This window comes from Bradyrhizobium canariense (assembly GCF_018130465.1).
GTDB classification, from domain to species: Bacteria; Pseudomonadota; Alphaproteobacteria; order Rhizobiales; family Xanthobacteraceae; genus Bradyrhizobium; species Bradyrhizobium canariense_C.
This window is the reverse complement of the sequence record NZ_JAFCKJ010000003.1, coordinates 787485-843811: the sequence shown is the minus strand read 5'-3', so window position 1 is coordinate 843811 and position 56327 is coordinate 787485. Positions and strand designations below refer to the sequence as shown.

The following is a 56327-nucleotide window of genomic DNA, read 5'->3' as shown; positions in this document are numbered from 1 at the left end:
GAACCGTTCTTCACGACCAAGGATGTCGGGAAAGGCTCGGGCCTGGGGCTTGCTCAGGTCCACGGATTTGCGACGCAGTCACGCGGGATGGTTCGAATAAAATCGGTCGTCGACGAGGGCACCAGCATCGAGCTCTATTTGCCGCGATCCAGGAATATCCCTTCCGGTGAACGCCATCTCATCGACCTGAACAGGGCTCGGCCTAAGAAGGCCAGTCATGGCCGGATCCTCCTCGTCGAAGACGACGACGAGGTCGCCGCGCTGGTCGGCGAGATGCTCGAACAGCTCGGTTACGAGGTCACGCGCGCGGCCAGTGCTGCGGCGGCTCTCGGTGCCTTGGCGGACGGCCGCTCTGTCGATCTGGTGTTTTCCGATATCATGATGCCCGGCGGCATGAACGGTGTCGAGCTCGCGCGAGAGATCAAGAGACGGCGAAGCGACATCCCGGTCCTGCTGACGAGCGGATACGCCGAAGCTGCGGTTCACGATGCCGAAGTGGCCGGCATTCGGATCCTGTCGAAACCCTACCATATCGACGAACTCGCGACAGCGCTCGGCGCCGCAAAGTCGGACTTTGCGATAACCACAGGATCGGGTTTGGCGAAGACCCGGGGCTCACCATTCGCGTGACAACCATTGGGGCCCGCTGCGCAATTGCGCGCTCGGCCGGGTCGACGCCGATCGTGTAGCGATGCATGCCACGATGCGAGGAACGATTCCCGCTGCCCCGCATTCAACGCGCATGAGGAAGCTGTATTTCGGGATCGGCGCTCTCGCCGGCGCGTTGGTTCTCCTCACGATTTGGATCGGCCAGCACGAGCGGCAGGCGTCAATAGAGCGTCTCGAGCAATGGGAGATTCCGCGCGCGCCTGACCGCTAGCGGCAGTCACGGCATTCACTCGCTACCGCAGTTCGCAGCGACATGGCAGCAGCGACATGGCAGTAGCGAATGCACACGTGGTCGCGTCCCGGTTGCGACGATACGCATTCGTTCTCTGCGAGTTAATCATTTCCGCCGCTACGTGTAGGCTATGGTGATTGCGGAAATCGGCCCGCAAATGCAGCCACTTTTAGCCGCCCTTTGAGCCCATTTCAGCCAAATAGTTATTGATTTCTCATTGCCCGGGGCGGGGACTTCAATTTGGAGCCCTGCAATGTTCAAGCCAGTTCTTTCTGCGTGTCTCTTCGTTGCCTTTAGCTCCGTCGCTTCCGAAGCACGGCCCTATCGCATTCATCAAGCGCCTGAATGCAACGTCACGATGCCGTGCGACTTCTCGTCTTCGCAAACGAGCCGTGAGCGGATTTCCAGGTCCTCACTGACTTCCAGGTCCTCACTACAAGCCTATCGCGCGACGCAACTGACAGTGACCGACACAGGCGGCGCCGCGACGGGGAGCATCTCCGGCGCTCGCATCGTCAGTGGTCGTCCGGCCGGTTGCCCTTCCTCCTTCTGCGGCTGCGGCGCGGCCCTGCGCGTGTTCGGCCGTATCGTGCCGGAATTGAATCTTGCGGCCAACTGGCTGCGCTTCCCGCGGACATCACCCGCACCGGGAATGGTCGCCGCGCGACGCGGACATGTGTTCGTCCTCGAGCAGCACCTGGGAGGGGACACCTGGATGGCGTACGACGCCAACTCGGGCGGACACGCGACGCGAATGCATGCGCGTTCATTGCGTGGCTATACGATCGTCAACCCCCGCGGCGGTTCGGTCGCTTGAGAGACCAACCGGCATAATTGCCGATGCATTATCGGTTCTGATTCAATCAGAACCGATAATGCTCTAGTGAATGATCTGGTTCAAAAAACCCTTCGCCCGTTCCGTGCGAGGAGCCCGGAAGAATGTTTCCGGATCAGCTTCCTCAATGATGCTCCCCCGATCCATGAAGACGACCTGGTCGGCGACCTCGCGGGCGAATCCCATCTCGTGCGTCACGCACACCATCGTCATTCCCTCTTTCGCCAGCTCGACCATGGTTTCCAGCACCTCCTTGACCATCTCGGGGTCGAGAGCCGATGTCGGTTCGTCGAACAGCATGATCTTGGGCTGCATGCACAGCGCTCGCGCGATGGCGACACGTTGCTGCTGACCGCCCGACAGCTGCGCAGGATATTTGTCCGCCTGGTCGGCAATGCGGACCTTCCGCAGCAGGAGGCGTGCGCGATCGCGGGCCTCAAATTGCGAGATGCCGCGGACCTTCATCGGAGCCAGCATGCAGTTCTCGGCCACCGTCAGGTGTGGAAAGAGATTGAAGCTCTGAAACACCATGCCGACCTCACAGCGGACGCTGTTGATATCGGCCATGCGGTTGCTCAGCTCGATGCCGTCAACGACGATCCGGCCGCCGTCGTGCTGTTCGATATGGTTGATGCAGCGGATCAAGGTCGATTTGCCGGAGCCCGACGGTCCACACAGGACGATTGTCTCGCCCTTGTCGACCCTGAGGTTGATGTCGTTCAGCGCGGTGAACGCGCCAAACCGCTTCACGAGATTTTCGACCACGACGATTGAGCCCGATGGCGTGGCGTTACCGGCAGTGTCCAGGGGCATGTTGATCTCCCAGGTGTGGGGCGGTCCGGCGTCCCGATGATGATCAGCGCGTCGTCGCGATCGCATATCGCTTGCGCAAGGAGGCGACGCATTGGGATGCCGCGGAGCTGATGATGAGATAGGCGACCGCGACGACGAGATACATTTCGACCAGACGACCGTTGAGTTGCGCCAGCTTGGAGGCCGCTCCCAGAAGATCGGTCAGGGACAGCACATAGACGAGCGATGTGTCCTGGAAGAGGATGATGGTCTGGCTCAGGATGATGGGGCTCGCGACACGCAGCACTTGCGGCAGAACGATATGGCGATAGGTGTGGTAGGTGGACAAAGCGAGGGCCTGGCAGGCCTCGAACTGGCCTTTGTTCACGGCACGCAGGCCCACACGGATGATCTCGGAGTAATAGGCAGCCTCGAACAGGCCAAAGGTGGTGAAGGCCGTGGCTGATGCCCCGATCGGGACCGGGCGACCATTGCCGCTGAGGTGCCCAAGCACAATCGGCATCAGGAAGAAGAACCAGAAGAGGACCAGGATCAGCGGGATCGAGCGGATAATCGCGACGTAGCTGCGGACGATCTTGGCAAGCACCGGCACGTCGAAATGCTGGACCAGCGCCAGACAGGTCCCGAGGATCATGCCGATGGCGAAGGCGGCCGCCGTGAGTGAAAGCGAGAAGAGCAGGCCCGACCAGAGATAGGGCCACGACTGCGCAACGATCGAGAAATCGAGGGTGTTCATTTCGCAGCCTCCATGGCGTCGGGCAGGGCGCCGCCTTGCGGCACATCGGCAGTGAGATCCTGCTCAGCTGTGAGCGTGACGGCAGAGCTTCCGGGAATGCGGACGGCTTTGTCGATCAGCGTCATGGCCTGATAGGCGATCAGTGCCAGGCAGAGATAGATGATGGTCGCTGCGCCAAAGGCGGTGAACGTCTGGAACGTGGCCTCGCTGATTTGCCGTGCCTGCGCGGTCAGCTCCATCAGCCCGATCGTGAGGGCCACGGAGGTGTTCTTGTAGATGCCCATGACCTCGCTGGTGAGGCTAGGCACGATGAGACGCAGGGCCTGCGGTACGATGACATAGCGATAGGTGAGATAACCGCTGAGGCCGAGGGCGTTGGCCGCTTCCATTTGTCCCTTGGGAAGCGCCTCGATGCCGGCCCGGACCTGCTCGGCGATGCGGGATGCCGTATAGAGCCCGAGGCAAAGCAGCGCCGGGAAGAATGAGGCCCAGGGCGGCGGGATCTGCTTGATGGCGTCCCCGAGCGTTACAGGCACCACCTCCGGAAAAACAAAGTACCAAAGGAACATCTGCACCAGGACGGGGATGTTCCGGAAAATCTCGACATAGAGCCTCGCCGGAATCGAGAAGAGGCGGTTTTGGACGGTGCGCCCCACTCCGACGATTACGCCGATGGCAAAGGCGATCCACCAGCCGAAAAAAGCCAGCGCAAGGGTCCAGCCGAGACCCGACAGGAGCCAGTCGATATAGCGCTGGCCGTCTGCCGCCTGTTCAAAAAGCACTCCGAACATCGCGAGTCCCCAATTGCCGACGAGGAATTCCTTGCGAGACGATCAGCTCCGTCGATCAGTCGACGGCATCGCTGGGATGTGCGATCCGCTCGGTCAACTCGTCAGTGAGCGGAAAGGCGAGGTTCTCTCCCTTGGGCGGGATCGGCCTGGTGAACCATTTCCCATAGGTCTTCTCGAATTGGCCCGATGCCATTTGCTTGGAGAGAACGTCGTCGACGAGCGCCTTGAAGCTCGCATCGCCCCTTGTGAACATCAGCCCATAATAGATCTTCGCGTAACCCTCGGGCAGGAACAGGAGCGCATCCGGATTTGGTGCCGCGGCCTTGAGCCCGGCGAGGAGGATATCGTCCTCCATGAAAGCGGCGGCACGGCCGGTGTTCAGCATGAGGAAGGATTCCGCATGGTCCTTCGCCTGGACGATGTTGAGGCCAAGCTGCTCCTTGGCGTTGACGCCCTGCGCGAAACCCACCGCGTTGGAGCCTTGCGTGACGACCACAGTCTTGCCTTTCAGGTCGCCGGCGGTCTTCACGCCGGTGGCGGCCTTGACCAGCCAGCGTGGCTGGCTGACGAACGTGGCGACCGAAAACGAGACCTGTTCCTGCCGCTTCTTGTCGTTCGCGGTGCCGCCGCATTCGATGTCGACGGTTCCGCTCTGGATCAGCGGGATCCGGTTCGAGGAGTTCACCGGCGTGTAGTTGACCTTGAGGTCGGGTAGTTTCAGCTCGCTCTTGATGCGATCGACGATGGCAGTGCAAAGATCGAGCGAGAAGCCGACGGGCTTCTGATCGGGCCCGAGATAGGAAAACGGTATCGAGGCCTCGCGATAGCCGATCGTGATCGCGCCGCTGGATTTGATCTTGTCCAGCGTCGGGCTGTCGGCTGCGATAGACGGTGGCGCGCCGACGGCGAGGAGTGCCAGGAGCAGTCTCAGCAGCTGAGCGAGCTTCTTCATGGTTCTTGCCTTCCCATCATGTGTCAGAGTCAGGCTGCCGCGGATCGGCGTCCGAGGCCGCGCCGGCGGATGACATCGACCAGGCGGTCGATGTCATCAGCAGTGTTGAACATGCCGAGCGAGACCCTGATGCCGTCGCGCTCGGGCGAAACGCGCACGCCGTTGTCCTCGAAATGGCCGAGCCAGTCCGATGCGGGCAGGGCGATGACGTAGATGTGCGGCGCGCGGTGCTGACGCTCGCGCGGGCCGACCAGGCCGACGTTGAGCTCGTCGAGCCGCGCGATCAGGTGATCGCCGAGATCGAAGCAGTGGTTCTGGATGTTGTGCACGCCGATCTGCTCGATCATGTCGAGGGAGGCGCCGAGCGCATGGACCGCGGGCAGATTGAAGTTGCCGAGCTCGAAGCGCCGGGCGGCCGGCGAGGGTGCCATCCGGTCGGAACGTGCGATGAGATCATCGGGGATCTCGGCGAGGCTGGCAGCGGCGAGATAGGCCGGTTCGAGCTCGCTGAGGGACTTGTCCCAGTAGAGCAGCCCGAGCCCTTGCGGCACGAGCAGTCCCTTGTGGCTGCCGGACCCGACGAAGCTCGCGCCAATCGCCTTCGCATCAACAGGCACGACACCGATCGCCTGCATCACGTCCACGATGAAATAGAGCTTCCTGCTGGCGCACAGCGCGCCAACGCTCTCGATGTCGAAGCGGTGACCGGCGTGGAACGTCACATGCGACATCGAGATCGCACGCGTGTTTTCGTCGATGAAGGGCGCAAAACTGTCCGCATCGATCATCTCAGTCATCGGGATGAAGCGGACCTCGATGCCCTTCCGTTGCAAATTGAGGAAGGCGTAGGCGTTGTTCGGGTGATCGCCATGGATCATCAGGACATTGTCGCCGGGCCGAAGCGGCAGCGCGTTGGCCGCGATGTTCATGCTCTCGGAGGTGTTCTTGGTGAAGGCAATCTCGTCGGTGGCGACACCGAGCAAGCGGGCGAGCTTGGCGCGAGTCTGCTCCACCCGATCGAGCCAGACGCTCTTGGGACCGGCCGTCTCGAAACCCTCGCGAAGGAAGAGCTCGATCGCGGCCTTCACGGGACGCGCGAGCGGCGTTTGAAACCCGGAGTCCAGATAGACCATCCGTTCGACGGCGGGGAATTCCTTCCTCACGGCGTCCACGTCGTAGTGACGAGACATGCACATCTCCTGCTGAGCGCGCCGTCCTGACTTGGCTCGCGGCCATCAGGCGGAGCGAGATTTTCGGAACGGCGCGACTGCGTTGCACAACTTCTAGTCAGTCACCGGCAGCGCCGAGAATATGTGCTTTCGAGATTTCGACAAACGAATTTGTCGAATTTCAATATATTTTATTCCGAAAAATGATAGTATTTGGCCTTGATCTTGATTTTGCTGCCAATTTTGGCCGGTGGAAAAAATGACGAAGCGTATCGAGAAGGATGGGCCGCTTGATCGTGCCTTTGCGATCGTTCGGCACGTTGCCGACCAGCGCAAAGCCGTGTCTGCGGCAGAGATCGCTAAGGCTCTCGTGCTGCCGTTGCCGACCGCACACCGGTTGATCGGAAATCTCGAGGACCGCGGACTGCTGCAAAAGGCGTTGGGCACGAAGCGCTACGTTGTCGGCAACCAGCTCGTCACGCTGTCCGCCTCTGTCATCGGCGCGGCCTTCCGCACGGCGCGGCGACACGCCGTGCTGCGTGCCGTTGCCGGCGAGATCGGCGAGCAGTGCGAGATCGGCGTCGTGCGCGACAATGTCGTCGCCTATATCGACAGCGTTCGCGTTTCGGAGCCGCAAGGTCTTCAGTTCAATCCCGGCGAAGCGGCGCCGCTGCACTGCACCTCGACTGGAAAGATCTACATGAGCAGACTGCCCGAGCGCATCCGGGCGAGGCTGTCCCGCGCGCTACCGCTGAACAGGTTCACGGACACGACGATCGTCGACGTTCATGCGCTGATGCAGGTTCTCGACGAGACGCGGCAACGCGGCTGGGCCAAGACCAATGAGGAATACGTCAAGGGCGTCGTGGGCTGCGCCGTCCCCATTCTGTCACCGGATCGGGAATTGATTGCTTGCCTCGGTGTCTCGGTGCCGGTGGCGCGGGTGAGCTTCGCCGAGCTGGACCGGTTCATTGCGCCGCTGCAGAAGGCCGCGGGCCTGTTGTCGGAGACCATTCTGCAGGTAGAGGAGGAGGATCGCGCAGATGTCCAAAGCTGATCCGAGAATGACATCCTGCTCCTGTTTTGCCCGACGAGTCAAATCGGTTTCGGTAAAGCGTAAGTCATTGATCCGCCACGCCCCGGCTACTGTGCATGGGGTTGTTTTTCCATTTTTTGTTTGAGCGCGCCCCGCAGGCGCGTTGCTCACGCGCTCTCCGTCTCCCGGTGCACGTCGTGCACCACCAGGCCCATGCCTTCGTCGGGCATCTTGATCCAGTCGCGGCGTTTCAGGGTGCGCTTGGTGTCTTCGTAGCCAGAGGTCCAGTGCTCGCGCATCGAGGTGCCCGAGAATTCGTGGTCCTTGGCGTCACCCTCATAGGCCTTCTGCTGGTAGATCAGATGCAGGATCGCGATCTCCGGCATGTGGCGCAGGCTCGACTTGAGTTTGCACTCCTCCTCGGAGAGCTGCTCGTCGGGCAGCTTGGCCAAGGCCTTGTAGAGCAGGACCTTGAGGTTGTGGGTTCGGCGGTAGACGTCGGTGTTGTGGCGGGTGCGCGAGGAATACATGATGTCCTTGTGGCGGGCCATCACGTCCTGGATCGAGCGCGGCAGCACGCCGCGTGCGCTGAACAGGTCGACCTGGAACACCAGCGAATTGAGCGCGTCTTCCTGGTCGAGCAGGTGCTGAAGCGGCGTGTTGGAGACGATGCCGCCGTCCCAGAAATGATCGGTGCCGATCCGTACCATCGGCAGTGCCGGGGGCAGGGCGCCGGAAGCCATGATGTGCTCCGGCTCGATCTCGTCATGGGAATTGTCGAAATAGATGAAATTGCCGGAGAGCACGTTCACGGCGCCGACCGCGAAGCGAACCTTCTTCTCGTTGATGAGGTCGAAGTCGACGAGCTCGAGCAGGCTCTCCTTCAGCGGCATCGTGTCGTAATAGCTGGTGGCGGTCCGGGCGCCGACCGGGCTCAGCCAGGGATTGACCTGATGCGGGCTGAAGAAGCCCGGCTGGCCCATCGCCGACGTCATCCACGCGCTGGTGAGATTGCGCCACTGGCGGAAGATGTCTCCGTCAGGCGTGTAGTGCCAGATCTTGCGGTTGGTGATGCGCTCCCAGAAGATGCGCAGCGCCTCGAGCCGCTTCTCCGGCTTGTTGCCGGCGATGATGGCGGAGTTGATCGCGCCGATCGAGACGCCGCATACCCAGTCGGGCTCGATGCCGGCCTCGTGCAGCGCCTGGTAGACGCCGGCCTGGTAAGCGCCGAGCGCGCCGCCGCCTTGCAGCACCAGCGCGACGCGGTCGCAACGCTCGGGCCGCCAGCCTCGTGAGGAAGGCTGATGGGTCTGATATGTGCGGGCGTCCATGGCCGGTGCCTCCTGTTTCGCCGGACGATTGCGTCCGGCGGTGACGGCGTGATGACAATTTTTACGCCGATGCATCGCTTGCATGCACCATGGCCGCCTTGGGAATGGCTGCGGTCGCGCGGCTGACGGAAATCCTTCACATCGCAGTCAATGACGGCGGCTAGCAATCTGCATCGCCGCCTGACGCTGCCGGGTGGGCATCACATGAGCACCACGAGAGGAGACCAGCGATGCGCAGGGAAGATTTGCTGAGACTTCCGTCCATGCCGGCGGCCGGGCCGAGCTATCCGGCCGGGCCCTATCGCTTCGTCAACCGCGAATTCCTCGTCATCACCTACGAGACCGATCCGGACCTGATCCGCGCCGGCCTGCCTGAGCCGCTGGAGCCGATCGAGCAGCCGATCGTGCATTACGAATGGATCAGGATGCCGGACTCTTCCGGCTTCGGCAGCTACACCGAGTCCGGCCTCGTCATCCCCGCGCGCCTGCACGGCGAGGATGTCAACTTCGTCTCGCAGATGTATCTGGACGATGATCCGCCGATCGCCGCCGGTCGCGAGATCTGGGGCTTTCCCAAGAAATACGCCCATCCCAAACTCGAGATCGTCAAGGACACGCTGACGGGCACGCTGGAATATGCCGGCCAGCTCGTCGCCATGGGCACGATGGGCTACAAGCACGAGAGCATGGCCGGCAACGGCGATCTGACCCGGGCGACGTTGTCGAAGACGCAGATCAATCTGAAGATGATCCCCGGCGTCGACGGCCGCCTCGAGATCTGCCAGCTCGTCGCGATCAACCTCATCGACATCGTGCCGAAGGGGTCCTGGATGGGGCCCGGCCGGCTGCATCTGGTGCCGCATGTCAACGCGCCCGTCGCCGATTTCCCGGTACGCCGCTGCCTCGGCGCGCATCATTACATCGCCGACCTGACGCTGCCGTTCGGCCGCGTCGTGCACGACTACATCAGGGAAGCCGAGGCGGTGGCCGCGACCGGGCTGGCGGCCGAGTAGGGCGCCATCATCAAACTGTAACAATGCCGTAATTGAGTACCCGCGTGGGTCCGGAAGATGCCGTCAGCCATCTTCCGGAGCGGGGCATTCGTTGACGGTTGGGGTTGGTCATGGCTGAGCCGGCAAAGCTTGTCAGCGCGATATCGGATTCCGTGCCTGGCATTCCCGGCCTGGTGTGGGCATTCCGCCTTCACAGCGACGGCGGTGCCGAGGCGCTGCCGATCGACCAGCCGATCGAGTTCAGTCACGACGGCCGGCTCTGGCTGCATTTCAACCTCACGGACACGCGCGCACGGCCGTGGATCGCCGCGTCCCAGCTGCCGCCGCTCGCGCGCGAGCTTTTGCTGTCCAACGACACCTTCCAGCAGCTTCACGTCATCGACCACTGCGTCTACGGCGTGTTCTCCGACCTCGTGCGCGACATCGACAGCGCAACGGAGGAGACCGCGTTCCTGCGCTTCGCCATGACCGAGCGGCTCCTGATCAGCGGCCGCCATCAGGCGCTGTGCTCGGCGGATGCGACGCGCCGGGTGCTCGAAGGCGGCTACCGCGTCGACAACGTCGCCCATCTGCTCGAAAAGATCGTCGACGAGGTCGCCGACACGCTTGATAGGATGGCCGACAAGCTCGGCCAGGAGATCGACGAGATCGAGGAGCGGATTCTGGCCGACGACGCCAAGCCGGAGATGCGCCGCAATCTCGGCCGGCTGCGCCGGACTTGCGTCAGGCTGCATCGCCAGCTCACCGGCCTGCGTACGCTGTTCCATCGCCTCGACCAGAAGAACACCGACCACCTGTCGCCGGGCTTGCGTATCCAGGCCGGCAAGCTGGCGCAGCGGCTGGACGGCCTCGACCACGATATCGTCGAGCTGCGCGAACGCAGCCGCCTGCTCGAGGAGGAGCTGCGTTTCAAGAACGAGGAGGAGAGCAACAACCACCTCCACACGCTCTCGATCGTGACCTCGCTGTTGCTGCCGCCGACGCTGATCACCGGCATCTTCGGCATGAACACCAAGGGCCTGCCGCTGACCGACGTCGAGAGCGGATTTGTCTGGGCGGCTCTCCTGATGGCCTCGTCGGTCGGTGCGGCCTATCTCTTCATGCGGCGCACCGGTATCTTCAAGTAAAGCACGCCAGTCGGTACCAGTCGTGAACGGGACTGCTCATCAAATTCCGCTGCGAAATGCGGTCGCGATTGTGCTGGCCTCGACGGTGGCGAGCACCAGCGCGCTCGCCGGTGCCAAGGACGAGAGCGCGGCGGAGTGGCTGGCTCCAAGATGGTTCAACGCGTGGCATGACGGCCTCGCCAACAAGGGCCTGAATTTCGGCGCCACCTACATCGCCGACAATATCGGCAATGTGTCGGGCGGCGTTAGGCGCGGCGCCATCCATTTCGGCCGGCTCGATCTGTCGGTCGATGCCGATCTCGACAAGCTGGTCGGCTGGACCGGTGGTCGCTTCTACGCCAATGCCTTTGTCATCTATGGTCGCGGGCTCTCGCGCAACAACATCCAGAACCTCGCGACCATCAGCGAGATCGAGGCGTTGCCGGACCAGCGGCTCTACAATGCCTATTTCGAGCAGAGCCTCTTCAATGACAGGCTGAACATCAGGGCCGGCCAACAGGCCGCCGATGTCGAGTTTTTCGACAGCCAGACCGACGACCTCTTCATCAACGGCACGTTCGGCTGGCCGGCGATCAAGGCGTCCAACCTTCCGGCCGGCGGCCCGGCGCCGCCGATCGCGGTGCCCGGCATTCGCATCAAGGCCGCGCTGACGGATCAGATCACCGCGTTCGGTGCTGTCTTCAACGGCGATCCGTCAGGGCCTGGCGATGCCGATCCGCAGCTTCGCGACCATCATGGTCTCGCCTTTCGCGTCAACGACGCGCCGTGGGTGATCGGGCAGGTTCGCTTCAACTACGACATCGATATCGGCGGCCGTCCGCTCGCCGGCAATGTCACGCCGGGTGCGTGGAAGCATTATGGCTCCTTCGACAGCCAGCGTTTTACGGCGGAGGGGCTGTCGATCGCCGATCCCGGCGGAAGCGGAACTCCGGCAAAGCTCCGCGGCAATTACGGAATCTTCGCGGTCATCGAGCAGGTGCTCTACCGCCCGCCGGAGGTCAAGGACAACAGCACGTCGGCCTCGATCCCGGGCGTCACCGCGTTCGGCCGCATCGCCTACAGCCCGCCGGACCGCAACCTGATCGATCTCTATCTCGACGGCGGCATCGGCTTTGTCGGCTTCGTACCCGGTCGTCCGCTCGATCGCTTCGGCGTGGCGGCCGCCTACATGCGCATCTCGAACACGGCGCGCAACCTCGATCTCGACACGCAATCCTTCACGGGCGTCCAAAGTGCCGTGCGCAGCAACGAGACGCTGATCGAGATGATCTACGAGGCGCATATCAAGCCGGGCTGGCTGGTCGCACCTTATTTCCAGTACGTGTTTCGCCCCTCGGGCGGCATCCCGAACCCGAACGATCCGACCGGAGTTTCGCGGATCGGTGACGCCGCAGTCTTTGGCGTCACCACCACGATCAGGTACTAAGCCACCGCGGCTTGCGGTTTTGGCTTCGGTTGTCGCGAGAGTGTCAGCACGATCAGCGAGGCGAACACGCAGAGTGCGCCGGCGATGAAGAAGGCTGGCAGGTAGCTCTGATAGACCGTCCGCGAGAAACCGGCGCCGAAGGCGGCGGTGCCCGCGCCGAGCTGGTGGCCGGCAAAGATCCAGCCGAACACCAGGTTGGCGCGCTCGGGTCCGAATTTCTGCGCGGTGAGGCGCACCGTGGGCGGCACGGTTGCGATCCAGTCGAGCCCATAGAACATCGCAAAGATCGAGAGCCCATAGAACGAGAAATCGCTGAAGGGGAGGAAGATCAGCGAGAGCCCGCGCAGGCCGTAATACCAGAACAGCAGATAGCGGTTGTCGTAGCGGTCCGACAGCCAGCCCGACATGATGGTGCCGAAGAAGTCGAAGATTCCCATCGCAGCCAGCAGGCCCGCGGCCTGCACCTGCGGGATGCCGAAATCGAGGCACATCGGGATCAGATGCACCTGCACGAGGCCGTTGGTGGATGCACCGCAGACGAAGAACGTCGCAAACAGGACCCAGAACGCGCTGCTCTTCGAGGCGTCGCGCAGCGTGCCGAGCGCAACGCCGGTGATCGAGCCGTGGCTGACGGGCGGCGCGGGCAGGGGCGTGGTGCCTTCGTCGCCGAACGGGCGCAGGCCGACATCGCTCGGACGGTCGCGCATCGCGAGCAGGACCGCGAGGGCGGAAACACCAAGTGCGATGCAGACGAAGCCGAGCGCAAGCCGCCAGCCGAAACGTTCGGTGAGGCTTGCGAGCAGCGGCAGGAACACGAGCTGGCCGGTGGCGACGCTCGCGGTCATGATGCCGACGACGAGGCCGCGCCGCGCCGCGAACCAGCGCGTCGCGATGGTGGCGCCCAGCACCAGCGCGGTCATGCCGGTGCCGATCCCGATCACGACGCCCCACAGCGCCACGAGCTGCCACACCTCGGTCATGCCGAGCGAGAGCACCAGCGCGGAGACGACGATGAGCTGCGCGGTCAGCGTGACGTTGCGCAGGCCGTAGCGGTTGAGCAGGGCAGCCGCGAACGGCGCCATCAGCCCGAACAGGATGAAGCGGATCGACAGCGCGGACGAGATCTCCGCCGTGCTCCAGCCGAACTCCTTCTGAAGCGGAACGATGAACACGCCGGGCGCGCCGACCGTGCCGGCGCTGATCAGCGCGGTGAGGAAGGTCACGCCGACCATCACCCAGCCGTAGTGGATATTGCGGCGGCCGAGTGTTGCCGCGAGCCAGTTCGAGATCATTGGGCCTCAATCTTGATGGGCAGGTTTTGAAACACCTGCTCTTGAAACACCTGCGCGAGCTTGCAGGATGGCACGGGACTCGTCTGTCGGAAATGATGGAGTTCCCTCATTTCCGGACTTTTACGTCAGTGCGTCAGGCGCTCCACCGCGATCGCTGTGGCTTCGCCGCCGCCGATGCAGAGCGCCGCCACGCCGCGCTTGAGGTTTCGCGCCTCGAGCGCATGCAGCAGTGTCACGATCAGCCGTGCGCCGGTGGCGCCGATGGGATGGCCGAGCGCGCAGGCGCCGCCGTTGACGTTGAGCTTGTCGCGGGGAATGCCGAGATCGCGCTGCGCTGCCATCGCCACCACGGCGAAGGCTTCGTTGATCTCGAACAGATCGACATCGTCGGCACTCCAGCCGACCTTGTCGAGCAGCTTGCGGATCGCCGGGATCGGCGCCGTGGTGAACCACTGCGGCTCCTGGCTATGGGTGGCGTGACCCTTGATCTCCGCCAGAACAGGCAGGCCGCCCCGATCGGCGAGCGAGCGCTTGGTCAGCAGCAGCGCCGCGGCGCCGTCGGCGTTGGCGGAGGAAGCCGCCGGCGTGATGGTGCCGTTGGCGCGGAACGCCGGCTTCAGCCCTGGGATTTTTGCGGGATCGACCTTCAGCGGATGCTCGTCATTGGCGACAATGCGGGGGCCTGCCTTCTCGCTCAGCGTGATCGGCGCGATCTCCGCCTTGAACGCGCCGCCCTCGACCGCCTTGCGGGCGCGGCTGAGCGTTTCCATCGCATAGGCATCCTGGTCCTTGCGGGTGAACTGGTAGGCCTCTGCGGTCGCTTCGCCGAAATCGCCCATGGAGCGGCCGGTCTCGTAAGCGTCTTCCAGCCCGTCCATCATCATGTGGTCGATGATGCGGTCATGTCCGGCGCGATAGCCACCGCGCGCCTTGGCGAGGAGATATGGCGCGTTGCTCATGCTTTCCATGCCGCCGGAGACGACGATCTCGGCCGAGCCGGCGCGAATGATGTCGTGTGCCAGCATGGTCGCCTTCATGCCGGAGCCGCAGACCTTGTTGACGGTGGTGGCGCCGGTGGCATCGGGCAGGCCGGCCGCTCGTGCGGCCTGGCGCGCCGGAGCCTGGCCCTGGCCGGCCGGCAGCACGCAGCCCATGAAGACCTCGTCGATCTTCTCCGGCGCAAGCTTCGCTCGCTCCAGTGCCGCGCCGATCACATGCGATCCGAGCTTGTGCGCGGGGAGCGGCGACAGCTCGCCCATGAAACGGCCGAGCGGGCTACGGACGGCGGAGACGATGACGACGGGATCGGCGACTTCGGCCATGGGGGACTCCCTGCGGTGATCGGTCAATAAGATTATAACCATCATATGATGCAGCGCAAGAAATGCAACCGCGTCCGGCATGAGAATTTGTCGTGGTTCGGATGAGATTTGGGCGTTCGATCGGAGGAGGTTGGTGCTGTCCGCTCCCTGCTGCCTAACACCACGCTGTCATCGCCCGCGAAAGCAGGCGGTCCAGTATTCCAGAGGCGGCGCGGGGATACTGAGAAGCCGCGGCGTACTGGATGCCCCGGTCAAGCCGGGGCATGACACCGTGAGTATGGAGGCAACCTACCGCTTTCGATTCACGAACGCCTGCATCAGCCGCGTCGGCTCGTCGGTCAGGAACGACTCGCCGAACACTTTTACGCTCAAATTCACCGACTCCGTCAGCGGCAGCTCCTCCCATTGCCGCAGCAGCGCTTTCTGCGACCGCAGCGCCTCGGGGCCGCATTCGAGCAGCGCCGTCACAAGATGCTCGACGGCAGCGTCCAGCCCGCCCTCCGGTGCGACCTTGTCGACCAGTCCCCACGCCAGCGCCGTGGGCGCGTCGATGTTTTCGGCGGTCATCACCAGCCAGCGGGCGCGGGCCCAGCCGATCAGGCGCGGCAGCAGCGCGGCGTGGATCACCGAGGGAATGCCGACGCGCACCTCCGGCATGCCGAAATGCGCATCATGCGCGGCGATCCGGAAATCGCAGGCGGCGGCAACCTCGAGCCCGCCGCCGAGGCACCAGCCGGGCATGCGTGCGATCACGGGGGCCGGGAAAGCGCGCACTGCTTCGCAGAGATCGCGCAGACGACTGATGAAGGCTTCGGCCGATGGCTGGTCGAGCTTGGCCATCTCCTTGATATCGGCGCCGCCGATCATGCTCTTCTCGCTTTGGCCGCGCAGCACCACGACGCGGATGCTGCGGTCGGGGCCAAGCTGCTGGAGACCTTCGCGCACCGCATCGGTCACAGGCGAGCCGAGGATATTGAGCGAGCCGGCGTTGCAGATCGTGACGTGAACAACGCCGCGCGCATCGCGCGTCACGCCGCAGTGGTGGTTGAGCATTTCCATGATGGGATCTCTGAGTTTCGTGGACGTGCGCAAGAGTACGCCGGTCGGGATCAGTTCCGGGCCGAAACGCATTGGTTGTCAAGCGTTGGGGAGGCGGAGTTGCCAGCGCGAAGTCCGCGGGATAGTATGATATATGTCATACCAAGGGACCGCCATGACCTGCAACGGCCAACTCGACCTGTTTTCGCCTGCGCAACGTCGCGAGCGTGTGGTGGACTGGCAAGTGCCCGCGCCGGTCGCAAAGGCGGCCATGGGGCTGTCAGGCATGGACGCCATGCTGGGCATCCGCGACGGACGGCTGCCGCCGCCGCCGTTCGCCAAGCTGATCGGTTTCACCATGGCCGTGGTCGAACCGGGCCGGATCGTGATGGAACTGGAGCCGCGCGAAGATCTCGAAAATACCATCGGCCTGCTGCACGGGGCGACCGCCGCGGCGCTGATCGACACCGCGATGGGGTGTGCGATCTCGACCCGGTTGGAAGCAGGGCAGGGTTCGGTGACCCTCGACCTGAAGATGACGTTCCTGCGTCCGCTCTCGGTCCGTTCGGGGCTGATCTCGGCCGAAGGTAAAGTGATCAAGCTGGGACGCCAGAGCAGCTACACCGAGGGCTTTGTGCGCGACGGCAAGGGTGCGCTCGCGGTCCATGCAACTGCAACCTTTTCGATGATCGGCAATGTCTTAACATGAATTAATGCACCGCTTGGTCCATTTCTGTGTTATAAAATGATCTTCGACATTCAATGAGACTCGCATGCGCTATTCCAGGGAACACAAGCAGGAAACCCACGACCGTATCGTGAAGAAGGCCTCCGTGCGGCTGCGCGAAAAGGGCGCCCACGGCATCGGCGTCGCCGACCTCATGAAGGAAGCTGGCCTGACCCATGGCGGCTTCTACGCCCATTTCGATTCCCGCGAGGCGCTGGTGATCGAGGCGTTTGACTACGCCATGGACCGCTCGATGGAGCACTGGCGCAAGCAATCCGATCAGGTCGCGCCGGAGAAGCAGCTCGCCCAGATCGTCGAGACCTATCTCTCGACGGTGCATCGCGACAACCCCGGTCACGGCTGCTCGATCCCCGCGCTCGGTGCCGAGATCGCCCGCGAGAGCCCGAAGACGCGAAAGGCCTTTGCCGGCAAGCTCGACGAGATGATCGAGATGATGACCGACTTCATCCCGAATCTGCCGCGCAAGGCCGCGCGCAAGCAGGCGATCGCGACGCTGGCGACCATGGCCGGCACCATGCTGCTCGCGCGCATCGCCGGCTCGAGCGAGCTGTCGGACGAGGTGCTGAAGACCGGCAAGGACAGCGCGCTCGATGGCGCAAAGCGTGAGCCGAAGGTGGCGGCTGCGAAGAAGGCGAAGCAGAATTAGCGACAGCCAGAGGCTCCGGACCTCATCCTGAGGAGACCGCGCAGCGGTCGTCTCGAAGGATGGCGCAGGTGAGATGTGGGCCTGCATGGTTCGAGACGGCGCTTCGCGCCTCCTCACCATGAGGGTCTGGCGGTTGCGCTCTCAACACCCCCGGTTCATCGCCCCGCAAACAGCGCCCGCTCGCGCTCCACAATCTCGGAAATATAATCCGCCACCGCGCGGATCCGCGCAAGGTCCTTGCTGTCGGCGTGCATCAGCATCCAGAAGGTGCGGGTGATCGAGACCTCTTCCGTCAGCACCGCAATCAGTTGCGGATAGTCGGCCGCCATGAAGTGCGGCAGGACGGCGATACCGAAACCGGCGAGCGTGGCGTTGAGTTGCGCGATCAGGTTGGCGCTGCGCAAGCGTGCGGAGATCTTCGGCGACACCTGCGGCAGATAGTCGAGCTCGGGCGTGAACAGCAGCTCCTCGATATAGCCGACGAAGCGGTGCTGAGGCAGGACCTCGCGCGAGGTGATTTTCGGGAATCGGTCGAGATAGGCGGGCGCGGCATAGAGTCCGAGGCGGTAGTCGAGTAGCTTGCGGCCGACGATGCGGCCTTCCTTCGGCATGGTCAGGCTGATGGCGATATCGGCCTCGCGCTTGGAGAGACTGAACAGTCGTGCGGTCGCGACCAGTTGCAGATCGAGGTCGGGATAGCGGTCGGCGAAGGGCGCGAGCCGCGGCGCCAGGAACGCGGTCCCAAAACCGTCGGGGGCGCCGATCCGCACAGTGCCGGTCAACCGCGCCACCGACCCGCCGACCTGCTCCTGGTTGGCGACGATGGTCGATTCCATGGCTTCCGCGCTGTCGGCGACGCGCTGGCCGGCCTCTGTCAGCAGGTAGCCGGTCTTGCGCCGGTCAAACAGCTTTGCCGACAGGTGCTTCTCCAGCCGGTCGACGCGGCGGATTACGGTGGCATGGTCGACACCGAGCTGTTTTGCCGCAGCCGAAACCGAGCCGCCCCGCACGATGGCCAGCACGAAGCGGAAGTCGTCCCAGTCGATGCTACCTTGATCCAGCATTTTCGCACATCTATGGTGCATTATCTCAGACTTGAATCCTATAAAATGCAGGTTGATAGGATTTGTCAAAGCGATCGGCCTCGGCCTCAAGGAGATTATCCCATGCGTTCAATCGGACATTTTATCGGTGGCAAGGAGGTCAAGGGCACCTCGGGCCGCACCGCCGACGTTTTCGAGCCGATGACCGGTGACGTCCAGGCCAAGGTGGCGCTGGCGTCCAAGGCCGAGGTCCGCACCGCCGTGGAAAACGCCCGCGCCGCGCAGCCGGAATGGGCCGCGACCAACCCGCAGCGCCGCGCCCGCGTCATGATGAAGTTCGTCGAGCTGGTGCAGCGCGACTACGACAAGCTCGCCGAACTGCTCGCCCGCGAGCACGGCAAGACCGTTCCTGACGCCAAGGGCGACATCCAGCGCGGCCTCGAAGTCGCGGAATTCGCCTGCGGTATCCCGCATCTGATGAAGGGCGAATACACCGAAGGCGCCGGCCCCGGCATTGACATCTACTCGATGCGCCAGGCGCTCGGCGTCGTCGCCGGCATCACGCCGTTCAATTTCCCGGCGATGATCCCGATGTGGAAGTTCGCCCCTGCGATCGCCTGCGGCAACGCCTTCATCCTGAAGCCGTCGGAGCGCGATCCCGGCGTGCCGATGATGCTCGCGGAGCTGATGATCGAGGCGGGCCTGCCGGCCGGCATCCTCAATGTCGTGAACGGCGACAAGGAAGCGGTCGACGCCATCCTCGACGATCCCGATATCAAGGCGGTGGGCTTCGTCGGCTCCACGCCGATCGCGCAATACATCTACGAGCGCGCCGCGCAGACCGGCAAGCGCTGCCAGTGTTTTGGCGGCGCCAAGAACCACGCCATCATCATGCCCGACGCCGACATGGACCAGGCGGTCGACGCACTGATCGGCGCCGGCTACGGTTCGGCCGGCGAACGCTGCATGGCCGTATCCGTCGCGGTCCCCGTCGGCAAGTCCACCGCCGACCGCCTGATGGAAAAGCTGATTCCGCGCGTCGAGTCGCTCAAGATCGGCACCTCGATCGATCCGTCCGCCGATTACGGTCCGCTGGTGACGCGCGAGGCGGTCGAGAAGGTCAAGGGCTACATCGACATCGGCATCAAGGAAGGCGCGACGCTCGCCGTCGACGGCCGCGGTTTCAAGATGCAGGGCTACGAAAACGGCTTCTATCTCGGTGGTTCGCTGTTCGACAACGTCACCAAGGACATGCGGATCTACAAGGAAGAGATCTTTGGCCCCGTGCTCTCGGTCGTGCGCGCGCACGATTACAAGGAAGCGCTGGCGCTGCCGTCGGAGCATGATTACGGCAACGGCGTTGCGATCTTCACCCGCGACGGCGACGCGGCGCGCGACTTTGCAGCCAAGGTGAACGTCGGCATGGTCGGGATCAACGTGCCGATCCCGGTGCCGATCGCCTATTACACCTTCGGCGGCTGGAAGAAGTCGGGCTTCGGCGATCTCAACCAGCACGGCCCGGACTCGGTCCGCTTCTACACCAAGACCAAGACGGTGACCTCTCGCTGGCCGTCCGGCGTCAAGGAAGGTGCGGAGTTCTCGATCCCGCTGATGAAGTAAACTCCCTCAGCCGTCATTGCGAGGAGCTCTTGCGACGAAGCAGTCCAGACTGTCTCTGCGGAGGGATACTGGATTGCTTCGCTGCGCTCGCAATGACGATGGGGTGAAAGGGTAGCAGCCCAGCATGCAGTTCGCTCTGAACGAGGATCAGATCGCGGTTCGCGACATGGCGTTGGCCTTTGCGGCGGAAAAGATCGCGCCGCACGCGCTGCGCTGGGACGAGGAGAAACATTTCCCCGTCGACGTGATGCGCGAGGCGGCGACACTCGGCATGGGCGGTATCTACATCCGCGAGGATGTCGGCGGCTCCGCCATGACGCGGTTCGACGCGGCGCTGATCTTCGAGGCGCTGGCGACGGGCTGTCCGACCACCTCGGCCTTCATCTCCATCCACAACATGGCGTCCTGGATGATCGATGCCTACGGCAGCGACACCCAGCGCCACAAATGGCTGCCAAAGCTCTGCACCATGGAGCTGATCGCAAGCTACTGCCTGACCGAGCCCGGCGCCGGCTCGGACGCGGCAGCGCTCCGCACCCGCGCCGTGCGCGACGGCGATCACTACGTCCTCAACGGCCAGAAGCAGTTCATCTCCGGTGCCGGCGGCACCGATCTCCTGGTCGCGATGGTGCGCACCGGCGCCGATGGCCCCGGCGGCATCTCGACGCTCGTGATCGACGGTAACACGCCGGGCGTCTCCTTCGGCGCCAACGAGCGCAAGATGGGCTGGAACGCGCAGCCGACGCGCGCCGTGATCTTCGAGAACGCCCGCGTGCCGGTCGCCAACCGGCTGAGCGAGGAGGGCGTCGGCTTCAAGATCGCGATGGCGGGCCTCGACGGCGGGCGTCTCAACATCACGGCGTGCTCGCTCGGTGGCGCGCAGACCGCGCTCGACAAGGCGCGCGCCTACATGAAGGAGCGCAAGGCCTTCGGCAAACGGCTCGACGAGTTCCAGGCGCTGCAGTTCCGCCTCGCCGACATGGCGATCGAGCTCGAGGCCGCGCGCACCTTCCTGTGGCGGGCCGCGGCGGCGCTCGATCGGAAAGACCCCGATGCCACCATGCTCTGCGCGATGGCGAAGCGGTTCGGCACGGATGCCGGTTTCGAGGTTGCCAACCAGGCGCTCCAGCTTCATGGGGGTTACGGTTACCTCAGCGAATACGGCATCGAGAAGATCGTGCGCGATCTGCGCGTGCACCAGATTCTCGAAGGCACCAATGAAATCATGCGGCTCATCGTGGCGCGCAAATTGATCGAGGGCGCCCGATGAGCGTGGTGGACGAGGGCGATCTGGTCGCACAGGTCGAGGGCTCGGCCGGCGTTATCAGGCTCAACCGCCCCAAGGCGATCAACGCCGTGACGCTTGAGATGTTTCGCGACATCGACAAGGCGCTCGACCGCTTCGCGACCGAGCCGGCCGTCGCCGTGATCGTGCTGGAAGGTGCAGGCGAGCGCGGCCTGTGTGCCGGCGGTGACATCCGCACGCTCTGGGAGAGCTCGAAGGTCAATGGTGACCTCGGCAAGATCCTGTGGCGGGAGGAGTACATCCTCAACGCCCGGATCAAGAAGTTCCCAAAACCCTATGTCGCCTTCATGGACGGCATCGTGATGGGGGGCGGCGTCGGACTCTCGGCCCATGCGAGCCATCGCGTCGTCACCGACCGCACCAGGCTCGCGATGCCCGAGGTTGGGCTCGGTTTCTTCCCCGATGTCGGCGGCACCTATCTGTTGTCACGCTCGCCGGGCGAGATCGGCAGCTATTTCGGCCTGACCGGCCAGACCATGAACGGCCCCGATGCGATCCACGCAAGGTTTGCCGACGCGATGGTGCCGGCTGCCAAATGGCCGGAGTTGCGCGACGCGCTGACCAAGGTTCGCCAGGGCGTGACCGCGGCCGATGTCAGCAACCTTATCAAAGGTTTTGCGACGGGGGAAACCGCGGGTCCGGTCGCCGCAAAAGAGCCGGCGATCGACGCATTGTTCGGCTTCGACCGCATGGAAGACATCCTTGCCGCGCTGAAGCGCGACGGCTCGGAGTTCGCGCTGGCAACATTGAAGACGCTCAACGAAAAATCGCCGCGCGGCATGGTGGTGACGCTGAAGCTTTTGCGGCTGGCTCGCACCGCGTCGAGCCTGGAGGAGTGCCTGGTGCGCGAATACCGAGCTGCGCTGGAAGTCTTCCGCAGCGACGACTTTCGCGAAGGCGTGCGCGCAGCCGTGATCGACAAGGACCGCAATCCGACCTGGTCGCCGTCGCGGATCGAGGACGTCACGCCGGATATGCTTGCGCAGTATCTCGCCGAGATTGGCGTCGACGAATTGAAGTTCGACTAATCAACGAAACGTTCAGTGGAGGAAATGAAGATGGCCACGATCGCATTCATCGGTCTCGGCAACATGGGCGGCCCCATGGCCGCCAATCTGGTCAAGGCCGGCCACAAGGTCGTCGCTTTCGACCTCGCCGAGGCCTCCCGCAACCAGGCCAAAGCCGACGGTGCCGGCATCGCCGGGAGCGCTGCAGACGCCGTGAAAGGCGCCGATGTGGTCGTCACCATGCTGCCGGCCGGCAAGCATGTGCTCGGCGTGTGGGGCGAGGTCGTTCCCGCGATGACCAAGGGCGCGCTGATCATCGACAGCTCCACCATCGACGTCGAGAGCGCGCGTCAGGCGCATGCGCTGGCGGCCAAGAACGGCGTGCTCGCGGTCGACGCGCCGGTCTCCGGCGGCACCGGCGGCGCCAAGGGTGCGACGCTCACCTTCATGTGCGGGGGCGAGGAGAGCGCGTTTGCCGCGGCAAAGCCCGTGCTGGAGAACATGGGCAAGAAGATCGTCCATTGCGGCGGCGCCGGCGCGGGCCAGGCGGCAAAGATCTGCAACAACATGATCCTCGGCATTTCCATGATCGCGGTCAGCGAAGCGTTTGCGCTGGCTGAGAAGCTTGGGCTCTCGCACCAGGCGCTGTTCGACGTCGCCTCGACCTCGTCGGGCCAGTGCTGGTCGCTGACGACCTATTGCCCGGTGCCCGGGCCGGTGCCGACCTCGCCCGCCAACAACGACTACAAGCCGGGTTTTGCTTCCGCGCTGATGGTGAAGGATCTGACGCTGGCGCAGGACGCGGCGAAGGCTGCTGGCGCGGCAACGCCGCTCGGCCGGCACGCGCAGGAAATTTACCAGGCATTCGATAAGGCCGGTCAGGGCGGGGTGGATTTTTCCGGAATTATCGAGCACGTTAGGGGGCTGGCCGGGAAAGCCTAATGACGACATTTCAGGAAGCGCGCGCGTTTCTGCTTCACAACCGCACGGACTACGAGACAGCGGTCAAAGGCTTCCGCTGGCCCGATCCGGCTCCCTTCAACTGGGCGCTCGACTGGTTCGACGCCGAGCTGGCGGCGAATGCGGACAGCAAGGATCGTCCTGCGCTCTGGATCGTCGATGCCGCACAGGACCGGCAGACCAAGCTCTCGTTCGGGGCGTTGTCGCGCCGCTCCAACCAGGTCGCGAACTTCCTCCGCGCGCAGGGCCTGAAGCGCGGCGATCACCTCCTGCTGCTGCTCGGCAATGTCGTTCCGCTGTGGGAGACGATGCTGGCCGCGATGAAGCTCGGCGTCGTCGTGATTCCCGCGACGACGCTGCTCACCGCCGACGAACTCCGCGACCGACTCGATCGCGGCAAGGCGAAGGCGGTGGTGGCAGCGCAGGACCAGGTTGCGAAGTTCGCAAGTCTTGGTGCCGAAAATATCGTCCGCATCGTCGTCGGCGAGGCCTCCGAGGGCTGGCTTTCCTATGATGACGCGGCAAAGGCGTCGGAGAGCTTTGCCGCCGATGGCCCGACCAACGCCGACGATCCGATGCTGCTCTATTTCACCTCGGGCACCACGGCAAAGCCGAAGCTGGTGCGGCACAGCCAGCGCAGTTATCCCGTCGGCCATCTCTCGACCATGTACTGGATCGGGTTGAAGCCGGGCGACGTCCATCTCAACATCTCCTCGCCCGGCTGGGCCAAGCACGCCTGGAGCTGCTTCTTCGCGCCGTGGAATGCGGGCGCGACCGTGTTTGTGGTCAACCAGCCGCGCTTTGATGCGAAGGGGCTGCTTGCCACCATCGGCCGCTGCGGCGTCACCACATTGTGCGCGCCGCCGACGGTGTGGCGGCTGTTCATTCAGGAGAACCTCGCAGCTTTCAAGGTGGCGCTGCGCGAGGTCTGCGGCGCCGGCGAGCCGCTCAATCCTGAAGTGATCGACCAGGTGCAGGCCGCCTGGGGCCTCACCATCCGCGACGGTTACGGGCAGACTGAAACGACCGCGCTCGCCGGCAACTCGCCGGGCCAAGCAATCAAGGTCGGTTCGATGGGGCGGCCGCTGCCGGGCTATCGCGTGCAGGTCAGCGACGCCGACGGCAACCCTGCCAAGGAGGGTGAAGTGACGCTGCTGTTGGGTCGTGAGCGTCCCGCCGGCTTGATGCAGGGCTATCAGGGCGACGACGGCAGGCTGTCTGGCGCCGAAGGCGAGCTCTATCGCAGCGGCGACGTCGTGTTCGAAGACGACGATGGTTATCTCACCTTCGTCGGCCGGTCCGACGACGTGTTCAAATCCTCCGACTATCGCATCAGCCCGTTCGAGCTCGAGAGCGTGTTGCTCGAGCACGAGCTCGTCGCAGAAGCCGCCGTGGTACCAAGCCCGGATCCGATCCGGCTCGCGATCCCCAAGGCCTTTGTGCTGCTGACATCCGGCGCGGAGCGCTCGCCGGAAACCGCGCTCTCCATCTTCAAGCATCTGCACACGCGCCTTGCGCCGTTCAAGCGCATCCGCCGCCTCGAAATCGTTACCGAGCTGCCGAAGACGATCTCTGGCAAAATCCGCCGCGTGCAGTTACGACGGCTGGAGCGCGACGATGATCGCAACGATCCGCTGCGCGGCCGGGAATTCCGCGAGGAGGATTTTCCGGAGTTGCCGAAAACACGGAGCGAGACCTAAGTGAACGAAGTCTGGAAGAAGCCGCCGATTACGCTTCAGGCCTATCAAGCCATGGTCGGCAAGGAGATCGGCGTGTCGTCGTGGCACCTGATCGACCAACCCCGTATCGACACCTACGCCGATGTGATCGAGGATCATCAGTTCATTCACATCGACCCTGAAAGGGCCAGGAAGGAGACGGCGTTCGGCGCCACCATCGCGCACGGTTTCCTGACGATGTCGCTGCTGTCGATCATGTCCTACGAGGTGATGCCCGTCATCGCGGGCACCACGATGGGCGTCAATTACGGTTTCGACAAGCTGCGTTTCATCTCGCCGGTGCGTTCGGGAAAGCGCGTTCGCGGCCGTTTCGTGCTGGCGGAAGCCAAGCTGCGCAAGCCGAATGAATTGCAGTCGCGCACCAACGTCACGGTGGAGATCGAAGGCGAGGACAAGCCAGCGCTGGTCGCGGAGTGGCTGGGGTTGATCTATTTCGCCTGAAGCGGCCGGCATGGCCGGGCTTGACCCGGCAACCCATCGCTGGTCAAAAAGCTGTCCAGATCGCGCTCGGTGCACCCTCTCCCCCGCGGGAGAGGGTGGCGAAATTGAGCGGAGCGAGATGAAGCCGGGTGAGGGGTATCTCTCCACACGCTCATCTGCCGAGACAGACCCCTCATCCGGCGCTTCGCGCCACCTTCTCCCACAAGGGGAGAAGGGAAGACAGCACAAGGAAGCACAATGGCAATCAGGTTCGACGGACGCGTCGCCATCGTCACAGGCGCGGGCAATGGCCTCGGGCGGGCGCATGCGCTGGGATTGGCAAGCCGCGGCGCGAAAGTCGTGGTCAACGATTTCGGTGGCGCGCGCGACGGCAGCGGCGGCTCGCTCTCGCCCGCGGAAGCTGTGGTGGAGGAGATCCGCAAGGCCGGCGGCATCGCCATGGCCGACGGCGCCGACGTCTCCAATTTCGAGCAGGTCACCGCGATGGTCGAGCGCGCCACCAAGGAGTGGGGCAGCGTGGACCTCTTGTGTGCCAATGCCGGCATTTTGCGCGACAAGTCGTTCGGCAAGATGGAGGCGGCCGATTTCCAGAAGGTGCTCGACGTGCACCTCGTCGGCACCTTCTATTGCTGCAAGGCGGCCTGGGCCGGCATGCGTGATCGCAACTACGGCCGCATCGTGCTGACGACGTCGTCCTCCGGCCTCTACGGCAATTTCGGCCAGGCCAATTACGGTGCCGCGAAGTCCGGCATGGTCGGCCTGATGAACGTGCTGGCGGAAGAGGGCCGCAAGTCCGACATTCGCGTCAACATCATCTCGCCGACGGCGGCAACCCGCATGACGGAAGAGCTGCTGCCGCCGCAGGCGCTGCAGTTGATGAAGCCGAACGCGATCACGCCCGCGGTCGAGTACATGCTGAGCGAGGACGCGCCGACCCGCACCATCATGGGCGCCGGTGCCGGCTCGTTCGCGGTGATCAAGATCGTCGAGAGCGAAGGCATCAACCTGCCGGAGTCCGAGTGGACCCCGGACGCGGTGGCGGCGCATTTCGCCGAGATCAGCGACATGTCGAAGGCGAAGGCGCTGCAGGGGGCTTTCGAGCAGACGCAGAAATACGTGGCGCAGGCCGCTGCGCGCGCCGGGGTGAAACTCTGACAGCCGTCGCCGTCATCGGCGCCGGCCCTGCCGGGCTGATGGCGGCCGAAGTGCTCGTGCAGGGTGGTGCTCGCGTCACCGTCTACGACGCAATGCCGTCCGCGGGCCGCAAATTCTTGATGGCCGGCCGCGGCGGACTCAATCTCACCCATAGCGAGGCGTTGCCGCAGTTCATCACACGCTACCGCGAGGCGGCGCCGAAACTGCAAGCGGCGATCGAAGCGTTTCCGCCTGACTCGCTGCGCGCCTGGAGCGAGGCGCTGGGCGAGCCGACGTTTGTCGGCTCCAGCGGGCGTGTGTTTCCGAAAGCGTTCAAGGCGTCGCCCTTGCTGCGCGCTTGGCTGCGACGGCTCGATGCGGTGGGCGTACGGTTCGCCTTTCGCCATCGCTGGACCGGGTGGGACGGTGAGGGACGGTTGTTGTTTCAAACACCCGACGATTCCTCGACCATTGCTGTCGACGCCACCGTGCTTGCACTCGGCGGCGCCAGCTGGCCGCGGCTTGGGTCGGACGGTGGCTGGGTCGACATCTTCGCGGCAAAGGGCATTGCCGTTTCGAAGCTGCGGCCGGCCAATTCCGGCTTCACCGTCGCATGGTCGGACGTTTTCCGTGATCGTTTCGAAGGGCAGCCGCTCAAGGGCGTGGCGCTGACGACCGGTGCCCACACGGTACGGGGCGAAGCGATGATCACACGCAGCGGTATGGAGGGCGGGGCGATCTATGCGCTGTCGGCCGAGTTGCGCGAGGCGGTGCTGGGAATTGGGCAGGCGACGCTCACGATCGCATTGCGGCCCGAGCTCGACGCCGCCGCGCTGACCACGCGGCTATCAGGGACGCGCGGCAAGCAATCGCTCGCGAATTTCCTGCGCAAGGCGGCGCAAGTGTCGCCGGTGGGTATCGGCCTGATGCAGGAGGCCGCCATTTCATCCGGCCGGCCGCTCGCATTGTTCTCGCCGGCCGATCTTGCTCACCTGATCAACGCAATTCCGGTTCGGCTCACCGGCGTTGCCCCGATCGAGCGCGCGATCTCGACTGCGGGCGGGATCACCTTCGACGAGCTCGACGAACACTTCATGCTGCGCAAGCTGCCGGGCGTGTTCGTGGCCGGCGAGATGCTGGACTGGGAGGCGCCGACCGGCGGCTACCTGTTGCAGGCGTCTTTTGCGACCGGTGCTGCTGCAGGCAGGGGCGTGCTGGAGTGGCTGAAACGGTCATAGAACGCCGTCGCCCTTCGAGGGCCGCTGAAGAAGCGGCCACCTCAGGGTGACGGCTATCAGAGAGCGTTATCCCCGCGCAACGGCGGAGCCGTTGTCGCTGGAGGTGCTGCGAGCCACGCGGTGCGTGAGCGCCGCGCGGCGAGCCTCGAAGGATGCGCGGGCGCGAACAGCTACCGCAGCTTCCCCCGCGCCGCCACCGGCAGTGTGCCGATGATCTCTTCTCCGCGCACCATCACGACTTCGTCCATCATGTTGACGACGACGCAGACATGATTGGGCACGACCCGCACGACGTCGCCGACATTCGGCCTGGTGTTGCTGCGGGAGAGGTCGAGGAAACCGTGCTCCTCGGCAAAGCGAGCGATCTTCGCTTCCGGGTGCTCCAGGATGAGGCCGTGGCCGTCGAGGCCGCCGGTGTCCGTCGTCAGCGTCTTCGAGCCGGCGTCCAGAATGCCGCGCTCGGGCGCGGCGCGGCTGACCACCGTCGAATAGATGTGCAGCGCGCAGTCGTCCCAGGTGGCGGAGCCGGCGGCGACCTGCATGCGGTCGTTGTAGATATAGGTGCCGAAGCGGTGCTCGGTGCCGCCCTTGAGCTTGCCGATATTCTTCAGGTTCGGCGTCCCGCCGGTCGAGACGATTTTTGCATCCAGCCCGTGCGCGCGCACGCCGGCCAGAGCTTCGTCATAGAATTTTTGCGCGTCCGCCCAGCCGGTCTCGGTCGGATACATCATGAAGCCGGCGAATTGCAGTCCCTTGGATGCAGCAATCTCCTGCGCCAGCGCAATGGCTTCAGCTGGCGTCTCGACGCCGGCGCGCTTGCGGCCGGTATCGCATTCGACCACGACCGACAGCGGTCGGCCTGAGGCCGCGGCGGCCTTGGGCAGGCCGGCGACGACGGTCGAATTGTCGGCGGCGACCGTCATGTTCGCCTTCGCCTGCAGCGCCCCTAACCGCGCCATCTTCTCTTCGCCGAGCAGGTTGTAGCTGATCAGGATGTCGTCGATCCCGGCATTGGCCATGATCTCGGCTTCACCGAGCTTCTGGCAGGTGATGCCCTTCGCGCCGGCAGCGATCTGCATCTTGGCGATCGCCGGGTTCTTGTGCGTCTTGATATGCGGACGGTTGGCAATTCCGGCGTCGTCGCAGGCCTTCTGGATGCGCGCGATGTTGCGCTCGACCTTGTCCATGTCGATGACGGCGCAGGGCGTGCCGTATTCGCGGGCGATTTTGGTGGCAAGGGTCGTTGTCATGGAAGTCTCTGAGTTGGCGCGCACTCTGTTTGCAAAAGCGGTGCCCACTTTTGCGGAATGCACGCTAGGCCTGTTCAATCTCTTCGCGCCGCACTTCGAGCTCCAGCCATTTGTCTTCGGCTTCGGCCAGTTCCTTTTGCGCCTTCGTCAGGGCGTCGGAGGCCTGATCGAAGCGCTTGCGATCCTTGCGGAAGAGATCGGGGTCGTCAAGGAAGCGCTGCTGCTTGGCGATTTCGGCTTGCAGCTTGGCGATGGTCTTGGGCAGCGTCTCAAGCGCGTGTTGCTCGTTGAAGGTCAGCCGTCGTTTCGCGACGCCGGAAGGCGCGACCGGCCGCGACTCTCTCGTCTCCTCGGCTGCCTTCGCTGTCGCGCGCTTCACGTCGGCACCGCGTTGGGCCAGCATGTCGGTATAACCGCCGGCATATTCGAGCCAGCGTCCGTTGCCCTCGGGCACGATCACGGACGTCACCACGCGGTCGAGAAAATCGCGATCGTGGCTGATCAGAATCACGGTGCCCTCGTAGTCGCTGAGCATTTCCTCGAGAACGTCGAGGGTCTCCAGGTCGAGGTCGTTGGTCGGCTCGTCCAGCACGAGGAGGTTGGAGGGTTTTGCCAGCGCGCGTGCCAGCATCAGCCGGCCGCGCTCGCCCCCTGAAAGCACCTCCAGCGGCGTGCGCATCTGTTCCTGGGCGAACAGGAAGTCCTTCATGTAGCTGACGACGTGCTTCGGCTTGCCGCCGACCATGACATGGTCGCCGCGGCCGCCGGTCAGCGCCTCGGCCAGCGTCGTCTTGGGATCGAGACTTTCACGATGCTGGTCGAGCGTCGCCATCTCGATGTTGGCGCCGAGCCGTAAGGTGCCGTTGTCCGGTGTGCTGCCGCCGGTCAGCATCTCGATCAGCGTGGTCTTGCCGGCGCCGTTGGGGCCGACGATGCCGATGCGGTCGCCGCGCTGGACGCGGATCGAGAAGCCGTCGACGATCTTTCGCTCGCCATAGGACCGGCTGATATTCTTGGCCTCGATGACGAGCTTGCCGGATTTGTCGGCTTCGGCAGCCGCGAGGTTGGCGTTGCCCGTCGCGCCGCGATGGGTGCGGCGCTGGTCGCGCAGTGCGTGGAGATTGCCGAGCCGCTTGACGTTGCGCTTGCGGCGACCCGAGACGCCGTAGCGCAGCCAGTGCTCCTCGTTGACGATCTTGCGGTCGAGCTTGTGCTGGTCGCGCTCCTCCTCCGCGAGCACCTCGTCGCGCCAGGCCTCGAAGGCACTGAAGCCGCGGTCGATCTGCCGGATCTGGCCGCGGTCGAGCCAGGCGGTGCTGCGCGAGAGATTGCTCAGGAAGCGCCGATCGTGGCTGATGATCACCAGCGCGCAGCGGCGGCTCTCCAGTTCGCTCTCCAGCCATTCGATGGTCGGAAGATCCAGATGGTTGGTCGGCTCGTCCAGCAGCAGGATATCGGGCGAGGGCGCGAGCACGCGCGCCAGCGCGGCGCGGCGCGCTTCGCCGCCGGAGACATGCGCCGGATCTTCTTCGCCGCTGAGACCGAGCTGTTCGACCAGATAGCGCGCCTGATAGTGGTCATCGCCGGCATTGAGGCCGGCCTCGACATAGGCCAGCGTGGTGGAGAAACCGGAAAAATCCGGTTCCTGCGGCAGGTAGCGGATGGTGGCGCCGGGCTGGACGAAACGGCTGCCGCCATCCGGTTCGACCAGGCCGGCGGCGATCTTGAGCAGCGTCGATTTGCCGGAACCATTGCGGCCGATCAGGCAGACGCGCTCGCCTGTCGAAACCGACAGTTCGACGCCCGCCAGGAGCGGCGTGCCGCCAAAGGTCAGCTTGATATCACGCAGTTGAATCAGCGGTGGCGCCATGCGGTGTCTCAGTCCTGTCTTGTTGCGGCCTGGTCGGCGCGGCGGCGCTGAATGCGGCGGATGGTCTGGTCGAGCGTCGATAGAAACGTCGAGCGGTCGCGCGGCGAATACGATTTCGGACCGCCGGTGACTTCGCCGGCCGAGCGCAAATCGGTCATGAGGTTGCGGACCGCGAGCGTCATCCCGATCGATTCCTCGGTGAACGCCTTGCCGTTGGACGCAATCACATCGGCGCCGGCTTTCACGCAGCGGCTCGCGAGCGGAATATCCGAGGTAATGACGATATCGCCGGGCCCGGCACGTTCCGCGATCCAGTCATCGGCCGCGTCCATGCCGGCACCCGCGGCGACCCGCTCGATCAGCGGATCCTGGGGCACGCGGATGAAATTGCCCGCGACCACGCTCACGGGCAGGCCATGCCTGCCTGCGACGCGATAGATCTCGTCCTTCACCGGACAGGCGTCGGCGTCGACATAGATGCGGGTGGTGTTTTGAGGGTTCGTCATTGTCCGTAGATGGGGCTTGCGAAGCGGTTTCGCAGCAGCCGCGTGGTACCCCATTCGGGCCGCAAAGGCGAGGGGATTGACCCCGGTTCCTCAGGGCCTACGATCGGCCCGAAACAACAAGAATTTGGGGAAATCCAGGCCATGCCGAACCGGCTCGAAACCTATCGCGTCGAGGCCTACAACACGGCCAAGCAGTCCGAAAACAAGATGCATGACGATACGGTGGCGCGCCGCTTCGGCTTTTCCGGCGGCCTGGTCCCGGGCGTCGACGTCTTCGCCTACATGATGCATGTGCCGGTGGCGCACTGGGGCCGCGATTTCCTGTCGCGCGGGCTGGTCGAGGCGCGTTTCATCAAGCCGGTCTATGACGGCGAGACCGCCGATGTCGATGCGACCGAGCACAACGGCCTGCTCACGATCGAGGTGTTCAGCCGCACCGAGCTCTGTGCCACCGGCACGGCGTCGCTGCCGGCGACTGCGACGGCGGTGTCGTTGATCGACTATCTCGAGGTCCCCGCGATTGCCGAGCGCAAACCGGTCAGCCCGGCGACGTTCCCGACAGGCAAATGGCTCGGCACGACGCCGCGCCGCTGGGCCGGGCAGGATGCAGCCGACTATCTCGCCGACATCCGTGAGGCCGATCCGATCTTCGCGCGCGAGGAGCTCGGCCACCCCGGCCTGATCCAGCGCGTCGTGAACCGCGTGCTGGTGGACAACACGATCCTCGGCCCGTGGATCCATGTCGGCAGCCGCATGCAGCTGCTGTCAGCCGCACGCGCCGGTGACGAGATCACCGCGCGGGCAAGAGTCACCGCGAATTACGAGAAGAAGGGCCATCGTTTCGTCGAGCTCGACGCGCTGGTGGTCGCCAACGGCACGACGCCACTGGCGCACTGCCAGCACACCGCGATCTACCAGCCGCGCGAGCAGGCGGCGGCGTAGGCGGCAGGTAAGGGGCACAGCGCGTCCTCACATTCGCTGTCATTCCCCGCGAAGGCGAGGAATCCAGTACGCCGAGGCCTCTCCGTATCCCTCGACCGTCTCTGGAATACTGGATCGTCCGCCTTCGCGGACGATGACAGCGGAGTTTGTGACGACGACGGAACGCCCCTATGCCACGCCCTTCGCGTCCTGGATCGCCCGCCACACCCGCTCCGGGGTCAGCGGCATGTCGATGTGCTTGATGCCGTAGTCGGAGAGCGCGTCGATCACCGCGTTCACGACCGTCGACAGGCTGCCGGCGCAGCCGGCTTCGCCGCAGCCCTTGCTGCCGAGCGGATTGGTCGTGGCCGGCACCGGGTGATCGCCGACCGTCATGAACGGCACGTCCTCGGCGCGCGGCAGAGCGTAGTCCATCAGCGAGCCCGTGATCGGCTGGCCGCTCTCGTCGTAGCGGACGTGCTCCATCAGCGCCTGTCCGATGCCCTGGACGACGCCGCCATGGAGCTGGCCCGCGACCAGCAGCGGGTTGATCACTGTGCCGAAATCGTTGACGGCGCTGTACTGGACGACCTGCACCATGCCGGTCTCAGGGTCGATCTCGACCTCGGCGACGTGGCAGCCGTTCGGGAAGGCCGACGGCACCGGTTCGCTGGTATGGTCGACGTCGAGCGTATCGGGAACGCCGTCCGGCACCTTGCCGTCATGCAGGCGTTTTGCCAGCTCCATGATGTCGATGCTGCGGTCGGTGCCGGCGATGGTGAAGCTGCCGCCCTCGAATTCGATGTCGGCTTCGGATGCCTCCAGCATGTGCGCGGCGGCGCGCTTGCCCTTTTCGATCACGAGCTTGGCGGCCCCCACGATCGCCATGCCGCTCGCGGTGATCGAGCGCGAACCGCCGGTGCCGTTGCCGGTGTGCACGATGTCGCTGTCGCCCTGCACCAGCTTGACACTCTCGAAGGGGACGCCGAGCTGCTCGCACAGCACCTGCGCGAACGGCGTGGCGTGGCCCTGGCCGTAATCGAGCGTGCCGGTGATGAGCTGCACGGAGCCATCGGGATCGAACACGATCTTGCCGAGCTCGACGCCGGGAGGTGCGGTAACCTCCAGATAGGAACCGACGGCGATGCCGCGCAGCTTGCCGGACTTCTTGCTCTCCTTCTTGCGCTTGGCAAAATTCTCGTGGTCGGAGATTTCGAGCGCCTTGTTGAAGACAGCCTGGAAGTCGCCGCTGTCATAGGTGACGCCGGAGGACGCGGCGAATGGCATTTGGTTCTGCTTGATGAAGTTGCGCTTGCGCATCGTCAGGCGGTTGATGCCCATCTCGTCGGCGGCGCGGTCGATCAGCCGCTCCATGTAGTAGTTGGCCTCGGGCCTTCCGGCGCCGCGATAGGCGCCCATCAGCGTGGTGTTGGTCAGCACCGTCTTGATGTCGACGGCCATCAGCGGCGTGCGATAGACGCTGGAAAAGTTCTTGCTGGTGTTGAGCGAGAGCGGGCTGGGCGCAACGCCGGTGATGTAGGCTCCGAGATTGCCGTAGCCGGAGAGCTTGGCGGCGAGGAAATGCCCCTCGGCGTCCAGCGCGAGCTCTGCGTGAATCTTCTGCGCACGGCCATGGCTGTCGGACAAGAAGCTGGTCGAGCGTTCGTCCAGCCATTTCACCGGCCGTCCCAATTCCTTGGCCGCGTACAGGATGCACATGTACTCGGGATAGTTGACGTTCTTCATGCCGAAGGAGCCGCCGACATTGGCGGTGAGGATGCGCACCTTCTCGTTCGGCACCTTCAGGTTCTTGGCGAGGTTGGCGCGGTTGCCTGCGACGCCCTGCGTCGGCATCTGGATGGTGTAGCGCTCGGTCTTCTTGTCGTAGGAGGCTAGGCCAACGCGGGGCTCCATCGAGACCACGGCGACGCGGGTGTTCTCGATGTCGATCTTGGTCACGTGAGCGGCGCTGGCGAAGGCGGCGTTGACCTTTTCGATGTCGCCATAGTGGTAGTCGAGCGCGACATTGTTCGGGATGTGGTCATAGAGTTGCGGCGCGCCGGGTTTTGCGGCTTCCTCGGGATCCGTCACCGCCGGCAGCGGCTCGATATCGAGCTCGACCGCCTCGGCCGCATCGCGCGCCTGGGCCAGCGTGTCCGCGACCACGAAGGCGACAGGATCGCCGACGAAGCGGACCTTGTCGGTTGCGAGCGGCTGGCGGTTGGTCTGGAGCAGGGGAGAGCCGTCACGGCTCTTCAGCGGCAGGCCGCAGGTGAAGGGGCCATAGCCGGCCGCATCGAGGTCTTTGCCGGTCCACACCCCAAGCACGCCCGGCATCGCCCTGGAGGCGTCGATGCTGATGCCGCGGATCACGCCATGGGCGTGGGTCGAGCGGACGATCACGGCATGGGCTTGGCCAGGCAGGTTGAAATCGTCGGTGTAGCGGCCCTTGCCGCGCACGAGCGTGTCGTCCTCCTTGCGGCGGACCGGTTGCCCGACGCCATATTTTTGCAGTGCAATAGCGTTTTCGAGCGTGGAAGATTTGGTGTGTTCTTGCATGGAATTGACCTGAAAAGCCGGCAATTGCGCGGTTTGGGGGGCGCCTTGGGGGACCGGACCCCTCAAAAATAACCCACCGGCCCGTTCACGACAACGCACGAATGGGCATGGTCCCATGTGATGGGTTGTTGCGCAGGATTGACGCGCTGCTAAGGTTTCAGGCGAAAAAGCAATTCCAGCTCGGCCCACCCGGCCGCGGAAAGACAGTTTGTATGAATGACCACACGCGGCTCCGCGACGGCCTTGCGCCGCACGGTGAGCTGGGGTCGATGGCGGCGGTGTCGTTCGCCACTGAACCGGCCGTCGGCGCGCAAGCGCCGGGAACCGGCGTCTACGCGGCGCTGGACCTCGGCACCAACAATTGCAGGCTCCTGATCGCCTGTCCGACCCACGACGGCTTTCGCGTGGTCGATTCCTTCTCGCGCATCATCCGGCTCGGCGAGGGCGTCTCGGCAACCGGGTGCATCAGCGAGGCCGCGATCGAGCGCGCCGTCGTGGCGCTCGGCATCTGCCGCGACAAGATCAACCTGCGCAAAGCCAAGCGATTGCGGCTGATCGCCACCGAAGCCTGCCGCGCCGCCTCGAACGCCGAAGGCTTTCGCAGCCGCGTCGCGGCCGAGACCGGGATCGAGCTCGAGGTGATCGACCGCGAGACCGAGGCGGCGCTCGCCGTGCTCGGCTGCTCGCCGCTGGTCGATCCCAGGGGGCGCGGCGCGATCCTGTTCGACATCGGCGGCGGCTCGACCGAGCTGGTGCGAATCGAGCGCGACGCCGCAAATCCGGAGCCGCGCATCAAAGCCTGGATGTCGATTCCGTTCGGTGTGGTGACGCTTGCCGAGCAGTTCGGCGGGCGCGACGTGACGCCGGAGATCTACGCCGCGATGGAGCGCGAGGTCGCCCATCACATCACGCCGTTCGCCGAACAGCATGGCGGCGATCTCGCCGACATGCATCTCCTGGGCACATCCGGCACCGTGACGACGCTCGCCGGCATCCATCTCAATCTCGTGCGCTACGACCGCCGCCGCATCGACAGCGTCTGGATGAACGATACCGACATCACCACGACCATCAACAAGCTGCTCGGCATGAGCTACGAGGAGCGCGCCAGCAACAGCTGCATCAGCGTCGAGCGCGCCGATCTCGTGCTGGCCGGCTGCGCCATCCTCGACGCGATCCGCCGTGCCTTTCCGCTGCCACGCCTGCGCGTCGCCGACCGGGGCCTGCGCGAGGGCATGCTGGTCGAGATGATGCGCGAGGACGGCGTCCTCAGGAGCTGGTGAGATGGCCAAGGACACCACCGGCCGCTTGCACGTTCAGGTCAAGACCCACGGCAAGCGCAAATTGTCGTCGAAGCTGTGGCTGGAGCGGCAGCTCAACGATCCCTATGTGGTCAAGGCGAAGGCGCTGGGCTATCGCTCGCGCGCCGCGTTCAAGCTGCTCGAGATCGACGACAAATATCGCCTGCTCAAGCACGGCATGGCGGTGGTCGATCTCGGCGCCGCGCCGGGCGGCTGGAGCCAGATCGCGGCCAAGCGCGTCGGCTCGGTCGACGGCAAGGGCAAGGTGATCGCGATCGACCTATTGGAAATCCCCGAGATTGCCGGCGTCGAGTTCGCTCAGCTCGATTTCATGGACAATGACGCGCCGGACAAGCTCAAGGCCATGCTTGACGGCGGCGCCGACATCGTGATGTCCGACATGGCCGCCAACACCACCGGCCACCGCAAGACCGACCAGCTCCGCATCGTCGGCCTGATCGAGACCGCCGCCGCGTTCGCCTGCGACGTGCTGAACCCGGGCGGGACCTTCCTGGCGAAGGCGTTCCAGAGCGGGGCCGACGCCGAGCTGCTCGCCCAGCTCAAGCGCGATTTCGCCACGGTGCGTCACGTCAAGCCGGCCGCGAGCCGGCAGGATTCCTCGGAGCGCTACGTTCTCGCGACGGGATTTCGCGGCGGCACCTGATCGTCCTCCCGGCGCAGGCCGGGACCTATAACCACCGAATTGAATTCGGCGAAGACTGCCAATTGCGGCCGGCGCCGGGACGACATCGCGTGAGAGTGGTGCCGGCTATCCCAGCCGCTGATCCCGCACGTCCTGCGTATCCTCGGTCGCCGCCTTGACGGCCGCCTTGGCCGCGCCCTTGCCTGCACCCTTGCGGCTCGCGATCTCCACCGCCTTGCGGCCGGAGACTTCATGGCCGGCATCATCGGGCATCTGCCAGAAGAACCAGCTCGACGCCGCCGAGGTCAGGGCGATCACGACGAAGGCCGGAGCAAACACGGTGGCGTTGAGCTCGCTGACGTGGCTGAGCCACATCGTCGTCTCCACGGACGCTGCGCCGACCGCGACGCCGGCCGAGACCGCGAGCTGCTGGTTGACGCTGACGAGCGTGGTGGCACGGCTCATCTGCGCGTGCTCGACATCGGCATAGGCAACCGTGTTGATCGCGGTGAACTCGAGCGAACGGAAGAAGCCGCCAACCACCAGGATGATCATGATGATCAGCAGCGGCGTCGTCACGGTGAAGAGCGCACAGGCGGCGAGGAAAACCGCACTGATAATCGCGTTCACCGTCATCAGATTGCGGAAGCCGAAGGCGCGGATGATGCGTGCGGCCAGCGCCTTCATGCCCATGGCGCCGAGCGAGGAGCCAAACGTGACGAGGCCGGACTTGAACGGCGAGAGGCCGAAGCCGATCTGCATCAGGAGCGGCAACAGGAACGGCAGCGCGCCGATGCCGAGCCGGAACAAGAACCCGCCGAAAATGGCCGCGCGTAGCGTCGGCAGCTTCAGCAGCGTAAAGTCCAGGACCGGCGACCCCGTTCGCCGCGCGTGAAGGACATACAGCGTCATCGAGATCGATCCGCCGACGACCAGGGCGGCAACCGTGCTCCACGGCAGCAGATTGAGTCCGGCAACCGACAGCCCGAAGGCGATGCCGGCGAGCCCGAGGCCCGCGAGCACCATGCCGTAGAGGTCGAATGGCTCTCGTTCCTCGCTCTTGATGGGATCGATGAAGCGCAAGGCCATGAAGATGCCGAGCAGCCCGATCGGGATGTTGATCAGGAAGATCCAGTGCCATGACGCATAGGTGGTGATGAAGCCGCCGAGCGGCGGCCCGATCACGGGGCCGATCAGGGCAGGAACCGTCACCCACGCCATGGCATTGACCAGCGCGCTCTTGTCGACCGACCGCAACAGCACGAGGCGCCCGACCGGCGTCATCATCGCCCCGCCCATGCCTTGCAGGATGCGCGCGAACACGAAATCGGTGACCGATGTCGAGAGCGCGCAGCCGACCGAGCCGACCATGAACACGCCGACGGCAATCGCAAACACCATGCGCGCGCCGAACCGGTCGGCGGTCCAGCCGCTCGCCGGGATGAACACCGCAAGCGACAGCAGATAGGAGGTGATCGCGAGCTTGAGCGTCAGTGGGCTGGTGCCGATGTCGGCCGCGATCGCGGGCAGCGAAGTGGCGATGACCGTCGAGTCCATGTTCTCCATGAAGAGAGCAGTGGCCACGATCAGCGGAATGATGCGTTGCTTGTCGACCATGACGGATTGGTAATGGAAATCGGAAGGAGGGGCGCAAATTGCGGCTTATCACCGCCGCTGGGCCGCGACCATTGCGGATCGACGCATGGCACCTAAATCCTGCGTGAGCCCAGGTGGGTGCACCCTGCGCCGGAGACCGCGATGATCCGCCGGCACGGGGAGGGTGTGGACGACGTTCGCGAGCACGAGGCGCCCAGACGTTTGCGCTGGACCGGCTATCCCCGCTGAATTTGCCTAAAAAGCCCGTGCATGGCTGGCCGGCGGTCCGATTTGCTTTGATTCGTCACCCACCCGTGCTATCGACCCGCGTCAACCCCACCGATGGGCTCCGATTCTCCGGCGATGCCGCAAGGTACGCCGAGGGCGGCGCTCATCCATAGCTATTTGCGGCAGGGCCGCGGAAGGAGTTGGCACATGGCCACGGTGCAACAAGGCATTCGCGAAGCCCTCACGTTTGACGACGTGCTGCTGAAGCCCGGCCTGTCGGACGTCATGCCGGGCGAGGTCGACATCCGCTCCCGCGTCACCCGCGCCATCCCGCTCAACATCCCGATCATGGCCTCCGCCATGGACACGGTCACCGAAGCCCGCATGGCGATCGCCATGGCGCAGGCCGGCGGCATCGGCGTCATCCACCGCAATTTCGATCCCGAAGGCCAGGCTGCCCAGGTGCGGCAGGTCAAGCGTTACGAGTCGGGCATGGTGGTGAACCCGCTCACCATCAGCCCCGACGCCACGCTGGACGACGCGCTCAAGCTGATGAGCGATCACGGCATCTCGGGCATTCCCGTCGTCACCGGTGCGGGCAAGTCCACGCCGGGCAAGCTGGTCGGCATCCTCACCAACCGCGACGTCCGCTTTGCCACCGACCGCCAGCAAAAAATCTCCGAGCTGATGACGCATGAAGGTCTCGTCACGGTGCGCGAGAATGTCAGCCAGGACGAGGCGCGGCGGATGTTGCACCAGCATCGCATCGAGAAGCTGCTCGTGGTCGACGAGCAATATCGCTGCGTCGGCCTGGTCACCGTCAAGGACATGGAGAAGGCGGTCGCCCATCCGCTGGCCTGCAAGGACGCGCAGGGCCGCCTGCGCGTCGCCGCCGCCACGACGGTTGGTGATAGCGGCTTCGAGCGCACCGAGCGGCTGATCGATGCCGGCGTCGATCTCGTCGTGGTCGACACCGCGCACGGCCATTCCCGTCACGTGCTCCATGCGGTCAACCGCATCAAGCGCCTGTCCAATTCCGTGCAGGTCGTTGCCGGCAACGTCGCGACCTCGGAGGGCGCGCAGGCGCTGATCGATGCGGGCGCTGATTGCATCAAGGTCGGCATCGGCCCGGGCTCGATCTGCACCACGCGCATCGTCGCCGGCGTCGGCGTTCCCCAGCTCACCGCGATCATGGATGCGGTCGAAGCTGCGAAGAAGTCCGACATCCCCGTCATCGCCGACGGCGGCATCAAGTTCTCCGGCGACCTTGCCAAGGCGCTCGCCGCCGGTGCCGACATCGCGATGGTCGGCTCGCTGCTTGCCGGCACCGACGAGACGCCCGGTGAAGTGTTCCTGTGGCAGGGCCGCTCCTACAAGGCCTATCGCGGCATGGGCTCGGTCGGCGCGATGGCGCGCGGCTCGGCCGACCGCTATTTCCAGCAGGACATCAAGGACACGCTCAAGCTCGTGCCGGAAGGCATCGAAGGCCAGGTGCCTTACAAGGGCCCGGTCGGCAACGTCATGCACCAGCTCGCCGGCGGCCTGCGCGCCGCGATGGGCTATGTCGGCGCAAAGGACATGAAGGACCTGCACGACAAGGCGCAGTTCGTGCGCATCACCGGAGCGGGCCTGCGCGAAAGCCACGTCCACGACGTCACCATCACGCGCGAGGCGCCGAACTATCCGGGCGGCGGTTAGTCTCGCGGCTGCGCGTTGGAATTCGCGCGCTTGCCCAAATGATGGTGTCATGCCCCGCCACCGGGTCTCGCCTTCGGCGAGCCCGATGACAGGCTCCGGCGGGGCATCCAGTACGCCGCGGCCTTTCGGTTCTATCACGACCCTCTCGGATTACTGGATCGCCCGCCTTCGCGGGCGATGACAGCGAGAGTGTGCTTTTGTATTGACGCAGCTGCCTCCCTCCGCTTCGCTCGCGACGAAGAAAACTTCGGAGGAAGCCACCATGTCCCAAGCAAAACGCATCGTACTCGCCGCGCGTCCCGTCGGCGAGCCAAAGCCGTCCGATTTCCGCATCGAGGAATTCGCCGTACCGACGCCTGCGGCAGGTGAAGTCCTGCTGCGCACCATCTGGCTCTCGCTCGATCCCTATATGCGCGGACGCATGAGCGACGGTCCGTCCTACGCGACGCCGGTGCCCGTCGGCGGCGTGATGGAAGCCGGTACGGTCTGCGAGGTCGCAGCCTCCAACAATCCGAACTTCGCCAAGGGCGACATCGTGCTCTCGCGCGCGGGCTGGCAGACGCACGCGATCTCCGACGGCAAGGGGCTGAACAAGATCGACCCGAAGCTCGCGCCGATCTCGACGGCCATCGGCGTGCTCGGCATGCCCGGCATGACCGCCTACACGGGCCTGCTCGACATCGGCAAGCCACAGGAAGGCGAGACCGTCGTCGTCGCGGGCGCCTCCGGCGCGGTCGGCTCGGCCGTGGGACAGATCGCGAAGATCAAGGGCGCACGCGCGGTCGGCATCGCCGGCGGCAAGGACAAATGCGATTACGTCGTGAAGGAGCTCGGCTTCGATGCCTGCATCGATCACAGCGATCCCGATCTGGCGGCGAAGCTGAAGGAGTCCTGCCCGAAAGGCATCGACGTCTATTTCGAGAATGTCGGCGGCGCCGTGTTCGAGGCGGTCTTCCCGCTGCTCAATCCGTTCGCGCGCGTGCCGGTCTGCGGCCTCATCGCCCACTACAACGACACTGAAGCGAAGCCGCCGAAATGGGCCGCCAGCATGATGCGCGCGATCCTGACCAAGCGACTGACCTTCCGCGGCTTCATCGTCTCCGACTTCGCCTCCCGTCATGGCGACTTCCTGCGCGATATGTCCGGATGGGTCCGCGAGGGCAAGGTCAAGTACAAGGAGTTCGTCACCGAGGGCCTGGAGAGCGCGCCCGACGCCTTCATGGGGCTTCTGAAGGGGGCGAATTTCGGCAAGCAGCTGGTGCGGGTCGGGCCGGATAGGGCTTGATCCGCCGCTCCGGCCCCCTCGGGGACCGGATATGATTAACAAAGAGTGACCGATCGGCCACACCCGCCCGTAAAAGCCGCAGGTGTGACCGTCGGTTCATTGACGGGCCGGCGAAGGCATTGAATCATTGCGCATATTTCAGGTGCGATGATGTTAGAGATTGTTGTTTTCTGCGTAATCCTGCTGGCTGCCGGTTATTGGGCGACCATGTTTGTCATGGGCCGTCGCGATGACGTCATCCATGGCAAGTTCGTTCACACCGAGGACGTGGGCGCGTTCGCGCAATCCGCGATGCCCACACCCACGCCGCCATTCCCGAAGCGTCCGGTCAAAGCCGCGCGGCCTGCCAATGTTCAGCCTGCCAATACCGGGGCCAAGCCGGTGAACAGCGAGGCGCTGCAGTCCTTGCTTGCCGCGATCCAGCAGGATCTCAAGAGCGTCGCTTGATCCGCGCGTTCAGACGCTGCCGCGCTCGACCATGAACAGCTCGACCGCAAGTCGCTGCTCGGGCCGTGGCGCGCCAGTCAGGCGCGCCAGAAGCAGTTCGCCTGCGATACGCCCCACAGCCGCGGCATCGAACGAGATCGTGGTGAGGCCGGGCGTGATCTGATCGGCGACGTCGTTGTCGCCGAAGCCGAGCACAGCCAGATCGCGCGGCACCGACAGGCCCCGGCCGCGGGCCTCGATCAGTGCGCCGGTCGCGAGCAGATCGTTGGCGCAGAACACGGCATCGACGCGGTCGCCGCGGTCGAGCAGGGCGGTGAAGGCGGCGCGGCCGTCGACGAGCCCCGTGATTTCGCCGACACCGATCTCGTGGATGATCTCGAGCCCGAGCTGTGCCGCGGCCGCGCGAAAGCCGTCGCGGCGCAGCGCGCCGCGCCCAACGCTGCGGCCGATGAAACCGACGCGGCGATGCCCGGCCTCAGCCAGCCTTCGTGCCGCCATCGCACCGGCATCGGCGTTGGGAAGACCGACCAGCATGTCGATGGGATCGCGCGGAAACGCCCAGGTCTCGATCACGGGAATGCCGAGCTCTTCGAGCGCGGCGCGATTCTCCTCGAGCTCGATCACGCCGGTGAACATCACGGCCGCAGGCCGGATGCCGCGCAGCGACTGGATCATCGCGACCTCCTTGGCATAGGAGTAGGAGGTCTGGCCGATCAGCACTTCAAAGCCTTCCGGCTCCAAGGTGGCCGCGAAGCTGCGCACCGCCAGCCCAAACTGCTGGCTGAGGATGTTGGAGACGAAAGCCATGACCACGTTTGATCGGCCCGAGCGCAGCGCGCGCGCGTGCGGGTTGGACGCATAGCCGGTCGCCTCGATCACTTCGAGGATCCGCTCGCGGGTCTCGCGATTGACCTTCTCGGGATGGCGCAGCACCCGCGACACCGTGATCGGCGCAACGCCCGCACGCTCCGCCACCTCCGCGATGCGCGGCGGCCGTCCGGCCGCGCTGCTGCGGCCGGGCGGCGCCGGAATGCGCACCACGTCGTCATAGGTCGGCTTTGCCGGATCGGTCATCGAATCCCGAGGCTAGAGCATGATCCGGAAAAGTGTGAAGCGGTTTTCCGAAAGGATCATGCTCAAATAACAACCTAAAGCGCGATGACGATTCATCCCGATCTCATCGCGCTTTAGTCGAAGTCGGTATCGTCTCCAAAGCTCAGTGCGTCCCCACCTCGTCGCGGGCCAGCGCGCGGCCGACCTGGACGAGGCAGTCGCCGCTCTGGCTGTCGGTGTGCAGCCTTTGCGAGATCACGATGCCGTCGGCTGGAAAGCGCAGTATCTCCTCGGCCAGCTCCGGGCGCTCGAAATCATGATACCAGCCGGCGATGTCGCCGGCCGCCACGCGCGCGCCGACCATGACCGCAGGCTCGAACCAGCCGCGCCGCGTGGCGAACACCGCCTGCGCATGGCTTTGCAATGCCAGCAACTCGGTAGCGCGCTCCACCGGCGCATGCGGCCCCAGCACGGGGGCCTGGACGATGCCGAGCGCGAGCAGCAGGCGATCGACCGCTCGCGCAGTGAGCGCCATGGTCTGCGGCGTGACGGTGCCGCCGCCGCCGAATTCACCTGACAGCCCGATCGCGCCGGCGCGCGCGGCCGCCGCCATCGAGGTCGGAGCCGCCGCGCCGTTCTCGGCGACGAAGGCGAAGGGCATGCCGAGCCCTTCCATCAAGCGCAGTGCGCGGCCGAACATCTCGGGCGGTCCCTGGCGCTCGATCAGCGCGCAAGGCACATGCGCCATCGAGGTGCCGCCGGAATGGATGTCGAAGACGACATCGTGCCGCGGAAACAGCTCGTGCTCGAGGAAGTGCGCGAGGCGGAAGGTCGGCGTGCCCCCGGCATCGCCCGGAAAAGCGCGGTTGAGATTGCCCTCGTCGAGCGGCGAGCGGCGCCGTGCCGCCATCACCGCCGGCCAATTGGCGAAGGGCAGGATGGTGATCTCGCCCTTCACGGCGGCGACATCGAGCCGGCGATACAGCCGCGTCAGCGTGATCTCGCCCTCATATTCGTCGCCGTGATTGCCGGCCATCAAAAGCAGTTTTGGGCCGGCGCCGTTCTTGATCCGAAAGATCGGGATCTTGAGCTGGTAGTAAGGGGAGCGGTCGATCGAGAAGGGAATGCCGAGATGTCCGGACCATTTCTGGTCCTTCTCGAAATTGATCTCGTGGAAAAGTCCGGTATGCATGGCTTGCCTCGGGGCCGCGTCGTCGCCGACGCCGGCCGAAGGTTGAATGAAAGGGCGGCGCCGTTACAGCAAGGCGACCGCGGTCATCTCGACGCGCAGGTCGGGATCGGCGAGGCGGGCTTCGACGCAGGCGCGCGCCGGCGGATTGGCCGGATCGATCCAGGAATCGTAGACCGAGTTCATGGTGTCGAAGTCGATGATGTGCGGCAGGAAGACGTTGACCGCGATCAACTTGGAGCGATCAGAGCCGGCTTCCTTCAACAGCGCGTCGATCTTGGCGAGCACCTGCTGGGTCTGGGATACGATTCCGGCCTTGCGGTCGTCCGCGACCTGGCCGGCGATATGCACCATGCCGCCGGCGGCGACAGCCTGGCTCATGCGCGGACCGACGACGTAACGTTTGATCATCTGAAATACTCCTCGTGACAGTGGCTCCCGCGGGGGTCGCGGGGGCGCGTGCTGGCTCACAGCGTCGGCAGCGACTGCTCTTCCTTGAACCACTTCAGCTGCAACGCGCCGAGCTTGCCGTTGAGCTTGTTGGTGAAGATGTCGGTGTTGATCCAGTTGAGCAGGTTCTGCTCGCCCTGGCGCACGCCGACATGGGCCGGCGACTGGCGGATCAGGAATTTGAGCTCGACTTCCTTGGCGGGGTTCTGCTCCTGCACCTTGAGCGCGATCGCGCTGTTCTCGGCGAAGCTATCGGCCTGGCCGGCGAGAAACGCGGCGAGTGCGGCGGGCGTGTCCTCGAAGCGCACAAGCTTCACCTTCGGTGCATTGTCGGTGAGCCAGACATCCAGCGTCGAGCCCTTGGCCACTGCAACGCTGCGGCCGTCGAGATTGTCCGGCTTCTTGCCGGTCGTGGCGGGAAACGACTTGGCGCCGTAGACGCCGAGATTCACCACCGCATAGGGCTGCGAGAACATCACCTGCTGGGCGCGCTCGGGCGTTGCGCCGAGGCCCGCGATCAGCATGTCGATCTTGTCCGACAGCAGGCTCGGGATGCGCGCGGCGCCGGTTACCGGGACGAGTTCGAGCTTCACGCCCATGTCGGCCGCGATCAGCCTGGCGAGATCGGCGTCGAGACCTGCGATCTCGCCCTTGTCGTCCTTGAAGCCCCATGGCGCCGCATCGGTGAGGATTCCGATGCGCAGCTTGCCTGAGCCGAGCACGTCCTGGAGCTTGTCGGCCTTGGCGAGGTTCGGCGCTGCGAGAACGGCAAGCGCCGCGGCTGCGATGGTGAAGAGTGACTTCAATTTTCTCATGGCTCTCTCCTGGTGGCGGATTTGGTGGACGATGGTCATCTCGACGACGCGATGAAGCTTGCGAGCTCGGGCGTCTCGGGGCTTGCGAACAGCTTTGCCGGCGGCCCCTGTTCCCAGACTCGGCCCTGGTGCATGAAGACGATGCGGTCGGCGACATTGCGGGCAAAGCCCATCTCGTGGGTGACGAGGATCATCGTCATGCCCTGCTTTGCCATCGCTTCCATCACCTTCAGCACTTCGCCGACGAGTTCGGGGTCGAGCGCGGAGGTCACCTCGTCGAACAGCATGAGGTGAGGCGCCATGGCCAGGCAGCGCGCGATCGCGACCCGCTGCTGCTGGCCGCCGGAGAGCTGCTCCGGCCATGCGTCGATCTTGTCGGCGAGCCCGACGCGGGTCAGTACATCCTCGGCCAGCGCCCGCGCGCGGGCCTTGTCGATGCGGCCGGTGAGGAGCGGGGCGAGCGTGATGTTGCGCTCGACCTTCAGATGCGGAAACAGGTTGAAGGCCTGGAACACGATGCCGACGCGCTGACGGAATTTCTTGAGGTCGCGCATTGCGGCGTGGACCTTCTCGCCCTCGACGCGGATATCGCCGGAATCGACGCTCTCGAGCGCATTGATGCAGCGGAGCAGCGTCGACTTGCCCGAGCCGGAGCGGCCGATGATCGTGACGATCTCGCCTTCCTCGACGTCGAGCGAGACGCCCTTGAGGACCTCGACCCGGCCGAATGTCTTGTGCACGTCGCGGATTTCAACGAGAGCCATCGAGGCGGGCCTCCAGGGAGCGGGACCAGAGCGTGAGCGGCAGGCACAGCGCGAAATAGATCGCGGCGACGAGTGCGTAGGTGAGCAGCGGCTGGAACGTCGCCGCGCTCACCACCTGGCCGGCGCGCGCGAGCTCGACGAAGCCGAGGATCGAGGCGAGCGAGGTGCCCTTGATGAGCTGCACCAGGAAGCCGACGGTCGGCGGCAGCGACAGCCGCAGCGCTTGCGGCGCGATGATGTGGCGAAACTGCTGCCAGGCGGAGAGGCCGAGGCAGGCGCCAGCCTCCCACTGCGCTTGCTTCACGGCCTCCAGGCCGCCGCGCCAGATCTCGCCGAGAAAGGCGGCCGTGTAGAGCGTGTAGGCCACCGTCACCGCGACGGTCGCGGGCACCTGGATGCCCAGGAACACCGGCATGCCGAAATAGAAGAAGAACAGCAGGCCGAGCAGCGGCACGCTTTGGATGATCTGGATGCATGCCGCCATCGTCCAGCGTAGGGCTGCGGACCGGCTGATGCGGCCGAGGGCGAGCCCGAGCGCCAGCGGTGTACCGAAGGCGAGCGCGAGCACGACGAGCGCGACAGTCCAGCGCAGGGCTTCGACGAGCGAGACAAGATCGATGAGGGAGAAGGAACGCATCGCGTGGTCCCTCAGCGACGTCGCGGCCAGCGGAAGGCCGCCGCACCAATGACGGCGAACAGCGCCTTGAACGACATCGCCATGGCGAAATAGACCGCGCAGATCACCGCGTAGACTTCGAAGCTGCGATAGGTACGGCTCTCGATGAAGCCTGCGACGTGGAAGAGCTCGTCCGTGGCAACCTGCGAGGCAAGCGAGGTGCCGAGCAGCAGGAGCACGAACTGGCTGGTCACGGCAGGATAGGCATTGCGCAGAGCCGGTGGCAGCAGGATGTGACGGAAGACCTGCCAGGTGGAGAGGCCGAGGCACTGGCCGGCCTCGATCTGGTTCTTCGGCACGGAGTCGAGGCCCGCGCGGATGATCTCGACCGAATAGGCGCCGAAATAGAGCGACAGTGCCACGCAGGCGGCTTCGAACGCCGGCAGCTTCAGGCCGAAATTCGGCAGCACGAAGAAGACGATGAAGATCTGGATCAGCGACGGCGTGTTGCGGAACAGCTCGATATAGGCGCGCACCAGCCAGCGCAGCGGCGTGACGCGGCCCTTCAGCGCGACCGCGCCGGCGACGCCGATCAGAAGCCCTGCCACCGCTGCGATCACGGTCAGCTCCAGCGTGACGATGGCCCCGTCGATGAGCTGGTTCTGATAGCGCCAGAGCGGCAGGAAATTCATCGTGCCCGCTCTCAGCCGAACTGGGTGGGGAGGGCGCGCGTCACCACGCCATCGGCATCGAGGGCGAAGATGACACGCCAGCGGTCGAGGCAGGTGCAGGGATGCGAGATGCCGAAGGCGATGACGTCGCCGACCGCAAGCGTGCTATCGGGCGCGAGCGACAGGAACGCATGCTGGTCGTTGAGACGTGCGACCGACAAGGTCGCGGCGAGCCCTGGCTGGGCGACGCCGTCGCGGAAGACGCTCAGCGGCACCGGCAGTCCCTGGTCGAACGAGGCATCGCGCATGCCGAAGCCCCCGATGGCAAGGCCTGCTTCCGGCCGCGACAGCACCTCAGCCCACAGCGTGAGCGCCGGGCGAAAACCTTCGGCGGCGGAGCGTCGCGCGCCGTCGACGAGTAGACCGCCGCGCCGGTCGAGTTCGGCGAAGGCGCGGGCATAGATGCCGTGATCGGCAAAGAACAGCGCGCCCGAGCGCAGGAGAACGATGGCGTTGCCGTCGCCATGGGCGACGGGTGCGAGCGCGCATGCCACGATGTCGAAATAGGCGGAGCCGCCCGCGCTGATGATCAGTGGCAGGCGCGGGGCCGCGGCGCGCACCAGCGCGAAGGTCTCGATGGTGCGCTCCATCAGCGCTGCGATCGCGCGCATCGTCTCATCGGAATCGGGCGTTGCGACCGCGCCTTCGTAAGTCGCGACGCCACCCAGCACGAGCCGGTCGGCCGCGAGCACCGCGGCAATCGTTGCTTCGACCGCGGCGCGATCGCGCGCGCCGGCGCGGCCGGCGCCGAGCTCCACCAGCACGGACAACTCGCGCCGGTCCGCGATCAGCGCAGCCTCCGCCAGTGCCGCGACCGCGGCCGGTGAATCCGCGAAGGCGTAAAACTTTATCTCGGGATACGCACTGAGGACAGCGCCGAGCCGCCGGCCGGCTGCGAGCCCGCCGATTTCGTTGGCCAGCAACAACCGCCGCTCGCCATGCGCAAGCAGCACCGCGGCCTGCTGGATGTTGGCGACCGTCGTGCCCCAGGCGCCGGCCTCGCGCAGCGAGCGGGCCAGCTCCGGCGACATCGGTGTCTTGGCGTGGGGCGCGACAGTGACGCCGGCGCCTTTGCACCAGCGCAGGAAAAGGTCGCGATTGGCGGCGAAGGCGGTCTCATCGAGCGTGAGCGCGGGGAGGGTGAGGTCGCCGCGGGAGGGCCGCCAATGCTGGTCGGCGATCTCATCGATCGACAGACCGGCGACCAGGGGGATACCCCGCGTGGTCGTTGAAAGACGTTGGCTATCCCACCGGGACAAGAAATGCATCGTCACTCCGTCCGCGGCCCTCGACCGCTTGGAGAACGATATTTCGGAATGACAACGTTGTCATTAGCATCGTCTAGCCATTTTGGATCGAATTCCGTGCAATGAGGTATCAGGATAAGGAGTCGTGCCCGCCAATTGGGCGCTAGTGCTCGCCACCCATCTGGGCCAACAGCTCCTCGATGTCGACGTCGACCTGGCCCGCGGCCCTGACGTGGCGGACCTCAAAGCTGTCGGGCTGGAAGCGGTACTCCACGAGCCCGACCTCCTTGATCCCGATCCGGTCCTGGCGCTTGTCGTTGATCTTGAAGCCGGCCGAGGGCGCCCAGACGTGGCGGGTGTGGCGCCAGGTGAAGTCGCGCCGCTGGTGCACGTGACCGCTGGCGATGAGGCGCAGGTCGACATGCGCAAACATCTCGATCAGCCGCGCGCGTGCCGGCTGCGGCACAAAGCGGATCGAGGTCTCCGGCGTCTCGGGGTCGTCGGGCAGGTTGAGAAACACCGGCTTGTGGACGAACAGCGCGACCGGCCTGCCGTTCGTGCGTGATATCTCGGAGGCGAGCCAGTCGAACTGCTCGGCCTCGAAGGCGAGCCCCGAGTTCATCACCAGCGAATTGAGGCCGATGAAGCACCAGCCCGCGGCCTCGAACGACCAATGGTCCTCGCCGATGATCTCGCGGAATTGCTGGCGATGCGCTTCCGCGACCGGCGGCTTCGGCGCAGGGCCGATCGCGGTCGGATTGTCGCCGATGTCGTGATTGCCGGGGATGTAGCGGCAGGCGACGGGCAGGGCGTCGTGCAGGCCTTTGGCGAATTCGACATCGTCGCGGCTGGTCGGTCCGTCGAACGAGACGTCGCCGGTGTTGACGACGAGATCGGGCCTGTCGGTGTCGATATGCGCGCTGACGCGGTCGAAGTTGGCGATCAGGCCGGGGAAGCGCCGGCCCAGATGAGTGTCGGAAATCTGCGTCAGACGAAATTCGGACATGGGACGATCATAGGCACGGCCAGGCGTCGGAACGATGACGGCGCGCCCACGATCCGCGATCGAACAATGTTTAAAGCACGCGGTAGCGGATCGTGTAGGCGTCCTGCGGCGCGACCGGGCCGGCCAGCGGCGAGGCGATGCGGTCGGCGAGGTGCCAAGGGCTGAACTGACGGCCGAACTGAGCGCCGAACTGCTCGGCGCGATGCGGCTCGGCCGGCAGGCGGAGGCGGAATTCGAAGGTGCCCTTGCCGGACAGGTTCACGACCAGCACGCGGTCCGCGGTGCGGTGGTTGAGCGCCACCGCGCCACGCAGCAAGGAGCGGCCATCACCGAGATCCCGCACGCCGTCGACCAGCGCCAGCGTCTGGTTGCGGTCGGTATGCAGCTCGACCTGGGTGTCGGACGCCGCCGTCAAGGTCTCCCTCGGCATGCGGATCTCGAACTCGACCGCGGGTTTCGACGGATTGAGGCCGAGATAGGCCAGCGCGGCATGGCGCATGTCGTAGCCGGCAAAGGCGAACAGCGCGAGAGCGGCGAGCGCAGCGAGGCCATGCCTGAGGACATCGCGCCAGGTCCGATAGCTCATTCGGAAGTAGACCGTCATCGCCAGCGCCACCGCGAGCGCCGTCGCGATGCCTGATAGCGCCGACATCAGGAGGCCGAACTGGCCGTCAGGGGATTCGGTCAAACCGCCGATCAGGCTGGCGAGCTGGCTGAAGAGGGTATTCATGGCGGTCTCTCGCCTTGCGCCCCAAGGGGGCAAAATCGCTTTAACTGTCGACAGTTGGTCGCCTCATCGGGAACGCCGGTTCAACTCGTTGATTGTCAGGACCAGCGGTGACGGCTAATGGACGCTAGCTGTGCCTTCCGCCGGATGGGAAAATCCCGGGAAATTCCAATGTCCGTTCAAATGGTTTTGCTGCCGGTCTTCGTACAGGTCGGTCTCACCTTCGCGCTCCTGATCGCCATGGCGATGGGACGTCGGCGCGCGCTCGTTTCCGGCGAGACCAAGAGCCGTGACATTGCGCTGGGCGAGCCCAACTGGCCGAAGGGCGCCACACAATTCGCCAATTGCTACCGCAACCAGTTCGAACTGCCGGTGCTGTTCTATGTCCTGATCGCGCTGGCGCTCCCCTTGCGCCATGCCGATCTCTTCATCGTGCTGATGTCCTGGGTGTTCGTGGTGACGCGCTTCGTCCATGCCGGAATCTTCGTCTCCTCCAACAATCTCGGGCGCCGCTCCACGATCTGGCTTGCCGGCGTGCTCGTCCTGCTCGCGATGTGGATCTACTTCGCGCTGAAAATGCTGTTGCTTATCTAGGCGCTACTCGCTGATCCTGATCTGAAAGATTCAAATGACTCCCGCTGCCCGGCTGTCCGCAGCCATCGAACTGATCGACACCATCGAGAAAGACCGCGTGCCCGCGGCCAAGGCGTTGAAGGAGTGGGGCACCGCGCACCGCTTCGCCGGCTCCGGCGACCGCGCCGCGATCGCCGGCCTCGTCTGGGACGTGCTGCGCCGCTACGCCTCGAGCGCCTACCTGATGGAGTCCGACACCGCGCGGGCGCGGCTGATCGGCATGCTTCGCCTCGAGCGCAACATGGACGTGGCGACCATGACCGCGCTGTTCGACGGCAGCCGCTTTGCCCCCGCGCCGCTGACCGAGGCCGAGCAGGCCGCGCTTGCCTCGCGGTCCCTTGAAGGTGCTCCGGCCGCGATCGCCGGCGACTATCCGGAATGGCTGGATCCGTACCTGGCAAAGGCGTTCGGCGAAGAGCGCGTCGCGGAGGCGGCCGCGATGGCGAGCCGGGCGCCGCTCGACCTGCGCGTCAACACGCTAAAATCCAATCGCGACAAGGTGCTGCACGCGCTTGCTCATCTTCATGCGAAACCGACGCATTGGTCGGCGACGGGCCTGCGCATCGCGCTTTCGGCCGATGCGCGCAACCCCGGCATCCAGGCCGAAGAGGATTTCATCAAGGGCGCAATTGAAGTGCAGGATGAGGGGTCGCAGCTTGCGGCTGCCCTGACCGCGGCAAAACCCGGCGAGCAGGTGATCGATCTCTGTGCGGGGGCCGGCGGCAAGACGCTGGCGCTCGCCGCGATGATGCAGGGCAAGGGCCGGCTGATCGCGACCGACAGCGACAAGCGGCAGCTTGCTCCCATTCACGAACGCCTGTCGCGCGCCGGCGTCCACAATGCCGATGTGCGCACGCCCAAGGGCGAGGCCGATCCGCTGGCCGACATCAGCGCCACCGCCGACCTCGTCGTGATCGACGCGCCCTGCACGGGAACCGGAACCTGGCGCCGCAACCCCGACGCCAAATGGCGCATGCGCCCGGGCGCGCTGGAGATTCGCCTGCGGGACCAGACCGAGGTGCTCGAGCGCGCGGTGCCGCTGCTCAAGGCCGGCGGCCGCATCGCCTACATCACCTGCTCGGTGCTGTCAGAGGAGAACGGCGAGCAGGTGAGGGCGTTCACAGCCCGCCATCCCGAGTTCGCGGTGGTGCCGCCCGAGCAGACCGCGAACGTGCTCTGGGACAAGGCGGAAGAGTTTGCGCAAGCCGCGCTGCGATCGGCCGAAGGCTGGCTGATGACGCCGCGGCGGACGGGGACGGACGGGTTCTTCGTCTCGGTCCTGAAGAAGGCGTAGGTGCCGTAGGGTGGATTAGCCGGGGGCTGCCCAAAGCGCAGTCCGCTGGCGTAATCCACCGCTTCTCCGTCCGCGCAAACAGGCGTTGGTGGATTACGCTACGCTCATCCACCCTACGGCACCGCGGGTGCGGCGGCCCCCCCCAAAACAAAAACCCCGCGAACCGGAAGCCGGTCGCGGGGTCTATTGTCTCAACGCTTCTGACCGGTACGTCCGTAGTCAGAAGCGCCGTGCGCGGCTCTTAGCCGACGCGGAGATTGTCAGCGGAGGACTTGCCGCTGCGACGATCGGCGACGATGTCGAACGAGACCTTCTGGCCCTCGTTGAGGGTCGACAGGCCAGCGCGCTCGACGGCGCTGATGTGCACGAACACGTCCTTGTCGCCGTCATCCGGCTGAATGAAACCAAAGCCCTTTTGATTGTTGAACCACTTCACGGTGCCCATAGCCATGGGAATTTCCTTTGCTTAAGAAGTTAACACGCGGACCGGTACGCACTATTGCGCCCATAGTCCTGATCAGTCGATGTTGGAGAAATCATCTGAAGCGTGCGCGCCCGTCAGCAACGAAGCGAAGCGGCCCAGTCGTTCGGCCAAGTATCGATGATCACAATATAGCGAGATTTTGGGGCCACTTCAAGGCATCACCCGTCGCTCGGGATGTCGCCGAATTTTGCTATTTTGCGGTGCAAATTAACCCTTCCGGGGCGCCTCAATCGACGATAAACAGCGTCGCCCCCGTCGCCGTCGAGGACCGGTGCGCGGCGTCGCCGAAATCCGAGACCTGGTAGCTCATCCCCGCCGTGAGCTTGAACTTGCGCCCGTCGCGCAGCTCCGAATCGAGCTCGCCCTTGACCACGAAGATGACGTGTCCGCGGTCGCACCAATGATCGGCGAGATAGCCCGGCGAATACTCGACCATCCGCACCCGGAGATCGCCGATGTTCAGCGTGCGCCACAGCGCCTGGCCGGTCTCGCCGGCATGCTTGGTCGGCTCGACCTTGCTCCAGTCGGTGACGGTGAAGGGGGAGGTGGGGAGTTTCATCGTGGAATCCTGTGTCGGAGCCGGCAGCGCCGTTGTTAGCGCAGGCCGTTGCCACAGTCTCCGTCGTTGCGAGCGCTGCGAAGCAATCCTGAAATGCATCTGCGGAGGCAGCCTGGATTGCTTCTCAGCGCTCGCAATGACGAGCTTGAGGCACGCTCGTACCTCACTCTCGGTGTCATCGCCCGCGAAAGCGGGCGATCCAGTATTCCAGAGACCGTGCCGTGATACGGAAAAGCCGCGGCGTACTGGATTCCCCGCTCCGGTGCGCGATTGCGCACAAGGCGGGGAATGACAGCGGTGGGCGAGGCGGCAGCGTTCAACCCGGCGAGCGTTCAATGCGGCAAATGGTTTGCCGACCCCTGTACGATCAGCCCCGCCGCATTCACCCGCAGATATTCGCAGATCCGCTTGCCGCGCTCGTTCTCGTAGAACACCACCACGCTGTCCGGGCTGACGAACAATTCGATCAGCGAAAAATGCAGGTTCGGCAACAGGGCGAGCGCCTTGCCCCAATAGGCCCGCAACGCGTCCTTGCCGCGCACGGTGCCGCTTTCATCGAACCCCATCACGGGGATGCGGTCCGAGGTCATCACGGCGTCCTCGTCATAGAGCGTGAGCACGCGTTCGAGCTCGCCAGTATTCCAGGCCTCGACCCAGGTCCGGCCGAGTGCGGCAAGCGTAGATGGCTGATGGTGCTGTGACACAAGCGTCCTCCCTGATCGCCCCTGTGTGACGCGGAGCATAATAGGTCAATAATACTTACCTATATCCATTTGTCCATGCTCAAAGAAGAATGTGGGCGCGCGGCCCGCGCGGTTGCGGGAAAAGCCCCCGTCGCGTATCTGCTTGCCATGACAGCAGCACAGAACGACCGCTCCGCGTCGACGCCCTCCGTGGCCTCGGCGCATGACAAGATTCTCATCGTCGACTTCGGCAGCCAGGTGACGCAGCTGATCGCGCGCCGCGTGCGCGAGGACGGCGTCTATTGCGAGATCGTCCCGTTCAACAAGGCCGAAGCGGCCTTCAACGAGATGAAGCCGAAAGCGGTGATTCTCTCCGGCGGACCGGAGTCGGTGCATGAGGCCGGCTCGCCGCGCGCCCCGCAACTGATCTTCGCCTCAGGCGTGCCGGTGCTCGGCATCTGCTACGGCCAGATGACCATGGCCGAGCAGCTTGGCGGCACGGTCGAGGGCGGCCATCACCGCGAATTCGGCCGCGCCGATGTCGAGGTGAAGGCGCCGAGCAAGCTGTTCGAGGACGTCTGGTCACCGGGCGGCAAGAACCAGGTCTGGATGAGCCATGGCGACCGCATCACAAAGATGCCGCCGGGCTTCTCCGTCGCCGGCACCTCGCCGAACGCGCCGTTCGCGATCATCCAGGACGAGACCCGCAAATACTACGGCCTGATGTTCCACCCCGAAGTGGTGCACACGCCCGATGGCGCAAAACTGATCCGCAATTTCGTCCGCAAGATCGCAGGCCTCACCGGCGACTGGACCATGCGCGCCTTCCGCGAGGAGGAGATCGCGAAGATCCGCGCCCAGGTCGGCAAGGGCAAGGTGATCTGCGGCCTCTCCGGCGGCGTCGATTCGGCCGTGGCCGCCGTGCTGATCCACGAAGCCATTGGCGACCAGCTCACTTGCGTGTTCGTCGACCACGGCATGCTGCGCCTTGACGAAGCCAAGACCGTGGTCGACCTGTTCCGCCACCACTACAACATCCCGCTCGTGCACGTGGACGCATCCAAGCAATTCCTCGGCGAGCTCGAAGGCGTCACCGACCCCGAAACCAAGCGCAAGACCATCGGCCGCCTCTTCATCGAGGTGTTCGAGCAGGAGGCCAAGAAGATCGGTGGCGCCGACTTCCTGGCGCAGGGCACGCTCTATCCCGACGTGATCGAGAGCGTCTCCTTCACCGGCGGCCCCTCGGTGACGATCAAGTCGCACCACAATGTCGGCGGTCTCCCTGAACGCATGAACATGAAGCTGGTCGAGCCGCTGCGCGAGCTGTTCAAGGACGAGGTGCGCAAGTTAGGGCGCGAGCTCGGCCTGCCCGAAATCTTCGTCGGCCGCCACCCGTTCCCGGGTCCGGGCCTCGCCATCCGCTGCCCCGGCGACATCACGAAGGACAAGCTCGACATCCTGCGCAAGGCCGACGCCGTCTACATCGACCAGATCCGCAAGCACGGTCTCTACGACGAGATCTGGCAGGCGTTTGCCGTGCTGCTCCCGGTCAAGACCGTCGGCGTCATGGGCGACGGCCGCACCTACGACTTCGTCGTGGGCCTGCGCGCCGTCACCTCAACCGACGGCATGACCGCGGACTTCTACCAGTTCGACATGAAGTTTCTCGGCGAGACCGCCACGCGCATCATCAACGAGGTGAAGGGCGTGAACCGGGTGGTGTACGACGTGACGAGCAAGCCGCCTGGGACGATTGAGTGGGAGTAGGGAGGGGGCTCGGTCCACCGCCAAGTTTCAGCCGACGAGCTTCCGGATCGATAGTAATCTGCCGCGGAGGCTGTGCACGAGTTCAAGCACGCTGCCGAAGATTTCGTTGCACGCGGCCACAATCATTGGGTTATCGCCAGTGGCGAGCAGCGTTCGATCGTCTGTCTTGACTCCCAAACATAATTTGTCGAGCGCACGTGCGTAGCCAATTTCGAACGCGACGCCTTCGTCCACTGTTCGTCCATCCAGCACGGCGACCACGCAATCGCAATGCTTGAGCGCATTGATATCGGCCTCGAACACGAGTTCTCTAGCGGCCGTTAGAGGCATCCCGCTGCGCA

54 protein-coding genes (2 of these 54 cut by a window edge) are annotated in these 56327 nt (G+C 64.8%); 25 read left to right on the top strand and 29 right to left on the bottom strand.

The window, feature by feature from the left end; all coding sequences use genetic code 11:
* Together JQ591_RS12890 and JQ591_RS12885 are read left to right on the top strand one after the other, a co-directional pair.
* Positions 1-630 carry the end of a response regulator gene (locus tag JQ591_RS12890; protein ID WP_211396337.1) on the top strand. Its footprint begins 1092 nt before the window's first position, so 630 of the gene's 1722 nt are visible here — the last part of the coding sequence; its start codon lies off the left edge, out of view; the stop codon is at positions 628-630.
* A 524-nt stretch (positions 631-1154) separates the two neighbouring features.
* Positions 1155-1718 (top strand): hypothetical protein, encoded by a 564-nt coding sequence (locus tag JQ591_RS12885; RefSeq protein WP_211396336.1) that lies wholly within the window; start codon positions 1155-1157, stop codon positions 1716-1718.
* A 63-nt stretch (positions 1719-1781) separates the two neighbouring features.
* Here JQ591_RS12885 and JQ591_RS12880 read toward each other — a convergent pair whose 3' ends face one another.
* Genes JQ591_RS12880 through JQ591_RS12860 form a run of 5 tightly spaced genes read right to left on the bottom strand, consistent with a single transcriptional unit; the run spans position 1782 to position 6218 of the window.
* Complete coding sequence (locus JQ591_RS12880) at positions 1782-2549, bottom strand: amino acid ABC transporter ATP-binding protein (protein WP_249136788.1); 768 nt, start codon at positions 2547-2549, stop codon at positions 1782-1784.
* 43 nt (positions 2550-2592) lie between these two features.
* On the bottom strand, positions 2593-3285 hold the full coding sequence (locus JQ591_RS12875; RefSeq protein WP_211396335.1) for an amino acid ABC transporter permease: 693 nt from the start codon (positions 3283-3285) through the stop codon (positions 2593-2595).
* Positions 3282-4076 (bottom strand): amino acid ABC transporter permease, encoded by a 795-nt coding sequence (locus JQ591_RS12870; protein ID WP_211396334.1) that lies wholly within the window; start codon positions 4074-4076, stop codon positions 3282-3284. Before JQ591_RS12870 ends, JQ591_RS12875 begins: the two co-directional genes overlap by 4 nt.
* Before the next feature lie 55 nt (positions 4077-4131).
* Entirely contained in the window at positions 4132-5028 is an 897-nt protein-coding gene (locus JQ591_RS12865; RefSeq protein ID WP_211396333.1) for an amino acid ABC transporter substrate-binding protein, read from the bottom strand.
* A gap of 29 nt (positions 5029-5057) precedes the next feature.
* A complete protein-coding gene (locus tag JQ591_RS12860; protein ID WP_211396332.1) occupies positions 5058-6218 on the bottom strand; it encodes an aminotransferase class V-fold PLP-dependent enzyme in 1161 nt (386 codons plus the stop codon).
* A 238-nt stretch (positions 6219-6456) separates the two neighbouring features.
* On the opposite strand from JQ591_RS12860, the gene JQ591_RS12855 reads away from it, so the two are divergent.
* The gene (locus tag JQ591_RS12855) at positions 6457-7254 is read left to right on the top strand and encodes an IclR family transcriptional regulator (RefSeq protein ID WP_211396331.1); all 798 of its coding nucleotides are present in this window, start codon (positions 6457-6459) and stop codon (positions 7252-7254) included.
* Positions 7255-7400: 146 nt separating this feature from the next.
* On the opposite strand, the gene JQ591_RS12850 is transcribed toward JQ591_RS12855, so the two are convergent.
* Positions 7401-8564 carry a patatin-like phospholipase family protein gene (locus JQ591_RS12850; RefSeq protein ID WP_211396330.1) on the bottom strand — a complete coding sequence of 388 codons (1164 nt, stop codon included), beginning with the start codon at positions 8562-8564 and terminating at the stop codon, positions 7401-7403.
* A 230-nt stretch (positions 8565-8794) separates the two neighbouring features.
* On the opposite strand from JQ591_RS12850, the gene JQ591_RS12845 reads away from it, so the two are divergent.
* From JQ591_RS12845 to JQ591_RS12835, 3 genes are all read left to right on the top strand, one after another.
* A complete protein-coding gene (locus JQ591_RS12845; protein ID WP_211396329.1) occupies positions 8795-9577 on the top strand; it encodes an acetoacetate decarboxylase in 783 nt (260 codons plus the stop codon).
* 110 nt (positions 9578-9687) lie between these two features.
* Positions 9688-10704: a transporter gene (locus JQ591_RS12840; protein WP_211396328.1), complete on the top strand. Its 1017-nt coding sequence runs from the start codon at positions 9688-9690 to the stop codon at positions 10702-10704.
* A 22-nt stretch (positions 10705-10726) separates the two neighbouring features.
* Positions 10727-12130 (top strand): carbohydrate porin, encoded by a 1404-nt coding sequence (locus JQ591_RS12835; RefSeq protein ID WP_211396327.1) that lies wholly within the window; start codon positions 10727-10729, stop codon positions 12128-12130.
* Here the strand turns inward: JQ591_RS12835 and JQ591_RS12830 are convergent.
* The 3 genes from JQ591_RS12830 to JQ591_RS12820 all read right to left on the bottom strand — a co-directional run bounded on the left by JQ591_RS12830 (position 12127) and on the right by JQ591_RS12820 (position 15803).
* Positions 12127-13422, bottom strand: a complete 1296-nt coding sequence (locus JQ591_RS12830; protein WP_211396326.1) for an MFS transporter — start codon at positions 13420-13422, stop codon at positions 12127-12129. The two genes, JQ591_RS12835 and JQ591_RS12830, sit on opposite strands and share 4 nt — an antisense overlap.
* 125 nt (positions 13423-13547) lie before the next feature.
* Positions 13548-14744 (bottom strand): acetyl-CoA C-acyltransferase, encoded by a 1197-nt coding sequence (locus JQ591_RS12825; protein ID WP_211396325.1) that lies wholly within the window; start codon positions 14742-14744, stop codon positions 13548-13550.
* Positions 14745-15032: 288 nt separating this feature from the next.
* On the bottom strand, positions 15033-15803 hold the full coding sequence (locus JQ591_RS12820; protein ID WP_211396324.1) for an enoyl-CoA hydratase: 771 nt from the start codon (positions 15801-15803) through the stop codon (positions 15033-15035).
* A gap of 154 nt (positions 15804-15957) precedes the next feature.
* Here JQ591_RS12820 and JQ591_RS12815 point away from each other — a divergent pair, with 154 nt between their 5' ends.
* Both JQ591_RS12815 and JQ591_RS12810 read left to right on the top strand, forming a co-directional pair.
* Complete coding sequence (locus tag JQ591_RS12815; protein WP_211396323.1) at positions 15958-16491, top strand: PaaI family thioesterase; 534 nt, start codon at positions 15958-15960, stop codon at positions 16489-16491.
* A gap of 64 nt (positions 16492-16555) precedes the next feature.
* Entirely contained in the window at positions 16556-17176 is a 621-nt protein-coding gene (locus tag JQ591_RS12810; protein WP_211396322.1) for a TetR/AcrR family transcriptional regulator, read from the top strand.
* A 155-nt stretch (positions 17177-17331) separates the two neighbouring features.
* Here JQ591_RS12810 and JQ591_RS12805 read toward each other — a convergent pair whose 3' ends face one another.
* Positions 17332-18240, bottom strand: coding sequence for a LysR family transcriptional regulator (locus tag JQ591_RS12805; protein WP_211396321.1), 909 nt, complete (start codon positions 18238-18240; stop codon positions 17332-17334).
* A gap of 102 nt (positions 18241-18342) precedes the next feature.
* Between JQ591_RS12805 and JQ591_RS12800 the strand changes: the two genes are divergently transcribed.
* From JQ591_RS12800 to JQ591_RS12765, 8 genes are all read left to right on the top strand, one after another.
* A complete protein-coding gene (locus JQ591_RS12800; RefSeq protein WP_211396320.1) occupies positions 18343-19839 on the top strand; it encodes a CoA-acylating methylmalonate-semialdehyde dehydrogenase in 1497 nt (498 codons plus the stop codon).
* Positions 19840-19963: 124 nt separating this feature from the next.
* The gene (locus JQ591_RS12795; protein ID WP_211396319.1) at positions 19964-21109 is read left to right on the top strand and encodes an isobutyryl-CoA dehydrogenase; all 1146 of its coding nucleotides are present in this window, start codon (positions 19964-19966) and stop codon (positions 21107-21109) included.
* Positions 21106-22173, top strand: coding sequence for an enoyl-CoA hydratase/isomerase family protein (locus JQ591_RS12790; RefSeq protein WP_211396318.1), 1068 nt, complete (start codon positions 21106-21108; stop codon positions 22171-22173). Before JQ591_RS12795 ends, JQ591_RS12790 begins: the two co-directional genes overlap by 4 nt.
* Before the next feature lie 15 nt (positions 22174-22188).
* The gene (gene mmsB / locus JQ591_RS12785) at positions 22189-23094 is read left to right on the top strand and encodes a 3-hydroxyisobutyrate dehydrogenase (RefSeq protein WP_349630379.1); all 906 of its coding nucleotides are present in this window, start codon (positions 22189-22191) and stop codon (positions 23092-23094) included.
* Entirely contained in the window at positions 23094-24812 is a 1719-nt protein-coding gene (locus JQ591_RS12780) for an AMP-binding protein (protein WP_211396316.1), read from the top strand. Before mmsB ends, JQ591_RS12780 begins: the two co-directional genes overlap by 1 nt.
* A complete protein-coding gene (locus JQ591_RS12775; RefSeq protein ID WP_211396315.1) occupies positions 24813-25292 on the top strand; it encodes a MaoC family dehydratase in 480 nt (159 codons plus the stop codon). It begins immediately after the preceding gene.
* Between the two features lie 237 nt (positions 25293-25529).
* Positions 25530-26447 carry an SDR family NAD(P)-dependent oxidoreductase gene (locus JQ591_RS12770; RefSeq protein WP_211396314.1) on the top strand — a complete coding sequence of 306 codons (918 nt, stop codon included), beginning with the start codon at positions 25530-25532 and terminating at the stop codon, positions 26445-26447.
* Entirely contained in the window at positions 26444-27664 is a 1221-nt protein-coding gene (locus tag JQ591_RS12765; protein ID WP_211396458.1) for an NAD(P)/FAD-dependent oxidoreductase, read from the top strand. The genes JQ591_RS12770 and JQ591_RS12765 overlap by 4 nt, the downstream gene beginning before the upstream one ends.
* A 170-nt stretch (positions 27665-27834) precedes the next feature.
* On the opposite strand, the gene JQ591_RS12760 is transcribed toward JQ591_RS12765, so the two are convergent.
* The 3 genes from JQ591_RS12760 to JQ591_RS12750 form a co-directional block, all read right to left on the bottom strand.
* A complete protein-coding gene (locus tag JQ591_RS12760) occupies positions 27835-28914 on the bottom strand; it encodes an alanine racemase (RefSeq protein ID WP_211396313.1) in 1080 nt (359 codons plus the stop codon).
* 64 nt (positions 28915-28978) lie between these two features.
* Positions 28979-30784, bottom strand: a complete 1806-nt coding sequence (locus JQ591_RS12755) for an ABC-F family ATP-binding cassette domain-containing protein (protein WP_211396312.1) — start codon at positions 30782-30784, stop codon at positions 28979-28981.
* A gap of 8 nt (positions 30785-30792) precedes the next feature.
* A complete protein-coding gene (locus JQ591_RS12750) occupies positions 30793-31290 on the bottom strand; it encodes a YaiI/YqxD family protein (protein ID WP_007609125.1) in 498 nt (165 codons plus the stop codon).
* Positions 31291-31431: 141 nt separating this feature from the next.
* On the opposite strand from JQ591_RS12750, the gene JQ591_RS12745 reads away from it, so the two are divergent.
* Positions 31432-32232, top strand: a complete 801-nt coding sequence (locus JQ591_RS12745) for a hypothetical protein (protein ID WP_211396311.1) — start codon at positions 31432-31434, stop codon at positions 32230-32232.
* A 168-nt stretch (positions 32233-32400) separates the two neighbouring features.
* On the opposite strand, the gene JQ591_RS12740 is transcribed toward JQ591_RS12745, so the two are convergent.
* Positions 32401-34770: a xanthine dehydrogenase family protein molybdopterin-binding subunit gene (locus tag JQ591_RS12740; RefSeq protein WP_211396310.1), complete on the bottom strand. Its 2370-nt coding sequence runs from the start codon at positions 34768-34770 to the stop codon at positions 32401-32403.
* Between the two features lie 212 nt (positions 34771-34982).
* On the opposite strand from JQ591_RS12740, the gene JQ591_RS12735 reads away from it, so the two are divergent.
* The gene (locus tag JQ591_RS12735; RefSeq protein ID WP_211396309.1) at positions 34983-36053 is read left to right on the top strand and encodes a Ppx/GppA phosphatase family protein; all 1071 of its coding nucleotides are present in this window, start codon (positions 34983-34985) and stop codon (positions 36051-36053) included.
* Between the two features lies 1 nt (position 36054).
* Positions 36055-36735, top strand: coding sequence for an RlmE family RNA methyltransferase (locus tag JQ591_RS12730; protein ID WP_211396308.1), 681 nt, complete (start codon positions 36055-36057; stop codon positions 36733-36735).
* Positions 36736-36840: 105 nt separating this feature from the next.
* Here the strand turns inward: JQ591_RS12730 and JQ591_RS12725 are convergent, their stop codons facing one another.
* Positions 36841-38331, bottom strand: a complete 1491-nt coding sequence (locus JQ591_RS12725; RefSeq protein WP_211396307.1) for an MFS transporter — start codon at positions 38329-38331, stop codon at positions 36841-36843.
* A gap of 414 nt (positions 38332-38745) precedes the next feature.
* Here JQ591_RS12725 and guaB point away from each other — a divergent pair, with 414 nt between their 5' ends.
* The 3 genes from guaB (at position 38746) to JQ591_RS12710 (ending at position 41968) form a co-directional block, all read left to right on the top strand.
* A complete protein-coding gene (gene guaB / locus JQ591_RS12720) occupies positions 38746-40236 on the top strand; it encodes an IMP dehydrogenase (protein ID WP_007609139.1) in 1491 nt (496 codons plus the stop codon).
* 262 nt (positions 40237-40498) lie between these two features.
* Positions 40499-41521: an NADP-dependent oxidoreductase gene (locus JQ591_RS12715; protein WP_211396306.1), complete on the top strand. Its 1023-nt coding sequence runs from the start codon at positions 40499-40501 to the stop codon at positions 41519-41521.
* Between the two features lie 150 nt (positions 41522-41671).
* Complete coding sequence (locus tag JQ591_RS12710; protein ID WP_211396457.1) at positions 41672-41968, top strand: hypothetical protein; 297 nt, start codon at positions 41672-41674, stop codon at positions 41966-41968.
* Positions 41969-41977: 9 nt separating this feature from the next.
* Here the strand turns inward: JQ591_RS12710 and JQ591_RS12705 are convergent, their stop codons facing one another.
* From JQ591_RS12705 to JQ591_RS12660, 10 genes are all read right to left on the bottom strand, one after another.
* On the bottom strand, positions 41978-43042 hold the full coding sequence (locus tag JQ591_RS12705) for a LacI family DNA-binding transcriptional regulator (RefSeq protein ID WP_211396305.1): 1065 nt from the start codon (positions 43040-43042) through the stop codon (positions 41978-41980).
* Between the two features lie 142 nt (positions 43043-43184).
* Positions 43185-44213: a succinylglutamate desuccinylase/aspartoacylase family protein gene (locus tag JQ591_RS12700; protein ID WP_211396304.1), complete on the bottom strand. Its 1029-nt coding sequence runs from the start codon at positions 44211-44213 to the stop codon at positions 43185-43187.
* A 63-nt stretch (positions 44214-44276) separates the two neighbouring features.
* Positions 44277-44621, bottom strand: coding sequence for a RidA family protein (locus tag JQ591_RS12695; protein WP_211396303.1), 345 nt, complete (start codon positions 44619-44621; stop codon positions 44277-44279).
* A 56-nt stretch (positions 44622-44677) separates the two neighbouring features.
* Positions 44678-45475, bottom strand: coding sequence for a transporter substrate-binding domain-containing protein (locus tag JQ591_RS12690; protein ID WP_211396302.1), 798 nt, complete (start codon positions 45473-45475; stop codon positions 44678-44680).
* A gap of 35 nt (positions 45476-45510) precedes the next feature.
* Complete coding sequence (locus JQ591_RS12685) at positions 45511-46239, bottom strand: amino acid ABC transporter ATP-binding protein (RefSeq protein ID WP_211396301.1); 729 nt, start codon at positions 46237-46239, stop codon at positions 45511-45513.
* Complete coding sequence (locus tag JQ591_RS12680) at positions 46226-46876, bottom strand: amino acid ABC transporter permease (RefSeq protein ID WP_211396300.1); 651 nt, start codon at positions 46874-46876, stop codon at positions 46226-46228. Before JQ591_RS12680 ends, JQ591_RS12685 begins: the two co-directional genes overlap by 14 nt.
* A gap of 11 nt (positions 46877-46887) precedes the next feature.
* The gene (locus JQ591_RS12675) at positions 46888-47547 is read right to left on the bottom strand and encodes an amino acid ABC transporter permease (RefSeq protein WP_007592208.1); all 660 of its coding nucleotides are present in this window, start codon (positions 47545-47547) and stop codon (positions 46888-46890) included.
* 11 nt (positions 47548-47558) lie between these two features.
* Complete coding sequence (locus JQ591_RS12670; RefSeq protein WP_211396299.1) at positions 47559-48854, bottom strand: alanine racemase; 1296 nt, start codon at positions 48852-48854, stop codon at positions 47559-47561.
* A gap of 142 nt (positions 48855-48996) precedes the next feature.
* Positions 48997-49839 carry a metallophosphoesterase family protein gene (locus tag JQ591_RS12665; RefSeq protein WP_211396298.1) on the bottom strand — a complete coding sequence of 281 codons (843 nt, stop codon included), beginning with the start codon at positions 49837-49839 and terminating at the stop codon, positions 48997-48999.
* 70 nt (positions 49840-49909) lie between these two features.
* Positions 49910-50569, bottom strand: a complete 660-nt coding sequence (locus JQ591_RS12660; protein WP_211396297.1) for an acriflavin resistance protein — start codon at positions 50567-50569, stop codon at positions 49910-49912.
* A 168-nt stretch (positions 50570-50737) separates the two neighbouring features.
* Here JQ591_RS12660 and JQ591_RS12655 point away from each other — a divergent pair, with 168 nt between their 5' ends.
* Both JQ591_RS12655 and JQ591_RS12650 read left to right on the top strand, forming a co-directional pair.
* Positions 50738-51160, top strand: a complete 423-nt coding sequence (locus JQ591_RS12655) for an MAPEG family protein (RefSeq protein WP_027569585.1) — start codon at positions 50738-50740, stop codon at positions 51158-51160.
* A gap of 34 nt (positions 51161-51194) precedes the next feature.
* Positions 51195-52493 (top strand): RsmB/NOP family class I SAM-dependent RNA methyltransferase, encoded by a 1299-nt coding sequence (locus tag JQ591_RS12650; protein WP_211396296.1) that lies wholly within the window; start codon positions 51195-51197, stop codon positions 52491-52493.
* Positions 52494-52734: 241 nt separating this feature from the next.
* Here the strand turns inward: JQ591_RS12650 and JQ591_RS12645 are convergent, their stop codons facing one another.
* The 3 genes from JQ591_RS12645 to JQ591_RS12635 all read right to left on the bottom strand — a co-directional run bounded on the left by JQ591_RS12645 (position 52735) and on the right by JQ591_RS12635 (position 54240).
* Positions 52735-52944 carry a cold-shock protein gene (locus tag JQ591_RS12645; RefSeq protein ID WP_007592195.1) on the bottom strand — a complete coding sequence of 70 codons (210 nt, stop codon included), beginning with the start codon at positions 52942-52944 and terminating at the stop codon, positions 52735-52737.
* A 259-nt stretch (positions 52945-53203) separates the two neighbouring features.
* On the bottom strand, positions 53204-53536 hold the full coding sequence (locus JQ591_RS12640; protein WP_011086763.1) for a DHCW motif cupin fold protein: 333 nt from the start codon (positions 53534-53536) through the stop codon (positions 53204-53206).
* A gap of 332 nt (positions 53537-53868) precedes the next feature.
* Positions 53869-54240, bottom strand: coding sequence for a nuclear transport factor 2 family protein (locus JQ591_RS12635; RefSeq protein ID WP_211396295.1), 372 nt, complete (start codon positions 54238-54240; stop codon positions 53869-53871).
* Between the two features lie 147 nt (positions 54241-54387).
* Between JQ591_RS12635 and guaA the strand changes: the two genes are divergently transcribed.
* Positions 54388-55986 carry a glutamine-hydrolyzing GMP synthase gene (gene guaA, locus JQ591_RS12630; protein ID WP_211396294.1) on the top strand — a complete coding sequence of 533 codons (1599 nt, stop codon included), beginning with the start codon at positions 54388-54390 and terminating at the stop codon, positions 55984-55986.
* Between the two features lie 27 nt (positions 55987-56013).
* On the opposite strand, the gene JQ591_RS12625 is transcribed toward guaA, so the two are convergent.
* Positions 56014-56327 carry the 3' portion of a nucleoside 2-deoxyribosyltransferase gene (locus JQ591_RS12625; RefSeq protein WP_211396293.1) on the bottom strand. The gene runs 154 nt beyond the window's last position, so 314 of the gene's 468 nt are visible here — the last part of the coding sequence; its start codon lies beyond the right edge, outside the window — the gene reads right to left on this strand; the stop codon is at positions 56014-56016.

Coding starts and splice junctions, on each gene's coding strand:
- JQ591_RS12885 (WP_211396336.1), top strand. CDS start 1,155: ATGTTCAAGCCAGTTCTTTCTGCGTGTCTCTTCGTTGCCTTTAGCTCC.
- JQ591_RS12880 (WP_249136788.1), bottom strand. CDS start 2,549: ATGCCCCTGGACACTGCCGGTAACGCCACGCCATCGGGCTCAATCGTC.
- JQ591_RS12875 (WP_211396335.1), bottom strand. CDS start 3,285: ATGAACACCCTCGATTTCTCGATCGTTGCGCAGTCGTGGCCCTATCTC.
- JQ591_RS12870 (WP_211396334.1), bottom strand. CDS start 4,076: ATGTTCGGAGTGCTTTTTGAACAGGCGGCAGACGGCCAGCGCTATATC.
- JQ591_RS12865 (WP_211396333.1), bottom strand. CDS start 5,028: ATGAAGAAGCTCGCTCAGCTGCTGAGACTGCTCCTGGCACTCCTCGCC.
- JQ591_RS12860 (WP_211396332.1), bottom strand. CDS start 6,218: ATGTCTCGTCACTACGACGTGGACGCCGTGAGGAAGGAATTCCCCGCC.
- JQ591_RS12855 (WP_211396331.1), top strand. CDS start 6,457: ATGACGAAGCGTATCGAGAAGGATGGGCCGCTTGATCGTGCCTTTGCG.
- JQ591_RS12850 (WP_211396330.1), bottom strand. CDS start 8,564: ATGGACGCCCGCACATATCAGACCCATCAGCCTTCCTCACGAGGCTGG.
- JQ591_RS12845 (WP_211396329.1), top strand. CDS start 8,795: ATGCGCAGGGAAGATTTGCTGAGACTTCCGTCCATGCCGGCGGCCGGG.
- JQ591_RS12840 (WP_211396328.1), top strand. CDS start 9,688: ATGGCTGAGCCGGCAAAGCTTGTCAGCGCGATATCGGATTCCGTGCCT.
- JQ591_RS12830 (WP_211396326.1), bottom strand. CDS start 13,422: ATGATCTCGAACTGGCTCGCGGCAACACTCGGCCGCCGCAATATCCAC.
- JQ591_RS12825 (WP_211396325.1), bottom strand. CDS start 14,744: ATGGCCGAAGTCGCCGATCCCGTCGTCATCGTCTCCGCCGTCCGTAGC.
- JQ591_RS12820 (WP_211396324.1), bottom strand. CDS start 15,803: ATGGAAATGCTCAACCACCACTGCGGCGTGACGCGCGATGCGCGCGGC.
- JQ591_RS12815 (WP_211396323.1), top strand. CDS start 15,958: ATGACCTGCAACGGCCAACTCGACCTGTTTTCGCCTGCGCAACGTCGC.
- JQ591_RS12810 (WP_211396322.1), top strand. CDS start 16,556: ATGCGCTATTCCAGGGAACACAAGCAGGAAACCCACGACCGTATCGTG.
- JQ591_RS12805 (WP_211396321.1), bottom strand. CDS start 18,240: ATGCTGGATCAAGGTAGCATCGACTGGGACGACTTCCGCTTCGTGCTG.
- JQ591_RS12800 (WP_211396320.1), top strand. CDS start 18,343: ATGCGTTCAATCGGACATTTTATCGGTGGCAAGGAGGTCAAGGGCACC.
- JQ591_RS12795 (WP_211396319.1), top strand. CDS start 19,964: ATGCAGTTCGCTCTGAACGAGGATCAGATCGCGGTTCGCGACATGGCG.
- JQ591_RS12790 (WP_211396318.1), top strand. CDS start 21,106: ATGAGCGTGGTGGACGAGGGCGATCTGGTCGCACAGGTCGAGGGCTCG.
- JQ591_RS12780 (WP_211396316.1), top strand. CDS start 23,094: ATGACGACATTTCAGGAAGCGCGCGCGTTTCTGCTTCACAACCGCACG.
- JQ591_RS12770 (WP_211396314.1), top strand. CDS start 25,530: ATGGCAATCAGGTTCGACGGACGCGTCGCCATCGTCACAGGCGCGGGC.
- JQ591_RS12760 (WP_211396313.1), bottom strand. CDS start 28,914: ATGACAACGACCCTTGCCACCAAAATCGCCCGCGAATACGGCACGCCC.
- JQ591_RS12755 (WP_211396312.1), bottom strand. CDS start 30,784: ATGGCGCCACCGCTGATTCAACTGCGTGATATCAAGCTGACCTTTGGC.
- JQ591_RS12750 (WP_007609125.1), bottom strand. CDS start 31,290: ATGACGAACCCTCAAAACACCACCCGCATCTATGTCGACGCCGACGCC.
- JQ591_RS12745 (WP_211396311.1), top strand. CDS start 31,432: ATGCCGAACCGGCTCGAAACCTATCGCGTCGAGGCCTACAACACGGCC.
- JQ591_RS12740 (WP_211396310.1), bottom strand. CDS start 34,770: ATGCAAGAACACACCAAATCTTCCACGCTCGAAAACGCTATTGCACTG.
- JQ591_RS12735 (WP_211396309.1), top strand. CDS start 34,983: ATGAATGACCACACGCGGCTCCGCGACGGCCTTGCGCCGCACGGTGAG.
- JQ591_RS12730 (WP_211396308.1), top strand. CDS start 36,055: ATGGCCAAGGACACCACCGGCCGCTTGCACGTTCAGGTCAAGACCCAC.
- JQ591_RS12725 (WP_211396307.1), bottom strand. CDS start 38,331: ATGGTCGACAAGCAACGCATCATTCCGCTGATCGTGGCCACTGCTCTC.
- guaB (WP_007609139.1), top strand. CDS start 38,746: ATGGCCACGGTGCAACAAGGCATTCGCGAAGCCCTCACGTTTGACGAC.
- JQ591_RS12715 (WP_211396306.1), top strand. CDS start 40,499: ATGTCCCAAGCAAAACGCATCGTACTCGCCGCGCGTCCCGTCGGCGAG.
- JQ591_RS12710 (WP_211396457.1), top strand. CDS start 41,672: ATGTTAGAGATTGTTGTTTTCTGCGTAATCCTGCTGGCTGCCGGTTAT.
- JQ591_RS12705 (WP_211396305.1), bottom strand. CDS start 43,042: ATGACCGATCCGGCAAAGCCGACCTATGACGACGTGGTGCGCATTCCG.
- JQ591_RS12700 (WP_211396304.1), bottom strand. CDS start 44,213: ATGCATACCGGACTTTTCCACGAGATCAATTTCGAGAAGGACCAGAAA.
- JQ591_RS12695 (WP_211396303.1), bottom strand. CDS start 44,621: ATGATCAAACGTTACGTCGTCGGTCCGCGCATGAGCCAGGCTGTCGCC.
- JQ591_RS12690 (WP_211396302.1), bottom strand. CDS start 45,475: ATGAGAAAATTGAAGTCACTCTTCACCATCGCAGCCGCGGCGCTTGCC.
- JQ591_RS12685 (WP_211396301.1), bottom strand. CDS start 46,239: ATGGCTCTCGTTGAAATCCGCGACGTGCACAAGACATTCGGCCGGGTC.
- JQ591_RS12680 (WP_211396300.1), bottom strand. CDS start 46,876: ATGCGTTCCTTCTCCCTCATCGATCTTGTCTCGCTCGTCGAAGCCCTG.
- JQ591_RS12675 (WP_007592208.1), bottom strand. CDS start 47,547: ATGAATTTCCTGCCGCTCTGGCGCTATCAGAACCAGCTCATCGACGGG.
- JQ591_RS12670 (WP_211396299.1), bottom strand. CDS start 48,854: ATGCATTTCTTGTCCCGGTGGGATAGCCAACGTCTTTCAACGACCACG.
- JQ591_RS12665 (WP_211396298.1), bottom strand. CDS start 49,839: ATGTCCGAATTTCGTCTGACGCAGATTTCCGACACTCATCTGGGCCGG.
- JQ591_RS12660 (WP_211396297.1), bottom strand. CDS start 50,569: ATGAATACCCTCTTCAGCCAGCTCGCCAGCCTGATCGGCGGTTTGACC.
- JQ591_RS12655 (WP_027569585.1), top strand. CDS start 50,738: ATGTCCGTTCAAATGGTTTTGCTGCCGGTCTTCGTACAGGTCGGTCTC.
- JQ591_RS12650 (WP_211396296.1), top strand. CDS start 51,195: ATGACTCCCGCTGCCCGGCTGTCCGCAGCCATCGAACTGATCGACACC.
- JQ591_RS12645 (WP_007592195.1), bottom strand. CDS start 52,944: ATGGCTATGGGCACCGTGAAGTGGTTCAACAATCAAAAGGGCTTTGGT.
- JQ591_RS12640 (WP_011086763.1), bottom strand. CDS start 53,536: ATGAAACTCCCCACCTCCCCCTTCACCGTCACCGACTGGAGCAAGGTC.
- guaA (WP_211396294.1), top strand. CDS start 54,388: ATGACAGCAGCACAGAACGACCGCTCCGCGTCGACGCCCTCCGTGGCC.